Raw genomic sequence first — 57,671 nt, 5'->3', positions numbered from 1 at the left:
ACCGCCTCGGCCGCTGCCGCCATCCCGAAGCAGCGCTGGTGGCCGTCCCCCGAAGTGCCGGGCCATCTCGGCCCCGTACCGGGCGAATGGGTCCGGCTGACGGTGCCGGACACCTCGCACTGGGGCTCCGCACCGCCGCCGTGCGACGGTTTCACCCGCACGCTGCTGTTGCACCGCCGGCCCGGTGCACCACGGACCGACTGCTATCTGGTGCACGCCCCCCGGGGCACCCACGGCCATGCCATGGTGGCCGCCGCCGCGGCCCGCTGCGATGCGCGGCGTCACCTGGACGCGGCCCGGCTGCACACCGGGCTCGACCGGCACGAGATCCGCACGTGGACGGCCTGGTACCGGCACATCACGCTCTCCCTCCTGGCCATGGCCGCCCATACGGTGGCCATGGGCCGGGCCGGCTGAGAACGGCCCGCACACCGCTCCCCGCGGGCGGATTCGCCCGTCCGTCAGCCCGGTTCGACGCCCCTGGGCGCCGCGCCGGGCTGACGCCTGCCCGAATTCCCAAGGTCCCCATTCTCTTGCGGCAGGGCCGTTGACGTGATTGCACATGAGCAGTCGGTGAACTCCCGGGACTGCGCCGGTAATCAGTGATGAGTCCCGCCCGAAACCTGGGTTCCGACCTTCGGGAATTGTCCAAGTACCGCAGTAGGACCGCACTCCGAAAGGTTCCTTGCCCGGCCCCCGCGGCGGGTGGTGTCCTGAGGATGAGAACGACCCGCTTCGCCCTCATGGGCAATAGACACCCCAGCGGCCGTCAATTCGGAAATTCATTCCGGAGGAGTGTGCACACACCGCCATGAGTATTTCCGCCAACTCCCTGACCAACGGGAATACCGAATTCCGGGACGAGGAATTCACCGCGCTCGACCTCGAAGCGTCTCCGGGGCTGCGTCTCGCGCTCGCCTCGCTGCAGACCCAGGCGCAGGAGCTCAGCCGACTGGTGACCGCCACGGTCGACGCCATGGCCCGGCCCCGCGAGAGCCTGTCCCCGCACTCCGCGGCCTTCGCCGCGATCGCCGCCCGGACGGTGCCGCGCTGGCACTTCGCCATGCTCAACGACACCGAACGCAACGACGCCCTCATCGTGGCGCTCGAGCGCCGCATCCCGGCCGGTGCCCATGTCCTGGACATCGGCACCGGTACCGGTCTGCTGGCCATGGCCGCCGCCCGCGCCGGCGCCGGACGGGTCGTCACCTGCGAGGAGAACCCGCTGCTCGCCGAGATCGCCCGTCAGATCATCGCCGAGCACGGGATGTCCGATGTGATCAGCGTCGTCAACAAGCGCTCCACCCACCTGGTGATGGGCACCGACCTGGAGCGCCCGGTCGACGTCCTCATCTCCGAGATCGTCGACTGCGGACTGATCGGCGAAGGGCTGCTGCCCACGATGCGGCACGCCCGTACGCACCTCCTCGCCCCCGGCGGCGTACTGATCCCGGGCGCCGCGCGGGTCTACGGCCAGCTCATTCACAGCGAGGTGGCGGACGGCCTCAACCGGGTGGGCAACGCGGGCGGGTTCGACGTATCGCTGATGAATACGGCATCCACCCGCGGCCACTTCCCCGTGCGGCTGCACACCTGGCCGCACGAGATCCTCTCCGCCCCCGTCGAGCTCCTCGACTTCGATCTGCTCGCCGACCCGCTGGAGGCCGGCAGCCGGGTGATCCCGGTGCCCGTCACCGCCGGGGGCCCGGCCACCGCGCTGGTCGCCTGGTTCGAACTGGACCTCGGCTCCGGGGTCGTACTGCGCAACTCTCCCGACAACGTCGGGTCCCACTGGATGCAGGCGCTGATCCCGTTCGACAAGCCCGTGCCGGTGAGCCCCGGCGACCGGCTGGACGTGGAGCTGCGCTGGACGGACTACACCCTCTCCGCACGCTGAGCTCCCGCATCCGCCGCACAGGCACTCGCAGCACCTCACAGGAAGGCCGACCTGATCCGATGAGCCACACTCCGTTCCCCTACGAACCGTTCGAGCTGCACGGCCAGGAACTGCGCGACGCGGTTGTCCGTTATGCCAGCAACCCCATCTACCTCGACAACGAGGAGTGGCAGAACAGCGACAACCCCTACCGGCGCCAGCTGCGCCCCCAGGTGCTCCGGCACCTGGACCTCGACCGGGTCCCGGGCCGCGACGAGATACTCGACTACAGCAGCCTGGCCGTGCAGCGCCTGCTCACCAGCATCTACGAGGCCGACCTGGTCTTCCTGCCCAAGACGGGCCTGAAGGGCAAGGGCAAGTGGGAGGACTTCAAGCGCTTCTACAGCCCCACCAACCGGGTGCTCGGAGAGATGATCCGGCCCGCACTGGAGCGGTACGCCTTCGGCTTCCTCGACGAGGAGGTGGAGACCTCCGGGAAGTGGACGGCCGAGAGCCTGGAGACCTACCTGGAATCGCTCAACGCCCATGAGCCGGCCGGCCCTTCCCTCTCCGAGAAGGCCATCACCGACTCCACCGACCGTGAGCGCGCCGCCCGTATGTGGCTCATCCAGTTCGCCCCGGACTTCCTCTCCGAGGCCTCGCCGATGATCCGCAATGTGCTCGGCTACTACGGCGCCGCCCAGTCCGAGTGGTTCAAGATCATCATCGATGAGTACGGCTACGGCGTCCACGACACCAAGCACAGCCAGCTCTTCGAACGCACCCTGGAGTCGGTCGGCCTCGAGACCGATGTCCACCGGTACTGGCAGTACTACCTCAACAGCAGCCTGCTGATGAACAACTACTTCCACTACCTGGGCAAGAACCACGAACTGTTCTTCCGGTACGTCGGCGCGCTGTACTACACCGAGGCCACCCTGGTGGACTTCTGCCGCCGGGCCACCGCGCTGCTTAAAGACGTCTTCGGCGACCGCGCCGACACCCAGTACTTCACCGAGCATGTGCACATCGACCAGCACCACGGCCGGATGGCGCTGGAGAAGCTGATCCGCCCGCTGGTCGCCGAGCACGGTGAGCAGATCATCCCGGAGATCGTCCGCGGCATCGAGGAGTACCGCCGCATCCAGGAGCTCTCCGACGAGGACTTCGCCACCCAGATCGCCTGGATGGACAACGGCCCCGAATTCAAGAAGCTGCACGCGCCGGTGTGGGACGCCATCTCCAGCGGCCGCGTCACCGCCCCGGTGGCCGACATCGTCGAGCCGTACGGCGAACTGTCCAACACCCACTGCCACGACGGCGACGAGCTGTGCCACATCGTGTCCGGGACGATGAAGTTCGTCTCCGGCTTCGACTCGCACCAGATCCTCGAGGCCGGCGAGGGCACCGTCATCCAGCGCAACCGGCTGCACGGGGCGATCATCGAGTCCGAGGAGTGCGTCTACCAGATCCACTCGGTGGGGGACTACAAGAAGTGCATGTAGTGACGTTCTCCGTGGCCGGCCGGAGCAACTGCGCGGTGGTCGCCGGCGAGCCGTATGTGTATGCCCGGACCGAGGAGGGCTCCTTCGTGATGCGGGCCCGCTGTCCGCACCGCGGCGGTCCGTTGCACCTGGCCGAACTGGCCCCCGAGGGCAACCGCCTGGTGTGCCCGTGGCACGAGCGCAAGACCTCGCTGACCCGGCTGCGGCAGGAGATCCCCGCCGTACGCAGCGGCGACACGGTCACCGCGGTCTTTCCCGGTCTGCCCGAGGCCGAGGTCTGCAGGGAGCACCGGCCGCTGTCGGCGGACCTGGCGGGCTGACCGCGTGGTGCGGCCGGGGCCTCGACGGTCCCGGCCGCGGCCCGTCCCGGCCCGCAGCCCTGCCCCTGAGTTCCCCCCCCCCGAGATTCCCCTGAGCGGACAAGGAACAGCTGTGTCTCCGAATCCATCCGGCAGCCCCGCCGTCATCGTCGATCCCTTCTCCTCCGGCGGTCTGTACGCCCCGGCCTTCCGCACCGCGGGCGTGCCGACGGTGGCGGTCGTCTCGTATCCGGAGATCCCGCCGGCCTACGCCGGGTCCTTCCGTCCCGAGGACTACGACACGATCCTCAGCTGGGACGGGGACGAGGCCGCGCTGGTGGAGCGGCTGCGGGCGCTGCGGCCGCGCTGCGTGCTGCCGGGCGCCGAGATCGGGGTGGAACTCGCCGACCGGCTGGCGGCCCGGGTCGTGCCCGAGGTGGCGAACGTCCCCGGACTCGCGGCGGCCCGACGCCACAAGTACGCGATGGCGCAGGCGGTTTCGGCGGCCGGACTGCCGGTGATCCGGCAGCTGTGCTCCGACGATCCGGACGAGGTCGCCGCCTGGCTCGGGAAGGAGGGACTGACCGGCCGTGATCTGGTGGTCAAGCCGCCGAAGAGTGCGAGCACCGACGGCGTGACCCGGATCCCCGGAGGGCACGGCTGGCGCCAGGAGTTCGAGGCCCAGCTCGGACAGCTCAACCAGTGGGCGATCCGCAACGACCAGATGCTGGTGCAGGAGTACGCGACCGGCACGGAGTATGTCGTCGACGTCTTCAGCCATGCGGGCAACCACACCATCACCGATGTGTGCCGCTACCGCAAGATCGACAATGGCGGGCAGATGGCCGTGTACGAGTCCATGGACTGGGTCCCCGAGGACCGCCCCGAAGTGCCGGAACTGGTCCGCTACACCCGGGGCGTGCTGGACGCGGTCGGCTTCCGGTGGGGCGCCGCGCATGTCGAGGTGATGATGACCGCCGACGGGCCGCGGCTGATCGAGGTCAACGCCCGCCCGCACGGCGGCGGCCACCCCCGCTTCTGCCGCGCCGCGACCGGCGACAGCCAGGTCGACCGCGCGGTGACGTACTTCACCAGCCGCGTCCCCGTGCCCTCCGGATACGAACTGCGCCGCCGGGTCCGCGTCGTCTTCCTGATCAGCCGGTCCTCCGGAGTGGTCCGCAACGCCGAAGTGCTCGATGCCATAGCCGAGGTGAAGAGCCACCACGTCTCGGCCGTTCCGGTGCGCAACGGCGACCGGATCGCCCCGACGAAGGACCTGCTCGGCACGCTGTCGCTCGGTTTCGTCGTGCTCGCCCATGAGGACCCGGCGCAGCTCGACGCCGATCATGCCGAGATCCGGCGGATCGAGTCGCTGCTGACCGTGGACCCGGGGCCGGACGCCGCATGAGCCCTCCGCCTCCAGGCGCCACCGCAGCGCGCCCCGGGGGCCGCCCATGATCAGCGGGTGGTTCCTGGGCAGTTCGCTTCTGGTGATCACCACTCCCGGGCCGGACGCGGCGCTGGTCACCCAGCTGGTGCTGCGCACCGGACGGCGCGCCCCGGCATTCGCCGCGGCGGCCGGCATGCTCACGGCGGGTGCCGTCCATGCGGCGCTCGCCATCAGCGGGGTGTCCCTGGTGCTGGCCGGCCGGCCCCAGCTGTTCACCGCCGTCCGCTGGTGCGGCGCGGCCGTCATGCTGGTGTGGGGCGTACGGGCCCTGCGGTCCGCCCTGCGCGGCCCGCAGCCGTCGGACCCGTCGGACGCGCCGGGCCCCGGCACCGGGCGCCCGCCACCGGTGGACCTGCGGCGCTGCTGGCTGCAGGGTCTGCTGTGCACGGGCGCCAACCCCAAGGTCGGGCTGTTCCTGCTGGCGTTCCTGCCCCAGTTCGTACCGCCCGGGGATCCCCCGGCGCGCACGATGGCGGTGCTGGCCACCGTCCATCTGTCGCTGGCGGCGCTGTGGCTGGCCCTGCTGAGCGGTGCGGTGTATGTCCTGCGACGCTGGGTGGCCGCGCGCCGGCCGGACGCGGGCGCCGGTGCCGCGCGTGTGGTCGAGGCGGTGGTGGGCACGGTGTTCATCGGTTTCGCCGTACGCCTCGGACTCGGCGGGTGAGCGGCCGCATCGCCGGCTCAGCCCTGACATTCCAGGTCGAGCAGGAAACGCTTGGCCTGGACCCCGCCGGCGTACCCCGTCGGCCGGCCCGACGCCCCCACGACGCGGTGGCACGGCAGCACGACGCACAGCGGATTCGCCCCCAGGGCCTTGCCCACCGCCCGCGCGGAACCGGGGCGGTGCACCGCGGCGGCCAGCTCTCCGTAGGTGGCGGTCCCGCCGTACGGAACATGCTCGGCGACCGCCAGGACCACCTCCTTGCTGAACGGCGTGGCCAGGCTCGGGTCCAGCGGCACGGAGAACGAGCGCCGCTTCCCCGCGAGGAAGTCGTCGAGCTGACCGCGTGTCTCCTGCATCACCGCCAGCTGGTCAGGGCCGGCCCCGGACTCGTCCAGACACTCCCGCGCTCCCGCCGTCAGCCGCTGCCGTACGGCGTCCGGCGGGAAGAACCCGCAGTAGAGCAGGGCTTCCTCGGTGGCGGCGAGCGCCAGACGGCCGATCGGTGTGTGGTGCTCCGCGACGACCACGGTGCCCACCACTTCGGGGGCTGCGCCGTGATTTTTGGCATGCATGATGTCTTCCTCCCCTGCTGGATGACATGACTGGCTGTCCTTGCTCCGCGGCTCCTGGCACGCGGCGGTGTCCCGCCCGGCGCGAGGACCTCGCGCCACGGCCGGTCTCACTCCTCGGCGGACCTCACTCCGCCGTGCGCCTTACGCCGCTATCGGGCGGCAGCTCTTGCAGGCGCGGTATCCCGCCTCGCGCGCAGCCCGTGCCGAACGGAACGGCACCTGATGGGGCGGGGTGATCCGCCGCGCATGCGCACAGGTCGGATGGCAGTAGATACGTGTGGTGTCGCTGCCCAGGAACGCCGTCCCCGAACGGGACAGCCCCACCAATGCGTCGTCTATCCCTTCGGCCTTGCGCAGCACCGCGCCCACTATGGGCCCGTACCGCAGATCACATGGTCCGCCGTTGTCGAAAGTGACACGGTGGCAGGGGATCAGCAGCGGCACCGGATTGGCCACCAGGGCCTCGGTGACGGGCGCGTCGTCGGGCAGCGCGGCCTCCCGCGCGACCCAGGCGAGCGGCCTCAACTGCCCTCGCGGAATGGTGCGTACCGCATCGAGCGCGGCCCGCTCGGCTTCGGTGAGCTCCGGCAGATCGATCACCAGACTCTTGGCACGCCCGGTGCGCAGCGCGGTCCGCAGCCCCGGCAGGGGCCGCGTCGTAGGGATCGCGCTCCGTCCCGTGCGGGCGCGATGCGCCTCCTCGAACGCCTGGGGACCGGCCAGAGTCCTGCCCAGCGCGGCCCCGGTCACGGCTTGCGCCCCGTACGCGACGTACAACCCGCCGGCGGGCGCTTCGAGGTGCAGATACATGTCGTACCGGTCCCTCGGGATTCCCACCCGCTGCAGCACCCGCGCCGCGAAATCTCCCGGAGCGGGACCCGCAAGCCCCGCCAGGGCGGCCTCCACGCCGCTCTCCGGCTGCGGGGTCCATTCCCCACCTCGGTTCACATCGTCACCTCCCTCAGCAACGCGACTTCTGGTTCCAGCAATTCACGCAGGACGCTCAGCCCTCTCGATACCTGAGCCTTGACCGTACCGACCGGGCATCCCTGCACCTCGGCCACTTCGGCGTAGCTCATCCCGACCACATGCCGGAGCACCACCGCCACCCGGGCCCGCTCGGGTAATCGAGCGAGCGCCGCGACCAGCAGGGCCCGGTCGGCGGCCGTCTCCGCATGCTCCTGCGGTCCCGGCCCCTCGTCCGGCCAGCTCTCGCAGGATTCCTCCACGGGAGCCGCGGCGACGGGTCTGCGGATGCAGGTGCGCACATGGTTGCGCCACACGTTCGTGGCGATCGTCATCAGCCACGCACGGGGGCGCAGCGCACTGCGCCGTTCCGCGGAGTATCCCTGCAGCGCCGTATAGGCACGCAGGAAGGTCTCCTGGCCCAAGTCATCCGCCTCCGCGGCGTTTCCCGTCACCCGGAGCAAGAAGGCATGGACCGCTGAGGCGTGGACCCGGACCAGTTCCGTGAAACCGTCGTCCAGATCCGTCGCCATGCGTTCGGGGAGTGGCTCGGCTGTCTCGTCCATCACTCACAAAAACACCGCGGGGCCTGGGATGGTTGCATCGGCGAGCGGAGGGCCCGGCTGCGCGGCGCCGCCGCACCGGAACCCGTACCCCTCACAACATCGGATGAACGGGCACACACAGACTCGACGCACCAACCGCCGAGGCTGTCGGCACAGGTCAGGAGCCATGGTGCAGGATGGACGGGGAGATGACGCCGCGTGTGTCGCGTCCCACGAGGTTTGTGTGTTTATCGGTAGAATCCGCGCGATGCAGATACCGATGCAGATTCCGCAGACAGTCAGCCCCCCTCTGAGTGAGGTGATTCGGTGAACGGCCCCGATGCCACCGACGAGCAGTGGGAAGGGCTCGCCGAGGTCGTCCCGCTCCGCAGCAGCAGTGAATGGCCCTCCTGGCCGGACCACCGCGCCCTGCCCGAGGACGAACCGACGGAGGAGAAGCGGCGGTTCATGGTGATCCGCGTCCAGACCTTCGCGGACGCGCGCGAGGTGGCGGAGTACCTCATGGCGCAGATCCCGGTTCTGCTGGACCTCAGCAGCGCCGACACCGACGTCGCCAAACGCATCCTCGACTTCTCCAGCGGCGTCGTCTTCGGCCTCGGCAGCGGGATGCACCGGGTCGACACCAATGTCTTCCTGCTCGCGCCGATCGGTACCGAGGTCGCCGAACCGGCCGCCGGAGCCGTCCCCCATTCGTAGGAAGAGCTGTTGGGCGTAACGGTTCTCCGTGCGGGCCGCTGCATAGCGTCCCTGCATGAATACCGACAGCGCGCGTCCGGCGGTCACCGAATTACGCCTCTCCGCCTTCAAGACGCACCGCGGCGTCACCCTGCCGATCGGCCCGCTGACCCTGCTGACCGGCGCCAGCGGCAGCGGCAAGTCCAGCGCGCTGCAGGCGTACGAGATCCTCTCCCGGCTCGGCAGCGGAGAGCCGCTGGCGCGGGCCGTCGGGGCGGTGGCGGGCGATCCGGCGGCGTGCATTCCGGCGGGGGCGCGCCCCGACGGGCAGGGGCGGCGCGGCTTCCGCATCGGCTGCACGGTCGACGGCCCGGCCGGCCCCGTCAGCCTCGACCTCGCCGTCCAGGCCGAACCCGAACTCCGCATCGTCGGTGAGCGGTTGACCGGCGGCGGCGAGACGCTGCTCACCACGGCACTCACCGATCCGGCCCGCCGTGCCGTCCAGGCGGCCTGGCACACGGCCGGCGCAACACCGGTGACCCGCGCCCCGCTGCCCGACGACCGGCTGGCCACCTCCCTCCTGCCGCTGCGCGTCGCGGGCAAGACGGCCGGGCAGCAGCTGGTCCTGGCCGCGGCGGAGCAGGTCGTGGTCGCGCTGCGGTCGGTCTTCGCCTGCGATCCCCGGCCCGAGGCCATGCGGGAGGCGGGAAGGGCGGCGTCCCCGGGGTCCGGCGGGGGCAAGGCGGGTGCGGGGAGCGGGGGCGCGGGCTCCAAGGGGCGGGCGGGCACGCGGGGCGGCGCGGCCGGCGGCTGGACCCGGGACGCGGACGAGGGGCGGCTCCGGCCCGCCTGCGAGAACCTCCCGGCGGTGCTGGACCGTACGAGCCGCGAGTGCACCCGGCGGCATGCGCTCCTGGTGGCGGCGGTACGGGAGGCCTGCGCGGGTCCCGTCGACGGGCTGCATGCGGTTCCGCGAGAGGTGAAGGCCGCCGACGAGGTGTCCGCTCCCGGTGCCGGGGAGCGGCCGGCCGGGCGCGGGGCGGCACCGGGGCCGCGGGGCGGGGGCCAGAGCCGGGGTGCGCAAGGCGGCGTGGCGACGCGTACCGCCCCGGGGCCGGTCGGGACGCAGGCACCGCCTGCCACGGACGGACTGCAGGCCCTGGTCGACCGCGGTGCGCTCGGGATGATGCCCGTCGAACAGCTCGGCGACGGCGAGCTGCGGTTTCTCGCGCTGGCGCTGGTGCTGCTCACCGGGCCCGGAGTGCTGGCGATGGATCCGGCGGGGGAGATTCCGTCGGCCCAGCAGCAGCTGACGGTCATGGCGGACGGGCTGGACCGCTGCATGGACCGCAGGCAGGCGCGCGAGCTGCTGTCGCTCGCCGCACGGATGACCCGGCGCGGGCACGTCCGGCTGCTGGGGGCGGTACAGGACCAGACGGTCGCCGAGGGGCTGCCCGGCGTGCAGGTGCTACACCTAGGGGTATGAGCGACGATCTTCATGCCCTCCAGCGACGGCTGGCCGAATTCGCGGCCGCCCGGGACTGGCAGCAGTACCACACGCCCAAGAACCTGGCCGCGGCGCTCAGCGTCGAGGCCGCCGAACTCGTCGAGATCTTCCAGTGGTTGACGCCCGAGGAATCGTCGACGGTGATGTCCGACCCGAAGGCGGCCGGCCGGGTCGAGGACGAGGTCGCGGATGTGCTGGCGTATCTGCTGCAGTTCTGTGAGGCGCTGGGGATCGATGCGCTGACCGCGCTCGCCGCGAAGATCGAGCGCAATGAGTCGCGCTTTCCGCCGGTCCGCCCGAACCGCCTGAACCGGTCGGACCACCCGGAACGCCCGGACCACCCGGAACGCCCGGACCGGCCGGACCGGCCGGACCGGCCGCAGGAGGAGTGAAGGGGCGGGGGGAGGAGGAGCGGCGGGGGACCTTCCTTCTCCCTGCTTCTGCCCCTCTCCTCCCCTTCGCGTGCCGCGGGGCGATCGAGGAGAATCACGTCGATCGGCGTGGCAGGAGTGTCGTCGAAGTTTCAAGTGCCTTGAGATGGCAGTGTTGTTGACGGGGGCAGGGCGGCTCGAGGGGTAGGAGCGGGGCTGGGCGCACCGTTCGTCACTCTTTGGAGTCATCGATCTTTCCACAGCGCCTTGCTTGTCCACAGATTTGCGAAATCCTCTGGCGTTTTCGGGTGTTCGCCCTCACTCTGGGTAGTGGACAGAGTGCGGGGTGAAGGCAAGTGATGAGGAAAGGAGGGGGCGCGGATGGACGCGGTGCTGATCATCGCGGCCAGTCGGCGCGGTCTGGCGCAGGCGAGCACGGTTGAGGACGTGGTGGTCGAGGCGTGGCAGGCACAAGCCTTGGCGGAAGCGATAGGCAGCCATCTCGCGATAGTGGGGCCGTATGAAGTGCGGTCCAGAGCCCGGGGGTTGGGTGACGCCGGCGGGCGGTTCAGCGGGGGACTGCTGTGCCAGGCGCCGGCCACCGACGGGCTGCGGGCGGCGCAACTGTCCGAAGTGCGCGATGCCAAGGCCGCTCTGACCGGCCTGGGCCGGCTGCTGCAAGAGGTCTGCGAGGCACTGGTGAGTGTGGTGTGTTCGGCGGATGAGGAGGGGATGTACTGGACCTGCGTCGAGGCCATGGACACGGCCGATGAGTCGAGGGACCACGTGGCCGGAATACTGGAAAAGCTGGAGGCGCGCGAACGGAACCTCGCCTGACGTACCACGGGCGTACCCGGAGCGCGCCGACGCGGGGTGCCTCCCCGCAGTGGCACGCCAGCCGTTGCCGAACCGTCCCGTACCCGACTTCTGCACCCCCACCCGAGTCGCCCTCACCCGAGTCGCCCCCGCCCGAGGCGGCCCCGGCCGTCTCCGCACCGTCACCGCTGCCGCCATGGCTGCTGCCCGGCCGTACCGGCTTCCGCAGCAACTGCCCTCGCGACCGTGCACGGCCCCCAAATCGCCGCCGTCGGCGGGCCCGTGCCGGGCCGGAGATGACCCGACCCGGTGCATCGGCTCGCTCCGACGGTTGGCCCGCCGTCGAGCGTGCAGGATGGAGGTATGGACCTACGAATCTTCACAGAGCCCCAGCAAGGCGCTTCCTACGACACTCTTCTCACCGTCGCCAAAGCCACCGAGGACCTCGGTTTCGACGCGTTCTTCCGGTCCGACCACTATCTGCGGATGGGTAACGCCGACGGGCTGCCCGGCCCGACGGACGCCTGGATCACGCTGGCCGGCCTGGCCCGCGAGACCCGGCGCATCCGCCTCGGCACCCTGATGACGGCGGGCACCTTCCGTTTCCCGGGAGTGCTGGCCATCCAGGTGGCGCAGGTCGACCAGATGTCCGGCGGCCGGGTCGAGCTCGGCCTCGGGGCGGGGTGGTTCGAGGAGGAGCACCGGGCGTACGGCATTCCGTTCCCCAAGGAGAAGTTCGCCCGCCTGGAAGAGCAGTTGGAGATCATCACCGGCCTGTGGGCCACCGAGGAAGGAAAGGAGTTTTCCTACGACGGCAACCACTACCGGCTGGAGAACTCGCCCGCGCTGCCCAAGCCCGCCCAGGGCAAGGTACCGGTCCTGGTCGGCGGGCACGGCGCGACGCGTACGCCGAGGCTGGCGGCGCAGTACGCCGACGAGTTCAACATTCCCTTCGCCTCGCTCGACGACAGTGAGCGCCAGTTCGCACGGGTGCGGGCGGCCGCCGAAGCCATCGGGCGGAAGGGGGACGACCTGGTGTACTCCAACGCCCTGGTGGTCTGCGTCGGCAAGGACGATGCGGAGGTGGCGCGGCGAGCCGCGGCCATCGGACGGGAGGTGGACGAACTGAAGGCCAACGGCCTCGCGGGCTCGCCCGCCGAGGTCGTGGACAAGATCGGCCGGTACGCCGCCATCGGCGCGTCCCGGATCTATCTGCAGATGCTGGACCTCGACGACCTGGATCACCTGGAGCTGATCTCCTCGCAGGTGCAGTCGCAGCTGAGCTGACGCCGGATTCCGGGCGCGGTCGCGGGCCGGCGCAGCGGGAAAAACAGGTGGGGGATCGGAGCACACGCAGCGATACTCAGATGCGTGTTCCTGACGATAACCGCCACCGGCAGCGCCGACCGTCCCGCGACCGACCTCGGATTCCTGCTGCACAAGCATCCCGACAACGCCCAGCAGTTCTCGACGGCGTACGGCGTCGCCCATGTCGTCTACCCGGAGGCCGATACAGGGCGGTGCACGGCGGCGCTGCTGCTGGAGGTCGACCCCATCGCCCTGGTACGCCGGGCCAAGGGGAAGGGCCGCGGGGGCGCTCCGGATTCGGCGCTCGGTCAGTACGTCAACGACCGTCCGTACGCGGCGTCCTCGCTGCTCGCGGTGGCGCTGAGCAGCGTCTTCGGCAGTGCGATGAAGGGGCAGTGCAAGGCGCGTCCGGAGCTGCCCGAGCGGGCGATGCCCCTGCGGATCGAGGTGCCGGTGCTGCCTGCCCGGGGCGGTGCGGAGCTGGTGCGCACGCTGTTCCAGCCGCTGGGCTGGACGGTGCTGGCCGAGCCGTTGCCGCTGGACGAGACGTTCCCGGAATGGGGCGACTCGCGCTACGTCCGGCTGGTACTGGAGGGGGAGTGCAGGCTCGCCGAGGCGCTGCGGCATCTGTATGTGCTGCTGCCGGTCCTGGATGACGCCAAGCACTACTGGATCGCGCCCGACGAGGTCGACAAGCTGCTGCGGGCCGGTGAGGGCTGGCTCGAGGACCACCCGCAGCAGCGGGTGATCGTCGGCCGCTACCTGGCACGGCGCTCGGCACTGACCCGCCGGGCCATGGAGCGGCTGGAGCTGGAGCGGCTGGCCGAGTCCGACGATGCCGCCGCCGAGGACCTCGACAACGCGGTGGACGAGGAGGTGGACACCGAGCAGAAACCCGTACCGCTCGCCGTACAGCGGCGGGAGGCGATCCTGGCGGAGCTGCGCGCGGCCGGGGCGGCGCGGGTGCTCGACCTGGGCTGCGGACAGGGGCAGTTGGTCGGTGCGCTGCTCAAGGAGCGGCAGTTCACCGAGATCGTCGGGGTGGATGTGTCGATGCGGGCGCTGCACGAGGCGCGTCGCCGGCTGCGGCTGGACCGGATGTCCGAGCGGCAGTCGGACCGGGTACGGCTTGTACAGGGGTCGCTGGCGTACACCGACAGCAGGCTCAACGGCTATGACGCGGTGGTGCTGAGCGAGGTCGTCGAGCATGTGGACCCGGCGAGGCTGCCGGCGCTGGAGTACGCGGTGTTCGGGGCGGCCCGGCCCCGGTCGGTCGTGGTGACGACGCCGAACGTCGAGTACAACGTGCGCTGGGAGTCGCTGCCGGCCGGCCACGTACGCCACGCGGACCACCGCTTCGAGTGGACCCGGGAGGAGTTCCGGCAGTGGGCGGAGAAGGTCGGAGCGCGGCACGGCTATGCGGTGGCCTTCGGCCCGGTGGGCCCGGAGGACCCCGAGGTCGGGCCGCCCACCCAGCTCGCCCACTTCCGGCTGTCCGGTGACGACAGCAGTGGCAGTGGTGCCGGCAGTGGCAGTAGTGACGGTAGTAGCGGTTCGATGAAGGGGAAGGAGGCCGCGGCATGACGGACGCCGACCGTACGGAGTACGAGCACGAGGACGAGAAGCAGCGCCCGCACGAGGGCCCGCAGGGGAGCGGGCGCGAGCGGGAGGGCGACCCGCGGCCGCAGCCCCGGCCCCAGCGGTCGCCCCGTACGCTCGCCGTGCCCGATCTGTCGCTCGTGGTGCTGATCGGGGCCACCGGGTCCGGCAAGTCGACCTTCGCCGCCCGCCACTTCCGGCCGACCGAGGTCCTCTCCTCCGACTTCTGCCGCGGACTGGTCAGCGACGACGAGAACGACCAGAGCGCCAGCGGCGACGCGTTCGAGGTGCTGCACTTCATCGCAGGCAAGCGGCTGGCGGCCGGCCGGCTGACCGTCGTCGACGCCACCAACGTGCAGCCCGAGGCCCGCGCCCAGCTGGTGCGGCTGGCCCGCGAGCACGACGTCCTGCCGGTCGCCATCGTGCTCGACGTACCCGAGCACGTCTGCGCCGCGCGCAATGCCGCGCGGGCCGACCGGGCGGGGCTGCCGCGCCGTGTCATCCAGCGGCATCAGCGCGAACTCCGCCGTTCCCTGCGGCACTTGGAGCGCGAGGGCTTCCGCAAGGTGCACATCCTGCGCGGCCAGGAGGAGGTCGAGGCCGCCGAGATCGTCACCGAGCGGCGGTTCAACGATCTGCGGCACCTCAGCGGACCGTTCGACATCATCGGCGACATCCACGGCTGCCGTTCCGAGCTGGAGAGCCTGCTCGGCCGGCTGGGCTACGCCCTGGAGCGCGACGCACTCGGCCGGCCCGTCGACGCCGCGCACCCGGAGGGCCGTACGGCCGTCTTCGTCGGGGACCTCGTCGACCGCGGGCCGGACAGCCCCGGTGTGCTGCGCCTGGTCATGGGCATGGTCGGGGCCGGTCACGCCCTGTGCGTGCCCGGGAACCACGAGAACAAGCTCGGCCGTTACCTCAAGGGACGCAAGGTCCAGCACACCCACGGTCTCGCCGAGACCGTCGAGCAGCTGGAGAAGGAGGGCGACAGCTTCCGCGCCGAGGTCGCGGAGTTCATCCAGGGCCTGGTCAGCCACTACGTCCTGGACGGCGGCGGACTGGTGGTCTGCCACGCCGGACTGCCGGAGAAGTACCACGGCCGGACGTCAGGCCGGGTGCGGTCGTTCGCGCTGTACGGCGACACGACCGGCGAGACCGACGAGTTCGGCCTGCCGGTGCGCTACCCGTGGGCCGAGGACTACCGGGGCCGCGCCGCCGTCGTCTACGGCCACACGCCCACCCCGCGAGCCACCTGGCTCAACAACACCATCTGCCTCGACACCGGCTGTGTCTTCGGCGGCACCATGACCGCGCTGCGCTGGCCGGAGCGCGAGCTGGTGGACGTACCGGCGGAAAGGGTCTGGTACGAGCCCGCGAAGCCGCTGGCCACGGAGGCGCCCGGCGGTGCGGACGGCCGTCCGCTGGACCTGAACGATGTGGCGGGGCGGCGGATCGTCGAGACCCGCCACATGGGCCGACTCGCGGTCAAGGAGGAGAACGCCGCGGCGGCGCTGGAGGTGATGAGCCGCTTCGCGATCGACCCCAGGCTGCTGCCGTACCTCCCGCCGACCATGGCGCCCTGCGCGACCTCCAAGGAGGAGGTCCGTGGCGGAGCCGCCGATGAGGGCTTTTTGGAGCATCCGGCCGAGGCGTTCGCCGCCTACCGGGCGGACGGGGTGCGCGAGGTGGTGTGCGAGGAGAAGCACATGGGCTCCCGCGCGGTGGTCCTGGTCTGCCGCGACGAGGCCGCGGCCCGCGAGCGCTTCGGCGTGCCGGAGGGCATATCGGGCGCGCTCTACACCCGTACGGGACGGCCGTTCTTCGACAGCCCGGAGCCGGCCGAGCGCATTCTGCAGCGGGTCCGCGAGTGTGCCGAGCGTGCCGGGCTGTGGGCGGAGCTGGAGACCGACTGGCTGCTGCTGGACGCCGAGTTGATGCCGTGGTCACTGAAGGCGACGGGACTGCTGCGCAAGCAGTACGCGGCCGTGGGCGCGGCGTCCGCAGGGGTGTTCCCGGGGGCGCTCGGGGCGCTGGAGGCGGCGGCCGCGCGCGGTGTCGACGTATCGGCGCTGCTCGGCCGGCAGCGGGACCGGGCCTCGGACGCCGCCGCATTCACGGAGGCGTACCGCCGCTACTGCTGGCGCGTCGGCGCGGAACGGCCCGCGGGGGCCGGGACGGGCGAGCTCCGGAGCGAGGAGGCCGGGACCGCCGAGCCCCGGACCGATGAGCTGGCGGGCATCCGCCTCGCCCCGTTCCAGATCCTCGCCGTACAGGGCCGCAGCCTGGCCGGGCTGCCGCACACCGAACAACTCGCCATGATCGACCGGCTTGTCGAGGCGGAGGCGGAGGCGGAGACAGGGGCAGACGCGGAGGCGGCGGCCGGGGCCCAGGGTCCGGCGGGCGGCGGCCGTACGGCGCTGCTCGCCCCGACCCGCCGGCTCGTCGTCGACACCACGGACGAGGCGTCGGTCGCCGCCGGTATCGCCTGGTGGCTGGATCTCACCGCGGACGGAGGTGAGGGCATGGTGGTCAAACCGCTCGAGGCGCTGGTGCGCGGTGCGGACGGCCGGCTCGTCCAGCCGGGCATCAAGTGCCGCGGCCGCGAGTACCTGCGGATCATCTACGGGCCGGAGTACACCCGCCCGGAGAATCTGCGGCGCCTGCGGGTCCGCCATCTGGGCCACAAGCGCTCGCTCGCCCTGCGCGAGTACGCGCTCGGCCTGGAGGCGCTCGACCGGATGGCCGACGGCGAACCGCTGTGGCGCGTTCACGAGGCGGTTTTCGCGGTGCTCGCGCTGGAGTCCGAGCCGGTGGACCCGCGGCTGTAGCGCGCCGCGGCGCGGGTGAAGTGGCGGGCACGGGCGGTGCGTTGGGCCTGCAACCCCTGCTTGGGGGGTGGTGTTCTGGCGCACACCGCCAGGACACCACCGAAGCGCCGCCACGACACCGCCTGCACTCCCCCGGCACCGTCCCCTCGGCATCACCAGCCCCGGCGGCCCCCTGCGGCCCCCGGGCACCCCGGTACGGCTCCCTCGCCACCCGACAACCTAGGCCGACATCCGCCCGGCGATATCCGTACCCGCCCCCGAGCGGCCAAGATGGGGAGATGGGATTCCATGTCGACTCCGAGGCCGGGCGGCTGCGCCGGGTCATCCTGCATCGCCCCGATCTGGAGCTGAAGCGGCTCACGCCCTCGAACAAGGACACCCTGCTCTTCGACGACGTGCTGTGGGTGCGCCGGGCGCGGGCCGAGCACGACGGGTTCGCGGATGTGCTCCGGGACCGGGGGGTGGATGTGCATCTCTTCGGGGATCTGCTGGGCGAGAGCCTGCAGGTGCCCGAGGCGCGGAAGCTCGTCCTGGACCGGGTCTTCGACGAGAAGGAGTACGGCCCGCTGGCCACCGACCATCTCCGGGCGGCCTTCGATGCGCTGCCGGTGTCCGAGCTCGTGGAGGCGCTGGTGGGCGGTATGACCAAGCGGGAATTCCTGGAGCGGCATCCCGAGCCGACCTCGGTCCGCTTCCACGTCATGGAGATGGACGACTTCCTGCTCGACCCGCTGCCCAACCACCTCTTCACGCGCGACACCTCCGCCTGGATCTACGACGGCGTCTCGATCAACTCGATGCGCTGGCCCGCCCGGCAGCGCGAGACCGTGCACTACGAGGCGATCTACCACTACCACCCGCTGTTCCGGGGCGAGGGCTTCCACGTCTGGTCGGAGGGGCAGGCCGACTTCCCCTCGACGATCGAGGGCGGCGACGTGCTGGTGCTGGGCAGCGGGGCGGTGCTGATCGGAATGAGCGAGCGGACCACGCCGCAGGCGGTGGAGCTGCTGGCGCGGGGGCTGTTCGCGGCGGGGTCCGCGCGCACCATCGTGGCGCTGGACATGCCCAAGCGGCGGGCCTTCATGCATCTGGACACCGTCATGACCATGATCGACGGGGATACCTTCACCCAGTACGCGGGGCTGGGGATGCTCCGCTCGTACACCATCGAGGCCGGTGTGGGGGAGCGGGACCTCAAGGTCACCGACCATCCGCCGGAGCATATGCACCGCGCCATAGCGGCCGCCCTGGGGCTGGACGACATCCGGGTGCTGACGCCGACCCAGGATGTGCACTCGGCGCAGCGGGAGCAGTGGGACGACGGCTGCAATGTGCTGGCGGTGGAGCCGGGTGTGGTCGTGGCGTACGAGCGGAACGTCACGACGAACACGTTCCTGCGGAAGCGGGGCATTGAGGTGATCACCATCCCCGGGAGTGAGCTGGGGAGGGGACGGGGCGGACCTCGGTGCATGAGCTGCCCGGTGACGAGGGAGGCTGTACCGGGCATGGCCTGACGGAGCCGGGCATGGCCTGTCGGGGCCGGGCGCGGCCTGACGGAGCCGGGCACGGATCGCCGTGGCCCGGCAGGGATCGAGGGACGGCGTGGACCGCCTGGCGGGCCCCGGCCGGACGCGCTGCGCCGCCCACGCGGACGTATAGTGATACGTAGGTTCGTATACACTTCCAGGGTCCGAGTCCGTCCACCCCGATTGCCGCGAACCAGGAGTCCACCATGGCGATAGACCTCACGGGCCGCCACTTCCTCAAGGAGCTGGACTTCAGCGCCGAGGAATTCCGCCGGCTGATCGACCTCGCGGCCGAACTGAAGGCCGCCAAGCGCGCCGGTACCGAGATCCCGCGTCTGAAGGGCCGCAACATCGCCCTGATCTTCGAGAAGACCTCGACCAGGACCCGCTGCTCCTTCGAGGTCGCCGCGGCCGACCAGGGCGCGTCGACCACCTACCTCGACCCCTCCGGCTCGCAGATCGGGCACAAGGAGTCGGTCAAGGACACTGCGCGCGTGCTGGGCCGGATGTTCGACGGCATCGAGTACCGCGGCAGCCGGCAGGCGGACGTCGAGGAGCTCGCCGCGTTTGCGGGGGTGCCCGTGTTCAACGGCCTGACCGACGAATGGCACCCGACCCAGATGCTCGCCGACGTCCTGACCATGGTCGAGCACGGCGAGGGCCGCCCCCTGGAGGAGACCGCCTTCGCCTACCTCGGCGACGCCCGCAACAACATGGGCAACTCCTACCTCGTCACCGGCGCCCTGCTCGGCATGGACGTACGGATCGTGGCGCCGAAGCAGCTGTGGCCCGAGGAGACGGTCGTCGACCGGGCCCGCACGCTGGCCGACACGAGCGGTGCGCGCATCACGCTCACCGAGGACGTGGCGGAGGGGGTGCGCGGCGCGGACTTCGTCGCCACGGACGTCTGGGTCTCCATGGGGGAGCCCAAGGAGGTGTGGGACGAGCGGATCGCGCTGCTCGCCCCGTACGCCGTCACCATGGAGGTGCTGCGCGCCACCGGGAAGCCGGAGGTGAAGTTCCTGCACTGTCTGCCCGCGTACCACGACCTGGGCACGGCCGTCGGCCGGGAGATCCACGAGCGGCACGGGCTGGAGTCGCTGGAGGTCACGGACGAGGTCTTCGAGTCCGCGCACTCCGTGGTCTTCGACGAGGCGGAGAACCGGATGCACACCATCAAGGCGGTCATGGTCGCGACGCTGGGGCGGTAGCGGTAGCGGTAGCGGTAGCGGCGGCGGCCGTCGGCCGGGGGGCCGTACCGGACACCGCGCCGTAGTGAACGTCACACCGTTATTCGCCGCATAGCCATACGCCTCGACGGGCGATCATCCAGTCCTCGCGGCTACCATCGAGCCGCTCACGGGGTTCGGACCCACCGGTCCGGACCCCGTTCTGTGCGTGGCCCACCCCCGCCGCGTGCACCGCACCACCAGAGAAGAGAACCACCCCATGAGTTCGCCAGGTCCCTCCGGGCTGCGCATCAAGTCCCCCGACCTCCTCGTCGCCGAATCCGGCGCGGACCTCGAAGGCAACGGCCTCAAGCGCAGCATGGGCCTCTTCCAGCTCGTGTGCTTCGGCATCGGCGCCATCGTCGGCACCGGCATCTTCGTCGGCCTCTCCGACACCGTCGCCGAGGCGGGCCCCGCCGTCATCGTCTCCTTTGTGCTCGCCGCCGTGACCTGCGTCTTCACCGCCTTCTCCTTCGCGGAGCTGGGCGGCGCGATCCCGGTCTCCGGCAGCTCGTACTCCTACGCCTACGCCACCCTCGGCGAGCGCGCCGCCTTCCTCGTCGGCTGGTGCCTGCTGCTGGAATACGGCATCTCGGTGTCGGCCGTCGCGGTCGGCTGGGGGCAGTACCTCAACGAACTGCTGGGCAGCCTGACCGGCTGGCAGCTGCCCGCCGCGCTCTCCAACCCGCCCGGTGACGGCGGCATCGTCAACATCCCGGCCGTCGTGGTGATGCTGCTCGCCGCGCTGCTCCTCGTCCGCGGCATCCGGGAGAGCGCCCGGGCGACCGCCGCGATGGCCGTCCTCAAGCTGGCGATCCTCGTGCTGTTCTGCGCGATCGGCTTCAGCGCCTTCCGGGCCGGGCACCTGTCGCCGTTCGCCCCGGAGAGCATCGCCGGGATCACCTCCGGCGCCTCCGTCGCGTTCTTCTCGTACATCGGCTTCGACGCGATCACCACGGCCGGTGAGGAAGTGAAGAACCCCCGGCGCAACATCCCCCTCGCGATCCTGATCTGCATCGGCGTCGTCACCGTGCTGTACAGCCTGGTCGCGGTCGCCGCCATCGGCGCGCTCTCCTCCGACCAGGTCGCCGATCAGCCCGCCGCGCTGTCGCTGATCGTCAACCACGTCACCCACTCGGCGTTCGGCGGCGGGGTGATCGCCTTCGGCGCGGTCGTCGCCATCGCCTCCGTCGTCCTCGCCGTGATGTACGGCCAGACCCGCATCCTGATGTCGATGTCGCGGGACGGCCTGGTCCCGCGGGTCTTCGAGCGGATCTCGCCCCGGACGTCCACGCCGGTCGCCAACACCTGGATCGTGGCGGTCGTCTTCGCGGTCCCAGCGGCCGTCGTCCCGCTCGATGTGGTGATGAACCTGACCACCATCGGGACGCTGGCGGTCATGGCCGTGGTCAACGTCAGCGTGATGGTTCTCCGCCGCACCCGCCCCGATCTGCCGCGCCGCTTCCGGGTGCCGTTCTTCCCGGTCAGCCCGCTGCTCGGCATCGGCTTCTGCCTCTACCTGATGTACGGGACCGGCCCGGCCACCTGGCTGCAGTTCGCCGGGTTCGTGGTCGTGGGCGCGCTGGTCTACGCGTGCTACGGGCGGCAGCGGTCGCGGCTGGCGGGGACCGCTGCGACGGCGGCGGCCGACGACATCCCCGCCGGTCCGGCTCCTGCCCTGGCTACGCGGGAAGGGTGAACCAGACGGCCTTGCCGTACGGGGTCGGGCGGCAGCCGGCGGCCGAGCCGAGGGCCTGGACCAGCATCAGGCCGCGGCCGTCGGGGATGCGGCCGACGCCGGTGCCCGTGCCGGTGTCGCTGCTGCCGCTGTCGCCGGCGCCATGGCCGCTGTCGTGCACCTCCACCTGGCAGCCGGCCGGTACCCGTTCCACCACCAGATGAATGGGGTGCGGGCCCCGGGTGTGCTCAACGGCGTGGGCGACCAGCTCGGCGGTCAGCAGCTCGGCCGTGGCGCCGTTGGCCGCGGCCCGTAGATCGAGCAGGGCCGTATGGACCAGCGCGCGGGCCAGGGAAACGGCGGTTGGGGCGTGCGGCAGCGCGATCCGCCAGGCAGGGGAGAGGGGTTCTGGCATGTCCGGCATGGCGCTGCTCCGTTCACGGAGGCCGAGGGGATGGCTTCCACGGTAGGAAGCGCGCGAAGGCGGGGGCAGGGCCGGGCGGCCGCGATCCCTGGGACGTGAGTCCTGCGGCGGGCGGGACTTCCGTCACACGGTGGCCGGGACCTCCGGGCACCTGCCCGGCCCCGCCGGCCGCGGGTCCCGGCCTCAGCACATGTCCGTATCCGTATCCGTGTCCGTCGCCGCCGGCAACGTGATCCGCCGCCGCGTCGGATCGAGTACCGCGAAGCCGAGCCTGATGCGGCCGACGTCGTGCTCGCTGTAGCCGCCGACGAACCAGCCGTTGTCCGTGTCCTCCGCGATGGCGAAGCGCAGCCGACGGTGCGCGGCCGCCTGCCGGACCGCATCGGCGTGGGGGACGTCCCGCGGCAGGTCCAGCAGCGCATACGGGCCGCGCCAGACTGCCGGCCGCGCGTACGCGCCCCCCTCCCGCGCGGGCCGTATGCCGCCCGCGAACGCGGCGAGGAACAGCGCGGCCGGCACATCGTCGCCCGTGGTGTGCGCGGCGGCCAGAGTGTCCGCCGTTCGGGAAGCCGGTCGAAGCGGCGCGGACGGCGATCTCGTACAGCCCCTCGGGGTCCTGAAACCGCTGCGGCATGGCCGAAACGCTAAGGGGAACGGCCTCCGGAACGTGAAGGTCTATCGCGCTCTCGTGACGACAGTAACGAAGCGGTGATAGCTTCGCAGGGCAGCATCCCGTGCCAGCGCAGCCGTCCGGCCAAAGGGGGCAGACGCCCGATGAGCCCGTTCGCAGGATCCGCCCGGCCCACCAGCAACTGGGAACACCTCCGCGTCACCACGGAGGACGGTGTCGTCACCGTCACCCTCGCGCGCCCCGACAAGCTCAATGCGCTCACCTTCGAGGCCTACGCGGATCTGCGCGATCTGGTCTCGGAGCTGTCCAGAGAGCGTTCCGTACGTGCCCTCGTCCTCGGCGGCGAAGGGCGCGGTTTCTGTTCCGGCGGCGATGTCGAGGAGATCATCGGCGCCACCTTGTCCATGGACACCGGGCAGCTGCTGGACTTCAACCGGATGACCGGGCAGGTCGTACGGGCGCTGCGGGAAGCGCCGTTCCCGGTGATCGCGGCCGTGCACGGCGTCGCGGCGGGTGCCGGTGCGGTGCTTGCGCTGGCCGCCGACTTCCGGGTCGCCGACCCCTCCGCCCGCTTCGCCTTCCTCTTCACCAGGGTCGGCCTGTCCGGCGGCGACATGGGCGCGGCGTATCTGCTGCCCCGCGTCATCGGCCTCGGCCACGCCACCCGGCTGCTGATGCTCGGCGACACCGTGCGCGCCCCGGAGGCCGAACGCCTCGGGCTGATCAGTGAGCTGGCGGAGGAGGGGCGGGCCGACGAGACGGCCGCCGCGCTGGCCCGGCGGCTCGCCCAGGGGCCCGCGCTCGCCCATGCCCAGACCAAGGCGCTGCTCACCGCCGAGCTGGACATGCCGCTCGCCGCCGCCGTCGAGATGGACGCCGCGACCCAGGCACTGCTGATGAACAGCGCCGACTACGCGGAATTCCACGCCGCCTTCACCGAGAAGCGGACGCCCAAGTGGCAGGGGAAATAGCCATGCGGGTCGCCGTCATCGGCGGCGGGCCCGGCGGGCTGTACGCCGCCGTCCTCCTCAAGCGCCTCGACCCCGCCCGCGAGATCACCGTCTGGGAGCGCAACGCCCCCGATGACACCTTCGGCTTCGGGGTCGTGCTGTCCGACGAGACCCTCGGCGGCATCGAGCACGCCGACCCGGAGGTCTACCGCGCGCTCCAGGCGGAGTTCGTCCGCTGGGACGACATCGACATCGTCCACCGGGGCCGCACCCTCACCTCCGGCGGGCACGGCTTTGCGGCGCTCGGCCGGCGCCGGCTGCTGGCCGTACTGCACCGGCGCTGCCGCGACCTCGGCATCGACCTGCGCTTCCGTACGGAGGCGCCGCCCGCCGCCGCGCTGGCCCGCACCTACGACCTGGTCATCGCCGCCGACGGAGTGCACAGCGCGAGCCGCACCGCGCACGCCGACGTCTTCCGCCCGCAGCTGACCACCCACCGCTGCCGCTACATCTGGCTCGCCGCCGACTTCGCCTTCGACGCCTTCCGCTTCGAGATCACGGAAACCGCGCACGGCGTGGCCCAGCTCCACGCCTACCCCTTCTCGCCCGAAGCGAGCACCGTCATCGTCGAGATGCGCGAAGAGGTCTGGCGGGCCGCCGGACTCGACCGCGCCGATGAACAAGAGTCCGCCGACTGGTGCGCCAAAACCTTCGCCGACGCCCTGCGCGGCCGCCCGCTGCGCTCCAACAACTCCAGCTGGACCGCGTTCCGTACGGTCGTCAACGAGCGCTGGTCACACGGCAACACGGTCCTGCTCGGCGACGCCGCGCACACCGCGCACTTCTCCATCGGCTCCGGCACCAAGCTCGCCGTCGAGGACGCCCTCGCGCTGGCCGCCTGCCTGCAGGAACAGCCGGACACCGCAAGCGCACTGGCCGCGTACGAGGAAGAGCGCCGCCCCGTCGTCGCCTCCACCCAGCGCGCCGCCCGCGCCAGCCTCGCCTGGTTCGAGGAACTGGCCACCTACCTCGACCAGCCGCCGCACCAGTTCGCCTTCAACCTCCTCACCCGCAGCCGCCGCGTCACCCACGACAATCTGCGGCTCCGCGACCGGCACTTCACCCGGGCCGTCGAGCGCGAGTACGGCTGCCCCGACAGCACCCCGCCGATGTTCACCCCCTTCCGGCTGCGCAGCCTGACCCTGCGCAACCGCGTCGTCGTCTCACCCATGGACATGTACTCCGCGCACGACGGCACACCCGGCGACTTCCACCTCGTCCACCTGGGCGCCCGAGCCCTGGGCGGAGCCGGTCTGGTCATGACCGAGATGGTGTGCGTCAGCGAGCAGGGCCGCATCACACCGGGCTGCGCCGGCCTCTACACCCCGCAGCAGGCCGCCGCCTGGCGCCGCATCACCGACTTCGTGCACGACCGGTCGCCCGGCACCGCGATCGGCGTCCAGCTCGGCCACTCGGGCCGCAAGGGCTCCACCAAGCTGATGTGGCAGGGCATCGACGACCCCCTCGACGACGACAACTGGCCTCTCGTCGCCGCATCCCCCCTTCCGTACAAGCCCGGCAGCCAGCGCCCCCACGAGCTGACCGAGCGCGAACTCGCCGTCATCCGCGTGCAGTTCGCCACCGCCGCGCGCCGCGCCGCCGACTGCGGCTTCGACCTCCTCGAACTCCACTGCGCCCACGGATATCTGCTGTCCGGCTTCCTCTCCCCACTGACGAACGAACGTACGGACGCCTACGGGGGTTCCCTGGCGGGCCGGCTGCGTTTCCCGCTCGAGGTCTTCGACGCGGTCCGCGAGGTGTGGCCGGCCGAGCGACCCATGACGGTGCGGATCTCCGCCACCGACTGGGCGGACGGCGGCACCACGGCGGACGACGCCGTCGAGATCGCCCGTGCCTTCGCGGCCCATGGCGCCGACGCCATCGACGTCTCCACCGGCCAGGTCGTCGCCGACGAACGCCCCGACTTCGGCCGCTCCTACCAGACGCCGTTCGCCGACCGGATCCGCAACACCCTCGGCATACCGGTCATCGCGGTCGGCGCCATCTCCTCCTGGGACGATGTCAACTCGCTAGTCCTGGCCGGGCGCACCGACCTGTGCGCGCTGGCCAGACCGCATCTGTACGACCCGCACTGGACCCTGCACGCCGCCGCGGAGCAGGGTTACGCGGGCCCCGGCGCCCCCTGGCCGCTGCCCTACCAGGCGGGCAGCCGTACCCCGCCCACCGGGCGCACCGACGCCCCCAGACCCCGCCTCACCCTGGGGCCCCAGGGATAGCGGTCGGCGACCGCGGGCGGTCTCAGGCCTTCGCGCAGGGGGCTTCGGGCGCCCGGACGACCGCCGTCACACTGCGGCCCTGCGGGTCGAGATGGCTGAGCACGCCGGGCGAGGCGAGCCCCGGAAGGGTGTGCTTCCACAGCGCCGTCACGCGCTCCGGCAGATCGGCGCGGTTGGTCGCCGCACGCGAGAACAGCTGCACCCCCATATAGGCGGCGACGAAGAACTCCGCCGCCCGGTCCGGCACCACGCCGTGCAGCAGCTCCCCGTTGCCCCGGGCGTCCGTGAACATCGTGGTGATGATGTCGGTCCAGGACCGGTAGGGCATCAGCGGGTCCTCGCTGAACGTGGTCTCCACCGCGATCCGCGTCCCGGCCTGCAACAGCGCATCGCTGCGCAGCGCCAGCGCCACCCGGTGGCTGAAGTCGATCGCGTCCTGTAGCCGGGAGTCGCTGACCTGCGGGAGGAAGGGGTGGCTCTGCTCCGTGACGACCGCGCGGGCCAGCGCGTCCTTGGAGGTGAAGTGGAAGTAGAGAGCCCCCTTGGTGACCCCGGCCCGCTGGATGATCTCGGCCATGGTGGCCGCCTGGTACCCATGTGCGCCGATGACGTGGGCCGCTGCTTCGAGGACGGCGCGCCGGGTGCGCACCGCGCGTGCCTGCTTGGCCACTGATCATCCTCCGTATGCTCTCCTGGAGTTGTGGTGCCCGAGCACAGACCCTCACCCCGGGCTGCCCAGGCTCCTTCCGCATGATAAGGAAGCGGGCCATGCCGTACCGGGTCACGACGCCGCCCGGCGGAGTGATCCCCGCGGTTCCCCCACGAGCGCCCCTAGGAGTGACCGATGTCCCTGACCGCCCTGCCCGCCATGCACCGGGAGGTGCGGCTCGCCGCACACGCCGAAGGGGAGTTGACGTCCAGTCATTTCCTGGTCGCCGAGGTGCCGGTGCCGCAGCCCGGGCCCGGACAGGTCCTGGTGCGCACCCGTCTGATGGCGGTGACCGCGGCGATGCGGACGCAGATGACCGGCGTAAAGCTGCCGATGCCGTCGTTCGTACCCGGCCGGGCACTGTGGGGCGCGGCGGTCGGCGAGGTCGTGGCGGCACCCGACGGCGGCTTCACCCCGGGTGAGCTGGTCCATCACCCGTACGGATGGCGGGAGTTCGCGGTCGCCGAGGAATCTGTGCTAAAGCGCATCGAACCGGATGCGCTGCCGATGCCGGCCGCGCATCTGTCGCAGGGCGCCACCGCCTGGGGCGCGCTGCGCCGGGCGGCCGGGATCAGGCCGGGGGACACCGTGTTCGTCACCGGCGCGGCGGGCGGCGTGGGCAGCATGGCCGGCCAGATCGCGCGCCGGCTGGGGGCCGGCCGGGTCATCGGCAGTACCAGTTCCGAGCGCAAGGCCGTCCGGCTGCGCGCCGAGCTGGGTTACGACGACACCGTCGTGCGCGGCGCGGGCCCCATCGAACACCAGCTGCGCCGGGCGGCCCCGGACGGCATCGACGTCCTGCTGGACACCGTGGCCGGCGAACAGCTCACCGCGGCGCTCGAGCTGGCCCGCCCCGATGCCCGCTTCGCGCTGGTCGGCGCCCTGTCCACGCAGTTGGGCGGGGACGGCTCCATCACCTCCCCGGCCGGTCTGGACGCGGGGCTGATCATCACCCGCCGGGTCACGCTGCGCGGCTTCGGGCGGTATGCCCACCCGGACCTCGCCGAGGAGTGGACCCGGGAATTCGGCAAGGGTCTGCGGGACGGCTCGCTGGTCTTCCCGCACGCCCTCCTGCGGGGTATCGCGCAGGCGCCGCGCGCCCTGTGCGAGCTCACCCAGGGGCGTCACACCGGATCCGTGCTGGTTGAGTTGTGAGACCGGGCCGGTCCGTGACGCCCGAGTGGGTGGTGACCTCCGGGTGCCGGCCGGCACCCGGCGCAGCGGCACCGGACGGCTGCGCCGGGGCCGGGTCCGGGCCGGGCGCGGGGATGTGACCGCGGGCCGGCTCACCCCCGCCCGGCATGACCGCGAGCCGGTCCCACAGCCCGATGACGGCTTCCCTGTCCCACCACGCGCGGTCCTCCGCGCCGAGGTGCAGCAGCCCGGCCACGACCGTCGTCAACAGCCGTGCGGTGCGGTGCGGTTCACCGTCGGCCGCCGGTGCGCCGTCCGTCTCGTCGCCGTCGTAGGCGGCGCCGTACGCCCCGCCCGCCCTCGCCTTGTCGAGGAAGAGCCCGTACCACCGGTGCTCCAGGGCATGGATGCCCAGCCCCGGGACGGTGTCCGGCCGCAGCCGCAGCCCGGCACGCAGCACGGGGTCCGACTGCACCCGCTCGAAAAGCTCCACGGCGAAGTCGCGTACCGCGGCGACCAGCGGCTTTGAGGAGCGGGCGAGGGCGCTCTCGACCTCCTGCAGGGTGGCGAGCGCGCTGTCGTGGACGGCGAGGGTGAGGTCGTCCTTGGATGTGAAGTGGAAGTAGAGGGCGCCCTTGCTCAGGCGGGCGCGCCGGCTGACTTCGACCATGCCCGCGGCGGGCACTCCCTTCTCCAGGAAGGTCTCTGCGGCCGAGCGGATGAGCGCCTGGCGGCTCTGGATGGCGCGATGCTGCGTGGGCACGGTGTCCGTCCCGTCTCTAGTACGGCTGCAAGCTGGCTGTAGCCTACAAAAAAACCGACCATACGGTTCTGTCTTTTCCCGGGGATTGGCCGGAACTGCCTGCCGCGGCGCGAAGTGTCCCCTGAGTCGAGCGCCCGCACCGGGCCGCGCACGGGGCGCCGTACGCCTGACAGTTTGGGGGTTGAGCGGTGACGATGTCGACCCCGGCGCCGCGTCAGGGGCACATTGACAAACAGCGCGGACGGTTTTTAAATCTCCTGAGGCGATAAACGGGACGATCTCCTTCCGTTGAGCCGCCTTGGACTGTCACGTACCGCCGGGGACAGCGGTACGTCATGGTGAGACCGCCCCAGCCCCCGTCCGCCGCCGACCGCAGGCCGTTCGAAACAGCCGAGCCAGCACGTCACCCGAGCCACTGCATCCACCGGAACCCGGAAAGGTCTCCAGCCATGCGTGTATCAACGGAACTCCGCGAACGTCCCGTCAGAGGCATGCGGAGGACCGCCGGCGGCGAGACGATCAGGGCCGCTGTCTTCGATCTCGACGGCACGCTGGCCAACACCCTCCCCGCGATCAGCAAACTGCTGGTCAAGGTGGCGTCGGAGCAGGGATGTTCGGTGACCGCCCGGCAGGCTGCCGCTGCCATCGGCAAGCCGCCGGGCCCCGCCTTCGGCCGGCTGCTGGGCAGGCCCGAGGACGACGGCCGGGTGCAGGCCGCCATCAGCCGCTACCGCGAGCTGTTCTCCTACGAAGTCCTGTGCCAGGGCCCGCAGCTGCTCTTCCCCGGGGTCACGGCGGGGCTGTCCGCGCTGCGTGCCCACGGCGTCGAGCTGGCCGTCGCCACGTCCAAGACCACCCGCAGCGCCGAGGCGCTGCTCGACGTCATGGGCATCCGCGACCTGGTCGGCCCGGTCATCGGGCAGGACATGGTCCGCCGCGGCAAGCCGCACCCGGAGATGGTGCTGCGGGCGGCCGGCCGGCTGGGGGTCGCGGCCTGGGAGAGCGCGTATGTGGGGGACACCGTGGGGGACATGCGGATGGCGGTCACCGCACGCATGGAGCCGGTCGCGGTCACCTACGGCGTCGGGAAGTTCGGCGAGCTGGCTGGGGTCGCCGGCACCCGGATGTGCAGCTCCTTCAAGGAAGTGGTCTCCGTGATCGCCGCCGCCCGGCCGCGTTCGGCCGCCGCGATGGCGGGACCGCCGCGCCGTCGCTGACACCCTGATGCATCAGGCCGCCACCTCGCGCGCGTAACGGGCGCCTGCCGCCCGGAGCTTGGCGTGCAGTCGGCCGAACACGTCGGCCGCGCGCCCGCCCGGCCAGTCCTCGGGCAGGAGGGGAGAGGGCAGTCCGGGATCCGCGTACGGCAGCCGGCGCCAGGCGTCCAGCGCCGCCAGATAGTCGCGGTACGCCGCCTCCGGGGCCACCGTGCGCCGCCGCGACCACCGCCGGAGCACCGGCTCATGGACGTCCAGGAAGGCGCGGTGCTGCGCGGCGATGGCGTCCAGATCCCACCACCTGGCCACCGACCGCACCGTGGGCTCGAAACCCGCATGTGTACCGGTGAACAGATCGACGTACGAGGCGAGTTGCAGCCGCTCCAGGGTGTGCCGGGCCTCCTCGCAGAGGTGTGCGGGCGCGATCCACACGCCCGGCGCGGCGGTGCCGAAGCCGAGCCGGGCCAGCCGGGAACGCAGCAGATGGCGTTTGCTGCGCTCCTCCTCGGGAACCGAGAAGACGGCCAGCACCCAGCCGTCGGACAGCCGCGCCGCGGGCCGCCCGTAGATCCGCCGGTCGCCGTCCTCCAGCAGCTGGTGGGCGGCGCCGGACAGACCGTACGCCGCCGCCCCGGAGGCCGTACGGTCCGCGACGAGCAGTCCGCGGCGCTTGAGCCGGGAGACGGCCGAGCGCACCGACGGCGGATCCACGCCGAGCACCCCCAGCAGCCGGATCAGGGCGGCGACCGGCACCGGCCCGTCGATGCCGTCGAAGCCGGGCCCGCCGCGCCCGTAGGCGCCGTAGAAGGTGACGATCAAGGACCGTGGGGTGTGGGATTGCTGGTCGCTCACCGGATCACTGTAGATCGGGTCCTTCGGAAGCCGGACCGCGCAGGCGGAAGCGTTGGAGCTTGCCGGTGGGGGTGCGCGGCAGAGAGGCGTGGAAGACGATGTCGCGCGGGCATTTGTACGGCGCGATACGGGACTTGGTGAAGGCGCGTAGCGCCGCGACGGTCTCCTCCCCCTGGGGAACTCCCTCGCGCAGCACCACATGCGCGACCACCACCGTCCCGCGCTCCCCGTCGGGGCGTCCGACCACCGCCGCCTCCGTCACATCCGGATGCCGCAGCAGCGCTTCCTCCACCTCCGGCCCGGCGATGTTGTACCCGGCCGAGATGATCATGTCGTCCGCGCGGGCGACATAGCGGAAGTAGCCGTCGGGTTCCCGGACGTACGTATCGCCGGTGAGGTTCCAGCCGCCTTGTACGTACGCGGTCTGGCGGGCGTCGGCAAGATAGCGGCACCCGGTCGGGCCCCGCACCGCCAGCAGTCCTGGTTCGCCGTCCGGTACGGGCGCCCCGTCCGCGCCCACCACCCGCGCCTCGAAACCCGGCACCGGCAGCCCGGTGGTGCCCGGCCGGACCGCGTCGTCGGCGGCGGAGATGAAGATGTGCAGCAGCTCCGTGGCCCCGATGCCGTTGATGATCCGCAGGCCGGTCGCCTCGTACCAGGACTGCCAGGTCGCGGCGGGCAGATTCTCGCCGGCCGCCACACAGCGGCGCAGCGTGGAGACGTCGTGCCCGGCGAGCCGGGGCAGCATCGCCCGGTAGGCGGTGGGCGCGGTGAACAGGACCGATATCCGGTGCGCCGCGATATCGGCGAGCAGCCCTTCCGGCCCGCGCCAGTCGGCCAGGAACGCCGAGGCGCCGGCCCGCAGCGGGAAGACGACCAGGCCGCCGAGGCCGAAGGTGAAGCCGAGCGGCGGGCTGCCCGCGAAGATGTCGTCCGGCCTCGGGCGCAGCACCTGCGCCGAGAAGGTGTCGGCGATCGCCAGCACATCCCGGTGGAAGTGCAGACAGCCCTTGGGACGGCCGGTGGTGCCCGAGGTGAAGGCGATCAGCGCGACATCGTCGGCGGCGGTCGCGACGGCCTCGTACGGCCCGGCGCCGGGCTTGGCGAGCCGCTGGAGGTCGCCCGGGGTGTCCCCGCCGTACGTCGTGATCCGCAGCTCCGGGACCTCGGCCCGGACCAGGTCGTCCACGGACCGGATATCGCACAGCGCGTGCCGCACCTGCGCGAGCCGGCCGATCGTGGCCAGTTCCTCCGGGCGTTGGGTGGCCAGGACGGTCACCGCCACCGCACCCGCCTTCATGACGGCCAGCCAGCAGGCGGCCAGCCATGGCGTGGTCGGGCCGCGCAGCAGTACCCGGTTGCCGGGCAGCACCCCCAGCTGCCCGGTCAGGACGTGCGCGATCGCATCGACCTGCTCCTGCAGCTGACCGTACGTCCACACCACCCCGCCCGCATCGCGGAACGCGGGCCGGTCGGGCCCCAGCCGCCCGACGGTGGCGTCCAGCAGCTCGGCGCCGCAGTTCATCCGGTCGGGATAGCCCAGATCGGTGAGGTGCGGCCACTGCTCGCGGGGCGGCAGCCGGTCGCGCGCGAACGTGTCGGCATGGGCCGAGGGCCGTAGCTCCATGGCGGATGCGCCCCCTGACGGCGAGGCGGCCGACAAGCGGCCGGGGGAGGGATGGGCGACTGTGGAGAGCTGGTGAGGGAACCGGGCGGTGGCCGGTCAACGGACGGCTTCGGGAGTGCGCGGGAGTGCGTGGGACTGCTCACGTACGTGTCGACTGGGCTCGGAAGGTGCTCAGGAGGCGCTGGGGGACTGCCGTACGGCCCTTCGTCAGCGTAACGTGTTCGTGACGGCAGTCAACAGATCGCGATATCACCGGACTCGGGGGCGGCACCGGCCGACTCGCGGTACCGCCCGAGCCGAGGAAGGGCCGGCCCGGCCCGTACCGGGCCACCGCACCACCGCACCGCTACTGCTACCGCTTACCAGGGAGCCGCCGCGTGACCGTATTCGCGCTGGGACCGGACGAACAGCAATGGTGCGCCGAGCTACGGGCGGTGACGGCCGAACGGCTGCGCCCCCTCGCGGAGAAGGGCGAAGCGGGCCGTATCAACCGCCCGTTGGTCGCCGCCCTCGGCGAACTCGGCCTGCTGCGCCGCCTGTTCCCCGCCGACGGGACCCTCAGCGCCCTGGACCTGTGTCTGCTACGGGAATCCCTCGCCCAGGAGTGCACCGAGGCCGAGACGGCGCTGGCGCTGCAGGGCCTCGGTGCCTGTCCGATCGTGCAGTCCGGGACGGCCGCCCAGCGCGCCCGGTGGCTGCCGGAGGTGACCGCAGGACGGGCGGTCGCGGCCTTCGCGCTGAGCGAGCCGGGCGCGGGCTCGGACGCCGCGGCACTGTCCCTGGCCGCCGAACCGGACGGCCCCGGCGCCTGGCGGCTGACCGGCGAGAAATGCTGGATCTCCAACGCCCCCGAGGCCGACTTCGCCACCGTCTTCGCCCGCACCGGCGGTGCGCCCGGCGCCCGCGGCGTGACCGCCTTTCTCGTTCCCGCCGACCGGCCGGGCCTGACCGGCGACCACCTGGACATGCTCAGCCCGCACCCCATCGGCACCCTGGTCTTCGACGGTGTGCCGGTGACCGGGGCCGATGTGCTGGGCGAGGTGGACCGCGGGTTCGGCGTCGCGATGGCCACCCTGAACCTCTTCCGCCCCAGCGTGGGCGCCTTCGCGGTCGGGATGGCGCAGGCCGCGCTGGATGCCGCGCTGGCGCACGCGGGCGCGCGGACGGCGTTCGGCGGCCCGCTGCGGGACCTGCAGTCCGTCGGCCACCAGCTCGCCGAGATGGCCACCCGCGTCGAGTCCGCGCGCCTCCTGGTGTACGCGGCGGCGTCGGCGTACGACACCGGGTCCCCCGGGATCGCCCGCCGCTCGGCCATGGCCAAACTGCTGGCGACGGAGACCGCCCAGTACGTCGTCGACGCCGCCGTCCAGATCCACGGCGCCCGGGCGCTGCGCCGCGGCCATCTCCTCGAACACCTCTACCGCGAGGTACGCGCCCCGCGCATCTACGAGGGCGCGACGGAGGTGCAGAGATCGATCATCGCCAAGGAGCTGTACCGGAACTGAGCTCCGGGACGGGCCGCGGCAGCTGCCGCTCTCAGCGGTTCAGCTTCGAGATCAGGCCGAGGCTGCACTTGCCCGACAGCGGCCCCTGCTCGCCGGGGCTCTTGACGAACGTGCCGGTGACCGAGGCGGGATAGGTCTGGCCGGCCGCCACATCGACCGACGAGAGATACGCGGTGCCGACGTAGCCGCCGCTCGCGTCGGTGAAGCGCACGCTGCCGTTGTAGGACGCCGTGCCCTGGGAGCTGCCGTTGGTGATGCTCAGCTTGGCGCTGAGCGTGCCGGCCGCGCTGTCGACCTTGCACTCGGTGATGTGGACGTCCGACTCGGCCGGCGTGGTGGCCGACGCCGTCGGCGAACCGCCGGTGCTTCCGCTGCTGGTGGTGCTCCCGGAGCTGCTGTATCCGCCGCTGCTGCTGGAGCTGCTGTACTCGCCGCTGCTGCTGCCGGAACTGCTGCTGCTGGAGCTGTGGCTGCTGCAGCCTCCACCGTGCGAGTGCCGCGCGCCGGTGAGCGCGACGACCACCAGTGCACAGGCGGCGACAGCGCGGACATGGCGAAGCTTCATGATGGTTTCTCCCCCGATTCGGAGCGGCCGCAACGGCGGCGCTTTACTGTCTCTTGACGAGCGCGCGTCAGGTTACACAGATGCGCGCCCGGATGCGGAATCACGGCCGACGGGCGGGCTCCGGGCGGGCTCCGCGCGGGCGAGGGCCGGGGCGACGGGCGGCCGACGGGCGATTGTCAGTGCCTGATGTCAGGCTGGACATCAGGCTGGACATGCAGGCTGAATCCGCGGCCAGGGCACCGCGGAAGCCACGGCGTGCAGCAGCACCGGGAGTCACGCCGCGGCACGGGAATCTGCGAAGGGAAGGGCCCATGATCACCACCGACTTCCTCCCCGGCTCCCCCTGCTGGATCGATCTGGGCGCCCCCGATGTGGATGCCGCGGCGGCCTTCTACGGCGCCGTGTTCGACTGGCAGGCCGCGCCCTACAGCGAGGAGCCGGACGGGTACACCCTCTTCCGGCTCGACGGCAAGGTCGTCGGCGCGGTCGGCCCGCTCACCGAGGAGGACGCCCGTTCCGCCTGGACCATCTACTTCAACACCCCGGACGCCGACGCCACGGTCAAGTCGGTCGAGCAGGCCGGCGGCTCGGTCCGCGCGGCACCGGCCGAGGTCGGCGACACCGAGGGCCGCTTCGCCCAGCTCACGGACCCGCAGGGAGCGGAGTTCGCCGTCTGGCAGCCCGGCAGGTATCCGGGCCTGGAGCTGACGGATGCGCCCGGCAGCCTCGGCTGGACCGAGCTCTACACCACCGACTCGCCCGCCGCGCAGGCCTTCTACCGCTCGGTGTTCGGCTGGACCACCCAGGACATATCGCTCCCCGGCGGCGGTGGCGCGTACACCCTGATCGCCCCCGAGGGCGGCGGCGAGGAGCGGATGCACGGCGGCATCATGGGCGTCCCCGCGGACTTCTTCAAGGGCGGCGGAAAACCGTACTGGCACCCGGTGTTCGGCTCGGCGGACTGCGACGACACGGTGGCCCTGGTGACCGCCGGCCGCGGCCACGTATCCATGGGCCCGGAAACCGCCGAAGGCGTCGGCCGCCTGGCCGTGTGCACCGACCCGGCGGGCGCGGAGTTCGTGGTCCTGACACCACAGCCACCTGCAGCCTGAACCCTTGGGGAACGGGGCCCAGGGGAGCAGGGTCAGGGCGCGCCGCCGCTGACCCCGCTCCTGTGACGGCCGGTTGTTGGCTCAGATGTCCCGGAAGATCTCGATCTGCGCACCGATCGAGTTCAGCCGCTCCGCCAGGTCCTCGTAACCCCGGTTGATGACATAGACGTTGCGCAGTACGGAGGTGCCTTCGGCGGCCATCATCGCGAGGAGGACGACGACGGCCGGGCGCAGTGCCGGCGGGCACATCATTTCCGCGGAGCGCCAGCGGGTGGTGCCGTCGACCAGTACCCGGTGCGGGTCGAGCAGTTTGACCTGGGCGCCCAGGCGGTTGAGGTCTGTCAGGTAGATCGCGCGGTTGTCGTAGACCCAGTCGTGGATGAGGGTCTGGCCCTGGGCGCTGGCCGCGATGGCTGCGAAGAAGGGGACGTTGTCGATGTTGAGGCCCGGGAAGGGCATCGGGTGGATCTTGTCGATGGGGGCCTGGAGTTTGGAGGGGCGTACGGTGAGGTCGATCAGCCGGGTGCGGCCGTTGTCGGCGGCGTACTCCGTGCTGCGTTCGTGATCGAGGCCCATCTCCTCCAGGACCGCCAGCTCGATCTCCAGGAACTCCACCGGCACCCGGCGGATCGTCAGCTCCGACTCGGTGACCACCGCCGCCGCCAGCAGGCTCATCGCCTCGACCGGGTCCTCGGACGGCGCGTAGTCCACGTCCCGGTCGATGTGCGCGACGCCGTGGACGGTGAGCGTCGTCGTCCCGACGCCCTCGACCCTGACGCCCAGCTCCTCCAGGAAGAAGCACAGATCCTGGACCATGTAGTTGGAGGAGGCGTTGCGGATGACCGTGACGCCGTCGTGCCGGGCGGCGGCCAGCAGGGCGTTCTCCGTGACGGTGTCCCCGCGTTCGGTCAGTACGATCGCGCGCTTGGGGGCGACGGTGCGGTCGACCTCGCCGAGGTAGGTGCCGTCCGTCGCGGTGATCTCCAGCCCGAAGTGCCGCAGCGCCGTCATATGCGGCGTCACCGTACGGGTTCCCAGGTCGCAACCGCCTGCGTACGGCAGCTTGAAGCGGTCCATCCGGTGCAGCAGCGGGCCGAGGAACATGATGACGCTGCGGGTGCGGCGCGCCGCCTCGGTGTCCATTGCGTCGAGGTTCAGTTCGGCCGGCGGGACGATCTCCAGGTCGTTGCCGTTGTTGATCCAGCGGGTGCGCACGCCGATGCTGGCCAGCACCTCGAGGATCCGGTAGACCTCCTCAATGCGTGCCACCCGGCGCAGAGTTGTGCGTCCGGCGTTCAGCAGCGTGGCGCAAAGCAGCGCGACGCAGGCGTTCTTACTCGTCTTGACGTCGATGCTGCCGGACAGCCGGCGGCCGCCGACCACCCGCAGATGCATCGGCCCGGCGTAGCCGAGCGAGATGATTTCACTGTCGAGGGCCTCGCCGATGCGAGCGATCATCTCAAGGCTGATGTTCTGGTTGCCGCGTTCGATGCGGTTCACCGCGCTCTGGCTGGTGCCGAGCGCCTCGGCCAGCTGCGTCTGTGTCCAGCCCCGGTGCTGTCGGGCGTCTCGGATAAGCCTGCCGATGCGTACGAGGTAGTCGTCTGCCATGCAGTGACCGTATCTCAGATATGAGATGGATGCGTGTATTGAAGCTTGTCGGATTGTCTTGTTTCGTCGGTCTGTCACTCGGTTGGCTCGCCGCTGGTTTCCTTGTTTCCACCTCTACTTGTTCTACTACTATGCGAACAACGACAACTGGAGGTTGCGATGCCCGCCACGAAGGCCAGGACGACGTCCCCGGCTTCCCCCGAGCCCCCTGCCGGCCCGTTGCGGAACTGGCTCGCCGCTTTCCCCTTCATCGCGGCCATCGCGACGATCGCCGGCGTCTACGCGGGGGTGTCCGGGCGGCTGCCCGAGCCGCTCGGCACCCACTTCAACGGGACCGGCGGACACATCGACGGCTACACGTCCGCCCACGGCTTTCTGACCTGGAACCTCGTCGAGCTCCTCGTCCTCGGCATCGTCCTCGGCGTCTTCGTGTATCTGCGGCGCACCGCACCGGGTACCCGCTGGGTGATAGCCCTCGGATGGGGGCTGGCCGCGGCGTTCGGCTATCTGTCGTGTGTGACGCTGCTGATCAACGTCGACGTCACGGACGCGGCCGATGTACGGCTTCCGCTGTGGCGGGTGGCCGTGGGGCTCGCCGGGGCCCTCCTGTGCGGTGCACTCGGCTGGCTGCTCGCCGGCCCGGACCGCCGGCCGTCGGACCGGCGGCCGGCCGGGCACGCCGAGCGACTGGCCCTGGGCCGGGGCGAGACGGCGGGCTGGTCGCGCAGCGTCGGCTCACCGCTGGTAGCCGCCTTGGCGGTCGTGACGCTCTGCGCCGCCCTGGTGATCGGCTTCCTGGGGGACCGGCTCGTCGCGGGCAGTCTCCTCGTCGCCGCTGTGGTGATCGGGGCGATCGCCTCCGTACGGGTGACCGTGGACCGGCGCGGACTGGCACTCGCCTCGACGCTGGTGCCGTACCCTTTCCGTCGCATCCCGCTGGACCGGGTCGAGGAGGCCACCAGCCGGAGGGTCGACCCCCTCACCGACTTCGGCGGCTGGGGCTATCGCACCTGCCCCGGCCGCAGCGGCCTGGTGCTCCGTTCGGGTGACGGGCTGGTGCTGCGGCTGACCAATGGGCGGGAGTTCGTGGTGACGGTCGACGATGCGGCCACCGCCGCCGCATTGTTCAACACCTGTCTCGACCGCGCGCGGGAACAGTGAGGAGACGAGGTGCTCTTCCGGGTCGACCCCAGCTCCGCCGTCCCGCTCGGGGACCAGATCGCGGCCTCGGTCCGCGGCGCCATCGCCGACGGATCGGTGCACACCGGTGAACGGCTGCCCGCCGCCCGTGCGCTCGCCACGTCCCTCGGAGTCAACGTCCATACGGTGCTGCGCGGCTATCAGCGTCTGAAGGAGGAGGGCCTGATCGAACTCCGCCGCGGCCGCGGCGCGGTGGTGACCGGCGCCGCCTCCCCCGCCCGCGCCCGCCTCGGCGAGGTCACTGACCAGCTGATCGTCCAGGCGCGCCAACTGGGCCTCTCGGACGAGGAGATTGTGAGCGTGGTGCGGGTGGGGTTGACGGGGCGGTAGAGGGGACGGGGTGGGGGAGAGGCGGCCGGCCCCGGTTCCTTTCCTGGGGCGGTCGCGCTGAAGCGGCACCGGACAACGGCGGGCCGGTACCGGCCCGTTGCCCCGCTGCCGGACGTGTCTCAGAGGGCCGTCACATCGACGCTCCCCAGTCGCTCCGGATCCGCGAGGATATTGATCTCGACGATCCTGCCGTCCGCGACCGTGAAGGCCATCACGGAGAACGCCCGGCCCTGCTGGACCGCAACCACCCCCGGCGCTCCGTTCACCAGCACCGGCCGTGCGGTAAGGGCGACCCGGGAGAACAGCAGCGCCTGTTCCACGACGGCCCGCGCCCCGCGCACCACCTTCGACAGGTTCGGGGCCACCGAGCCGCCGTCGGCGCGCAGCAGCACATCCGGGTCGAGGACCGCGAGCAGCGCATCGAAGTCGCCGTTGCGGGAGGCGGCGAGGAAGGCGTGCACGACCTCTCGCTGGCGGGGCAGGTCGGCTTCGGGGGCCGCCGTGCCCTGGACCCGGCGGCGGGCGCGGCTGGCGAGCTGGCGGGTGGCGGCGGGGGTGCGTTCCACGATGGGGGCGATGTCGTCGAAGGGCACGGCGAACATGTCGTGCAGGACGAACGCCAGCCGCTCGGCGGGGGCGAGCGTTTCGAGGACGACGAGCAGCGCCAGTCCGACCGAGTCGGCCAGCAGCACCTCCTGTTCGGGGTCGATGCCCTCCTCGCGGCTGATGACCGGCTCGGGAACGTGGGTGTCCAGGGAGTCCTCGCGCAGCGCCTTGCGGGTGCGCAGCATGTCCAGGCAGACCCGCCCGACGACCGTCGTCAGCCAGCCGCCCAGGTTCTCCACACCGTCCGCACCGGACCGGCTGAGCCGCAGCCAGCTCTCCTGTACGGCGTCATCCGCCTCGGTCAGCGAGCCGAGCATCCGGTAGGCGACCGCCCGCAGATGGCCGCGGTGCTGCTCGAACCGCTCGGCCAGCCACTGGTTCCCGCTCCGGGGCCGGTTCCCGTACCCGTCCTCGGTCTGCTTCCCGAACTCGTCCATCGCTCACATTCCTCCGGTCGCGGTCCGTCACGGCAGTGACGAACGACTTCCGGCCGATGTGACATACCGAGGTGACCTGCCGAGGTGACCTGCCGAGGTGACCTCAAGAGGGAGTCCGGGCCGGAGCGGACACCGCCCATCCTGTCGGATGACCGCTCCGGCCGTACCGTGTGGTCCGGCAACTACCAGGTCGCGCCCGCCACCTGCTGCGTGGTGACGTTGAGGCGGTTGAAGAGATTGGTCGCGCCGATCATCAGGGTCAGTGCGGCCAGCTGCTTCTCGTCGTAGTGCCAGGCGGCCTCCTCCCAGACCGCGTCCGGCACCGCGTCGGAACGGTCGGCCAGCCGGGTGGCCGCCTCGGCGAGCGCCAGTGCGGCCCGCTCGGCCTCGCTGAAGTACGGTACCTCGCGCCAGGCCGCCACCGCGTGCAGGCGCTCATCGCTCTCGCCGTCCTTCTTGGCCTTCAGCGCGCCGCCCACCACGCAGTAGCTGCACCCGTTGATCTGGCTGGCGCGCAGATGCACCAGCTCCAGTGTCTTCTCCGGCACCCCGCCCTGCTGCGCGGCCTTGACCAGGTCGAGGATGGCCGGCATGGCGTCGGGGATGACCACGGCCGGGTTCTTCATACGTGCCTGCATCGTTGCTCTCCCTGTTTCCCCTGCGTCCCTCGCTCCGCCGGCCTCTCCTCCGCCGACGGCTCTCGCTCCGCTGGATTGCGTCGTCACCGCACTGACGGATGGCGACGCGGGAATGTGACAGCGATCGACGCGGGAAGGTGACAGCGATCGACGCGGGAAGGTGACAGCGATCGGCGCGGGAAGGTGACAGCGATGCGGCACACCCGGCCCGGAGCGGCCGTGGGGTCAGGCCGTGCCCCTGCGCCCGCCGGCCGGCGACTGCCTTACCGCCGCCGGCACTGCTCGTTCTTCTTGACCACGGTCAGCGTGATCTTCAGCTGGGTCATATGGGCCCCGGGGGCCGGCTGCTGCTCGCAGACCTTCCAGCGGGCGGGCCACAGCACATGGCGTCCCCTGCCGAGGCCGTCCTTGAAGCGCACGGTGGGGTCGAAGTGCAGGGCCTCGAAGGCGGCGACCAGACCCTTGCCTTTGACGTTCGGCATCGCGCCGGGGCCGGCGTCGGCCTGTGCCGGGCCGGCCGGCAGGACGGCGGAGAGGGCCAGGGCTGCGGTGATAACGGTCTTCTTCATAGTCCAAGGAATGACCCTTGTGGACACCGGTCACGCCTCGTCTGACCTGTTCGGACGAGGGGCGGCCGACGGCTGCCCGGACACCGCCCGTGACGACCGGGGCGCCGGTCCCTGATGACGCGGGACACCCCTGGGATGACACAGCACACCCCCGCCAGGGCATGACCCCGACCCACCGATGTACTAGAGTTATCTCGACATCGAGATATCTACCGAGAGGTGTACCGCTGCCGCGCCAGTAAGGCGTGCCTAACTTAGGCTCACCTTAGCGGATGGGGCAAGAACCTGTGACGGCAGGATTGCGGCGGTACGCGCGAATTCATGCATGAAGGAGACTGTCGTGTCGGCGAACAGCTTCGACGCCCGCAGCACGCTGCAGGTGGGCGACGAGTCGTACGAGATCTTCCGGCTGGACAAGGTGGAGGGCTCGGCCCGCCTCCCGTACAGCCTGAAGGTGCTGCTGGAGAATCTGCTCCGCACCGAGGACGGCGCGAACATCACCGCCGACCACATCCGGGCGCTCGGCGGCTGGGACTCCCAGGCCCAGCCCAGCCAGGAGATCCAGTTCACGCCGGCCCGCGTGATCATGCAGGACTTCACCGGTGTGCCGTGTGTCGTGGACCTCGCGACCATGCGTGAGGCCGTGAAGGAGCTGGGCGGTGACCCGGCGAAGATCAACCCGCTGGCCCCCGCCGAGCTGGTCATCGACCACTCCGTCATCGCCGACAAGTTCGGCACGAACGACGCCTTCAAGCAGAACGTCGAGCTGGAGTACGGCCGCAACAAGGAGCGCTACCAGTTCCTGCGCTGGGGCCAGACCGCGTTCGACGAGTTCAAGGTCGTGCCGCCGGGCACCGGCATCGTCCACCAGGTGAACATCGAGCACCTGGCGCGGACCGTCATGGTGCGCAACGGCCAGGCCTACCCCGACACCCTGGTCGGTACGGACTCGCACACCACCATGGTCAACGGCCTCGGTGTGCTCGGCTGGGGCGTCGGCGGCATCGAGGCCGAGGCCGCGATGCTCGGCCAGCCGGTCTCGATGCTCATCCCGCGCGTCGTCGGCTTCAAGCTGACCGGTGAGCTGAAGCCGGGCACCACCGCCACCGACCTCGTCCTCACGATCACCGAGATGCTGCGCAAGCACGGCGTCGTCGGCAAGTTCGTCGAGTTCTACGGCGAGGGCGTCGCCGCCACCTCGCTCGCCAACCGCGCCACCATCGGCAACATGTCGCCGGAGTTCGGCTCCACGGCCGCCATCTTCCCGATCGACGGCGAGACGCTGAACTACCTCAAGCTGACCGGCCGCTCCGAGCAGCAGGTCGCGCTCGTCGAGGCGTACGCCAAGGAGCAGGGCCTCTGGCTCGACCCGGCCGCCGAGCCCGACTTCTCCGAGAAGCTGGAGCTGGACCTCTCCACGGTCGTCCCGTCGATCGCCGGTCCCAAGCGCCCGCAGGACCGTATCGTCCTGGCCGAGGCCGCCCAGCAGTTCGCGCAGGACGTCCGCAACTACGTCGGCGAGGCGGACGAGGAGGCGGGCAAGGAGTCCTTCCCGGCCTCGGACGCCCCGGCCGTGGACCACAACGGTGCGCCGACCAAGCCCACCCAGGTGACCGCCGCCGACGGCACGGTCTACGAGATCGACCACGGCGCCGTCACCGTCGCCGCGATCACGTCCTGCACCAACACCTCGAACCCGTACGTCATGGTCGCCGCCGCGCTGGTGGCCAAGAAGGCGGTCGAGAAGGGCCTGACCCGCAAGCCGTGGGTCAAGACCACCCTGGCCCCGGGCTCCAAGGTCGTCACCGACTACTTCGACAAGGCCGGCCTGACCCCGTACCTGGACAAGCTGGGCTTCAACCTCGTCGGCTACGGCTGCACCACCTGCATCGGCAACTCCGGCCCGCTGGACGAAGAGGTCTCCAAGGCCGTCAACGAGGCCGACCTCGCGGTCACCTCGGTGCTCTCCGGCAACCGTAACTTCGAGGGCCGGATCAACCCCGACGTCAAGATGAACTACCTGGCGTCCCCGCCGCTGGTCGTCGCGTACGCCATCGCCGGCTCCATGAAGGTGAACATCACCGAGGAGGCCATCGGTAACGACACCGAGGGCAACCCGGTCTACCTCAAGGACATCTGGCCCACCGAGGCCGAGGTCAACGACGTCGTGGCCAACGCCATCGGCGAGGACATGTTCAACAAGTCCTACTCCGACGTCTTCGCGGGTGACGCCCAGTGGCAGGCGCTGCCGATCCCGACCGGCAACACCTTCGAGTGGGACGCGGAGTCCACCTACGTCCGTAAGCCCCCGTACTTCGAGGGCATGACGATGGAGACCACCCCGGTCGAGGACATCGCCGGTGCCCGCGTGCTGGCCAAGCTGGGCGACTCGGTCACCACCGACCACATCTCCCCGGCCGGTGCGATCAAGGCCGACACCCCGGCCGGCCAGTACCTCACCGAGCACGGCGTCGAGCGTCGCGACTTCAACTCCTACGGCTCGCGCCGCGGTAACCACGAGGTCATGATCCGCGGCACCTTCGCCAACATCCGTCTGCGCAACCAGATCGCGCCGGGGACCGAGGGCGGCTTCACCCGCGACTTCACGCAGGACGGCGGCCCGGTGTCGTTCATCTACGACGCGTCGCAGAACTACCAGGCCGCCGGCATTCCGCTGGTCATCCTGGCCGGCAAGGAGTACGGCTCCGGCTCGTCCCGCGACTGGGCAGCCAAGGGCACCGCGCTCCTGGGCGTCAAGGCCGTCATCGCCGAGTCGTACGAGCGCATCCACCGCTCGAACCTGATCGGCATGGGCGTGCTCCCGCTGCAGTTCCCCGAGGGCGCCTCCGCGCTGTCCCTGGGCCTGACCGGCGAGGAGACCTTCTCCCTCACCGGCATCACCGCCCTGAACGACGGCGGCATCCCGGAGACGGTGAAGGTCAAGGCCGGCGACGTGGAGTTCGACGCCAAGGTCCGCATCGACACCCCCGGTGAGGCGGACTACTACCGCAACGGCGGCATCATGCAGTACGTGCTGCGCTCGCTCATCCGCAAGTAAGCCTCAGCCGCCCTCAGGCGTTACGGGCCGTACTCCCACCTGTCGGGTGGGGGTACGGCCCGTCCGCCGTTTCACCCGGCCGCGCTCAGCAGTTCCACCTCCGCCAGCCGTGCCGTCGAACCGCCCGCGGGCACCAGTCGGTAGTGCGCGTACGTGCCCGGGTGGGCGACCGTGAAGACCCGGGTCTGGTGGTTCCAGGTGAAGGTTTCTCCCGCGCGCCTGTCGAGATCGGTCCATGCCGCGCCGTCCGGCGAACCCTGCAGTACCCACCCCGTGGGCGCTTTTTCACGGTCCGATGAGGTGAGGGTGTACTGCGCGGCATGGCTCCCCGCGGAGACCACCGGCAGGTCCGTCGCCGCCCCGAGCACGGCATCCGTGGCAGAGGTGTCGTCCAGGAGGGGTGAGCTGCCCGGCACGGTCAGATCCCGGGCGGGGGTGGGGATGCGGTCGTCGTGCGTGAGGGACGTCGGCCCGGCGTTTTTTCCGCTGCCCCAGGCCGAGGGCTTCGGCCCCATCGCGAAGTCCAGCCGGCCGCCCCGGGAGAGCAGCGCATGGGGCAATGCGGTGGAATTCCAGGGTTTTCCGTCGACCTTGAGACCCTGTACGTAGATGTTGCGGGCGTTGTTGCGCGGCGCGTTCACGGTCAGCTCGTGGCCGTTTTCCAGGTGGACGGTGGCCTTGGTGAAGAGCGGGGAGCCGACGGCGTATTCGCCCTGTCCCATGACCAGGGGGTAGAAGCCGAGCGCGCTGAAGAGGTACCACGCCGACATCTCGCCGTTGTCCTCGTCGCCCGGGTATCCCTGGCCGATTTCGCTGCCGAGGTAGAGGCGGGAGAGCGCTTCGCGGACCTTTTCCTGGGTCTTCCACGGCTGTCCGGCGGCGTCGTACGTATAGGCGATGTGGTGCGACGGCTGGTTGCTGTGGCCGTACATCCCCATACGGGTGTCGCGGGCCTCGGTCATTTCGTGGATGACATCGCCGTAGGACCCGGCGAACTCCTTGGCGGCGGTCTCCGGGGTGGTGAAGTACGCGTCCAGCTTCCTGGCCAGCGCGGACCGGCCGCCGTAGAGGCCGGCCAGGCCCCGGGTGTCCTGGGGGGCGGTGAAGGCGAAAGTCCAGGCGTTGGTCTCGGTGTAGTCGTGGCCCCAGACGCGCGGGTCGAATTTCCCGGGTGCCAGGCGCCATTTGCCCTGGGCGTCCTTGCCCTGGAAGAAGCCGACACGGGTGTCGAAGAGCCGGACGTAGTTCTGCGCCCGGTGACGGAAATACGTCGCTTCTTCCTGGTAGCGCCGGTTGTGCGTCTTCTTGTAGAGGGCCTCGCCCATACGGGCGATACCGAAGTCGTTGAGATAGCCCTCCAGGGCCCAGGACATGCCCTCGCGGGTATCGGTACTCGTATAGCCGAGGAAGGGGGAGGTGGACATTCCCTTACGGCCGACGCCGGGGCTGGGCGGGGCCACGGTGGCATTCTTCACGGCCGCTTCATAGGCGGTCTTCGCGTCGAATGTCACGCCCTTGGCATAGGCATCGGCGAAGGCGACATCGGAACTCGTACCGGTCATCAGGTCCGCATAGCCGGGCGAGGACCAGCGGGAGATCCAGCCGCCGTCCTTGTACTGCTGGACGAAGCCGTCGACCATGCGTCCGGCGCGGTGCGGGGTGAGGAGCGAATAGGCCGGCCAGGTGGTCCGGTAGGTGTCCCAGAAACCGTTGTTGACGTAGATCTCGCCGTCGACGATTTTCGAGCCGGTGCGGGTGGGGGTGTCCGGGCCGGTCTGCGGGGAGAACGGGCTGGCGTAGCGGGTGCGTGAACCTACCTTCTCGGAACCGGAGTTGGGGTAGAGGTAGAGGCGGTAGAGGTTGGAGTAGAGGGTGGTGAGCTGGTCCCGGCTCGCGCCCTCCACCTCCACGCGGCCCAGGAGGCCGTCCCACTGGGCCTGCGCCCGGCCCCTGACGTCGGCGAAGGCCGCACCGGCCGGGATCTCACGGGACAGGTTCGCCTTCGCCTGGTCCACGCCGATCAAAGAGGTGGCGATCCGCATCGTCACCGTACGGTCGGCGCCCGGCCGGAAGCGGAGATAGCCGGTGACGTCCTTGCCGCCCCCGCCGTCGAGCTTGCCGCCCCCGGTGACGGGCGCGTCGAAGACGCCGTAGACGAAGAGCCGGGTGGCGCCGACGGACAGGCCGCTCTTGACGTCGGAGAAGCCGGTGACGATGCCGCGCTCGGTGTCCAGGGTCAGGCCGCCCCTGTTGTCGACGTTGTCGAAGATGAGGCCGGCGTTGCTGCCGGGGAAGGTGAAGCGCATCAGGGCGGCGTGGTCGGTGGGGGTGATCTCCGCCTTGAGGCCGTTGTCGAAGGTGACGCCGTAGTAGTGCGGGCGCGCGGTCTCGCGGCTGTGGTGGAAGGGGAGGGCGCGGGCGGTGCGGGAGGCGTCCGGGGTGCCCGGGGCGATGGTGGGCATGACCTGGAACGTCTGGCGGTCGCCCATCCAGGGGCTGGGCTCGTGGCTGGCGCTGAAGGCCTGGAGGGCGGGGAGGTTGTCGGCGTTGTTGCGCCGCGCGTACTCGTAGAGCCAGTCGGCGGAGCCGGCGTTCGTCACCGGGGTCCAGAAGTTGAAGCCGTTGGGGACGGCGGTGGCGGGGAAGGTGTTGCCGCGCGAGAAGCTGCCGCTGGAGAGGGTGCCGCGGGTGGTGAGGGCGTAGTCGGAGAGGTGACGGAGCCGCCTGTCCGGGGGGCTGGGCGCGAGGGTGATGTCGTCCACCCAGCCGCGGAAGGTCGGTGCGGTGCGCGGCGCCCTCGGCGCGTCGTAGGCGATGAGGATGCGGTCGACGGTCTTGCCGGCGGCCACCGCGCCGATGCGCGCCTCACGGTTGTTCCACTGATTGGCGTAGAGGGTCTTGGAGGCGGCCTGACCCTGCGGCGTCAGGGGCGCACCGTGCTGGTCGACGGCGTGCAGATCGCTGAGGTAGGTGCCGTCGGTGAAAGCCAGGTCCACGGCGACGTGGGTCGCGGGGTAGGACAGATCGGTTCTGGCCATCTCCGGGAAGAGCTTGTAGGAGAGGGACGTTGATGCGGTGATGCGGATGTCGACGTCGAAGAGCCTGTTGTACGAGTAGCCGCGGGCGGGGCCGGTATGGGTGCCGCCGTACCGCAGCGCGTGGGTGCCGGTGAAGCCGGCGTGCGCCTTGGCGGTGGGGGAGTCGGTGGGGCCGGCGTCGGGGTGGCTGGTCATGCCGGGGCGCGCGGGGGTCGTCTCCTGGGTGACGCCGGACGCGCGAGGTGTGCCGTCGGGGGTGGTGTCCACGGTGTCGGACCAGGTCGGTGCCGGGTCACCGGGCTCGAAGGAGGAACGGAACTCCGTTGCCCCCGGGGGCTTTTGCGCGGGTGCTGCCTGGGCCGGGAGGTGCGCGGTGATGACGAACAGCGCGGCCGCCGCGAGGGCGGCGGGGCGGGTGAACTTCCGCGGTGGACGCGGTGGACGGTACCGGTGTCTGTGCCGCACGCGAGCCCTCTCAACAAAGGTGACATCGTTGTCAATTGATGGGTGGTGGCGATGTGTGGTGGCGCAGGGGTGATGCGAAGCGATCCGGAGAGATACGGGGAGATCCGGAGAAATGCGGGGGATGAGCAGAGACAAGTAAGGGGGGTGGGGAGAGGGGTGTCAAGGGTGCCGGTGCGGTCGGTGGGTCGGCGCTGCGGTCGCCGGACCGCCTTCCCGCCGTGGGCGGGCGGGGTGTCGGCCAATGGTGCATCCCCGTGCATACCGGGGAGGTCTCAACTAGGGAAAGACGCCGTCCAACCCTGCGTTCGATCTTGCCCCTTCGGCCGGAAGTGGACTATACCTGTCGGCATCCGACCGGCCCGTGCGACTGGGCCGTGGATCCGGGGGAGTGCGGGGGAATGGATGATTTCCCCGGGTCTCCCTAGCGCGTATCCCGCGCGTCCGGTGCACATCCCGTACAACTCAGCTTCATCTGACCTGCGGTGCCGGGGTGGCTCCGGTACACCGCCTGAGTCCTGAAGAAGGCGAGGACTTGAGCATGGGATCCACCTCAGAATTCAACCGCCGCGATCTGGTCAAGCGGGCCGCGGCCCTGGGAATCGTCGCCGTACCGGCCATGAGCATGTTGTCGGCGTGCGCCGGGGCCTCCAGCGGAGACGGGGACAAGGTCGCCAAGGGAAAGAAGACGGCGAAGAATCCGCTGGCCGTCAATGAGTCCGCGGGGCTGGACGTCGTCATCTTCGACGGTGGATTCGGCGACAAGTACGCCAAGGATGCGCAGGCGGAGTACCTCAAGGCGTTCCCGAAGGCCGAGGGCAAGGTCAAGCTGTCCTCGACGCAGAAGATCCAGTCGACGCTGCAGCCCCGCTTCAACGGCGGGAATCCGCCCGATCTCGTCGACAACTCCGGCGCCGAGCAGATGGATTTCGGCACCCTGGTCGGCAAGAACCAGCTCAGTGATCTGACGCCGCTCCTCGACGCCCCCTCGGTCGACGACCCGAACAAGAAGGTGCGCGACACGCTGCGCCCGGGCGTCATCGAGATGGGGCAGTTCGGCGGTAAGGAGACCTGGATCCTGTACTACGCCTACACGGTGTACGGCGTGTGGTACTCCAAGGGGAATCTCCGGAAGCTGGACGCGGAATACCCCGAGACCTGGGACGAGATGCTCGCGCTGTGCGCGAAGGCCAAGAAGAAGGGCATCGCGGGCTGGACCTACCCGGGCAAGTACCCCTACTACCTGCCCTTCAGCCTCTACCCGTTCATCGCCAAGATCGGCGGCGCGGAGGTCCTGCGGCGCATCGACAACCTGGAGCCGAACGCCTGGAAGGACCCCGCGGTCAAGGCGGCATTCGACGCCTATTACGAGCTCTACAAGAAGGGGTACGTCCTCAAGGGCTCGCCGGGTCTCGACCACCTCCAGTCGCAGAAGGCATGGGCCGACGGGAAGGCGCTGTTCATCCCCAACGGTTCCTGGGTGGAGAACGAATCGGCCAAGCAGATCGCCGCGAATCCGCACTTCGACCTCGCGGTCGGCGCGCCGTCCAGCCTCTCCTCCTCGGACAAGATGCCGTTCGGCACGATCTGGGCCTCGGGCGGCGAGCCGTACATCGTCCCGAAGGCGGCGAAGAACTCCGACGGCGGCATGGAACTGCTGCGCATCATGCTCAGCAAGAAGTCAGCGCAGAATTTCATCAAGCAGGTCTCCTCGCTCTGTTCGTTCAACGGCGGCACGGAGGGCGTCACGCTCCCGCCGGGGCTGACGTCGGCGCATGCGGCGCTGCAGAAGGCCGGCTCGAACATCGTCAATCCCCGGCTGCAGGACTGGTATGTGGCGCTGCAGAAGGAGCGGATCGGGGTCGGCGCGCTGGGCGAGATGATGGCCGGACGGATGACGCCGGACGAGGCGATAAAGAAGATCCAGAAGTACGCGGACGACACCCGCGACGACTCCAGCGTCAAGAAGTACAAGCGCTGACACACCTGCAAGCGCTGACGGTCACATGCGCTGACAAGTGGCGGGTGCCGGCGCCGACAAGTACCGGCGCTGAGCGACGAGTTGCGTCGGGCGCCGAGTTCGTGGGGGTACCTCCCGGCGCTGGCCGGGGGAGCGTCACCAGCGGCGGCATCCGCAGGGAGAGAACGGGATCGGGAGTCATGCAGCACGGCAAATACCGTTTCATCGCGGGGTTCCTGGTCATCCCGCTGGCGATTTATGCGATCTTTGTGATCTCGCCGTTCGTGCAGGCCATCTACTACTCCTTCACGGACTGGACCGGGCTGAGTCCGGACATGAAGATGGTCGGCTTCGACAACTACGCGCGGCTCTTCCAGGACGATGTCTTCTGGGCCGCCGTGGGCAACAGTGTGACGCTGCTGCTCCTGCTGCCGGTGGTGACGCTGTCGCTCGGACTCTTCTTCGCCTTCATGCTCAATGTCGGCGGACGCCGGAGGAAGAAGGCGGTGATCGGCGGCGTACGCGGCTCGAGCGCGTACAAGATTCTCTATTTCTTTCCGCAGGTGCTGTCCGTACCGATCGTCGCGCTGCTGTTCCAGTTCGCCTACAACCCGGAGAGCGGCGCACTCAACGCGTTCTTCAAGGCGATCGGTCTGGACAATGTGCAGCCGGACTGGCTGGGTGATCCGGGGATCGCGCTGTGGTGTGTGATGGGCGCGATGGTGTGGGCCAATGTCGGCTTCTACGTCGTGCTCTTCTCGGCCGGTATGAGCTCCATCCCGAAGGACTTCTACGAGGCCGCGCTGCTGGACGGCGCGAACCGCTTCAACACGTTCTTCCGGATCACCCTGCCGCTGCTGTGGGACACCGTGCAGACCGGCTGGATCTATATGGGCATCCTCGCCCTGGACGTGTCGGCCTTCGCGTTCGTGCAGATCATGAGCGTCGGTCCGGGCGGCCCCGACTATGCGACCGAGGTCCTTCCGCTGTACGTCTACCAGAAGACCTTCCGCGACGGTCAGGCCGGATACGCGACCTCCATCGGCGTTTCCCTGCTGATCGTGACCCTCATCTTCTCGGCCATTGTGATGCGGCTGGGACGGCGCGAGCGACTGGAGTTCTGATGAGTGCGCAGACGGATCCCGCGGGGCTTCCGGGCGATAGGGAAGGCGTCACCCAGAGCGCCCCGAAAGGCGCCACGGAAGGCGTGGTGACGGGTGCCGCCACGGCTGTCGTCAAGGAGAGGCCGGACGACGGCCTTTCCGCGCCGCCCCGCAAGGAGCGGAACGGCGGCGGAAGGGGTGAGGGCGGGGTCCTCAATGTCTTCTCCCACGGCGTCCTGGTGATCTGGGGCCTGTTGGTCACCATGCCGCTGCTGTGGGCGGTGGTCAGCTCCTTCAAGGACGATGCCGAGATCTTCGGCTCGCCGTGGGGGCTGCCGTCCGTCCTGCATTTCGACAACTGGGCGCGCGCCTGGGACAAGGCGAACATGGGCCAGTACTTCCTCAACTCGCTCATTGTGGTGGGGGGTTCGCTGATCGGCACGATGCTGCTCGGGTCGATGGCGGCGTATGTGCTGGCCCGTTTCGACTTCCCCGGGAACCGCTTCCTTTACTTCCTGTTCGTGGGCGGCATGGGTTTCCCGGTCATCCTGGCGCTGGTCCCGCTGTTCTTCGTCATGAAGAACATGACGCTGCTGGACACCTACCACGGCCTGATCCTCGTCTATATCGCCTATTCACTGCCGTTCACGGTCTTCTTCCTCAGCGGGTTCTTCAGGACACTGCCGACGTCGGTGGCCGAGGCGGCGCTCATCGACGGTGCCTCGCACACCCGCACCTTCTTCCAGGTGATGCTGCCGATGGCCCGCCCCGGCCTGATCAGCGTCGGGATCTTCAACTTCCTCGGGCAGTGGAACCAGTACCTGCTGCCGACGGTGCTCAATGTCGGTGACCCGAACAAGAAGATGCTGACCCAGGGGCTGGTGGCGCTGGCCGTGAGCCAGGGCTACAAGGGGGACTGGTCGGGGCTGTTCGCCGGGCTGACGATCGCGATGCTGCCGGTGCTCGCGGCGTACATCATCTTCCAGCGGCAGGTGGTGGCCGGTCTGACGGCCGGGGCGCTGAAGTAGCGTCTGATCCCCGGGGTGCATGCGGCGCGAGGGATGTGTCCGGCACGTTCGGCGTGCCCGATGTCATCGGTGTGATCGAAAAGACACGGCACCGACCGGACACAACGCCGGCAACACCCTCGCCACCGGCTCCGCAGGCAGGTCCCGCCGCCCCGCCAGGGTGCCGGACCACGCCTGCCATGGTCATTCCGTCTGCATTCCACTTGATCTCTTGGCCACTCAAGTACTTGACGGGAGACGGCCCGGGCGCGTCAGCTTAGATTCACATGTTGGAGACAGCCGGGCCCCGCTGATGTGGCCCAGCCCCAGACGGGAGTGGATGAGTCAATGGAGACTCCGGGGTCGCAGTCCTCGCTGCACCGGGCCAATCTGGAGCGGGTCGTACGAGCGGTGCGTATGGCGGGCTCCCTCACGCAGGCGGAGATCGCCCGGAGCACGGGGCTGTCCGCGGCCACCGTCTCCAACATCGTTCGCGAGCTGAAGGACGGCGGGACCGTCGAGGTCACGCCCACCTCCGCGGGCGGGCGGCGGGCGCGCAGCGTGTCGCTCTCCGGGGACGCGGGCATTGTCGTCGGCGTCGATTTCGGGCACTCCCATCTGCGGGTGGCGGTCGGCAACCTCGCGCACCAGGTGCTCGCCGAGGAGGCCGAGCCGATCGATGTGGACGCCTCCGCGGCCGAGGGCTTCGACCGGGCGGAACGGCTGGTCAACCGGCTGATCGCGGCCACCGGGGTCGGTGCCGACAAGGTCATCGGCGTCGGTCTGGGTGTCCCGGGGCCCATCGACGTGGAATCCGGGACGCTCGGCTCGACGGCGATCCTGCCGGGCTGGTCCGGTACGAACCCCAGCCAGGAGCTGTCCGGGCGCCTCGGCGTGCCCGTGTACGTCGACAACGACGCCAACCTGGGCGCGCTCGGCGAGCTGGTGTGGGGCGGCGGGCGCGGGGCCGCCGATCTCGCGTACATCAAGGTGGCCAGCGGTGTCGGCGCGGGCCTGGTGATCAGCGGGCAGATCTACCGGGGACCGGGCGGTACGGCGGGCGAGATCGGGCACATCACGCTGGACGAGTCCGGGCCGGTCTGCCGCTGCGGCAACCGCGGCTGTCTGGAGACCTTCACCGCGGCGCGGTATGTGCTCCCCCTGCTCCAGCCCAGCCACGGTCCGGATCTGACCATGGCCAGGGTGGTGCAGCTGGCCCGTGAGGGGGACCCGGGCTGCCGGCGGGTGATCGCGGATGTGGGCCGCCATATCGGCAGCGGTGTGGCGAATCTGTGCAATCTGCTCAATCCGAGCCGGGTGGTGCTCGGCGGCGATCTTGCCGAGGCCGGTGAGCTGGTGCTGGCGCCGATCCGGGAGTCGGTGTCGCGGTATGCGATCCCCAGCGCGGCACGGCAGTTGGGGATCGTCCCCGGCACGCTCGGCGGCCGTGCGGAGGTGCTGGGCGCGCTCGCGCTCGTACTGAGCGAGATGGGTGATTCGACCCTGCTCGACGGTGCACGGAACGCGGACGCACCCGCCATGGCGTGACGGCGGCATCGCTTTTCGGCCAGGCTCGCCGCGGCGCCTCGGCGCCCGCGGCCGCCGCCCCCGTAGCGCGTTCGGCTTGAGTTCACACTGCTAACGCATGGCACCGTTGCCATCTCGTTAAGGATTTACTTCTTGACGGTGGGGCGGCGGCCGAGTTGACTTCCAGCCACCTCGGCCGCAACGACGCGGCCTCGTCAGGGAGGCAACCCCCATGAACGTTTGGACGCGCCGCGTCGTCATAGGAACCGCCGCCGTCTCGATGGCGCTCTCCGTGGCCGCCTGCGGCAAGGCCGGTGACGGCGCCAAGGCGGGCGGCGGCGACGGGAAGACCATCGGTCTGCTGCTGCCGGAGAACAAGACCACGCGCTACGAGACCTTCGACCGCCCGCTGATCGAGGGCAAGATCAAGGCGCTGTGCAGCGACTGCAAGGTCCTGTACAACAACGCTTCGCAGGAAACCGACACCCAGAAGAAGCAGTTCGACGCGCTGATCACCCAGGGCGTGAAGGTGATCATCCTCGACGCCGTCGACTTCAAGGCCACCAAGACCTGGGTCAACCAGGCCGCCAAGAAGGGCGTCAAGGTCGTCGCGTACGACCGGCTGGCCGAGGGCAACATCTCCGCCTATGTCTCCTACGACAACGAGAAGATCGGCCGCCTGCAGGGCCAGGCGCTGGTCAAGGCGCTCGGCGACAAGGCCAAGGACAGCAATGTCGTCATGATCAACGGGTCGCCCACCGACCCGAACATGCCGTTCTTCAAGAAGGGCGCACACAGCGTCCTGGACAAGCAGGTCAAGAAGATCGCATACGAGCAGGAGATCCCGGACTGGTCGCCGGACGAGGCCAACAAGAAGATGAGCTCCGCCATCGACTCGCTCGGCAAGGACGGCTTCCAGGGCGTCTACTCCGGTAACGACGGCATGGCCGGCGGCATCATCACCGCCCTCAAGCAGCAGGGCGTCAAGGTCCCGGTCGGCGGCCAGGACGCCGAACTCGCCGGCCTCCAGCGGATCCTCAAGGGCCAGCAGGCGTTCACCATCTACAAGCAGATCAAGCCGCAGGCCGACTCCACGGCCGAGATCGCGGTCAAGCTCCTCAAGGGCGAGAAGATCGGCTCCCTGACCGACGCCAAGGTCGACAGCCTCAGCGGCGACGTCAAGGGCATTCCCGCCAAGCTGTACGACGCGCAGATCGTGACCAAGGACAACATCAAGGACACGATCCTCAAGGACAAGGTCTACAAGGCGAGCCAGATCTGCACCGGCGACGTCAAGAAGGCCTGCGAAGCGGCCGGCATCAAGTAACCCGCGCCCACCGGCCCGGCCCGGCCCGCGCCGCCCCGTCCCTGGCGCGGGCCCGGCCACCCCCCACCCCTCTTTGCAGAGCCCTCTCGCGCTCTTCGCACCACCATCCCCGCCGTTGTGACGGCGGCGAAGGAGATGATTCACGTGTCCGCTACGCCTGTGCTGGCGTTGCGCGGAATCTCCAAGCGGTTCGGTGCCGTCCAGGCACTCACGGACGTCACCCTGGAGATCCACCCCGGTGAGGTGGTCGCCCTTGTCGGCGACAACGGTGCCGGCAAGTCCACCCTGGTCAAGACCATTTCCGGCGTCCACCCGGTCGACGACGGCGCCATCGAGTGGGAGGGCGAGGCGGTACGCATCGCCAAGCCGCACGACGCCCAGGAACTCGGCGTCGCGACCGTCTACCAGGACCTCGCGCTCTGCGACAACCTCGATGTCGTCGCCAACCTCTTCCTCGGCAACGAGACCCGCACCGCGGGCGTCCTCGACGAGATCGCCATGGAAAAGCGCGCGAAGGAGCTGCTGGACACCCTGTCCATCCGCATCCCCAGCGTCCGGATCCCCGTCGCCGCGCTCTCCGGCGGTCAGCGGCAGGTCGTCGCCATCGCCCGCGCGCTGATCGGCGACCCGAAGATCGTCATCCTCGACGAGCCCACCGCGGCCCTCGGCGTCGAGCAGACGGCGCAGGTCCTCGACCTCGTGGAGCGGCTGCGCGAGCGAGGCCTGGGCGTCATCCTCATCAGCCACAACATGGCCGATGTGCAGGCCGTCGCGGACCGGGTCGCGGTGCTGCGGCTGGGCCGTAACAACGGTGTCTTCCCCGTCGAGGGCACCTCCCACGAAGAGATCATCGCCGCGATCACCGGCGCCTCGGACAACGCCGTCACCCGCCGCAAGGCGCGTACGGATCAGGTGAAGAAGGAGGCCGGGGCATGAGCGAGCGCAGCGAGCGAATCGTTGAAAGGTGCGCGCCTCGCGTATGCGGGGCCGAGCGAAGCGAGGTGTCGGCATGAGCGACCTCAAGAAGGAGCCCGTAGCCGAGAAGGAGCCGGTGGCGGAGGCGGCCACCGAGGTCACCGAGGCCGCGGAGGTCACCGAGGCCACCGAGGCTGTGGAGACGGCCGGTGCGACCGAGACCGCCCCCGCCGCCGTCGACCCCCGTCTGCTCGTCCGCGAGCAGGGCCTGGCCGGCTACCTCAACGACTTCAAGCGCCGGGTGCGCGGCGGTGAGCTGGGCTCGCTGCCGGTCATCATCGGCCTGATCGTGATCGCGATCGTCTTCCAGCTGAAGAACAGCAGCTTCCTGTCCGCCGACAGCCTCGCCAACATCGGCGTCTACACCTCGGGCCTCGGCATCATGGCCGTCGGCATCGTCTTCGTCCTGCTGCTCGGTGAGATCGATCTTTCGGTCGGCTCGGTGGCGGGCGTCGGCGCGGCCGTCTGGGCGGTGCTCAGCGTCACCCATGGCGTCAATGACAACCTGGCGCTGCTGATCGCCATCGCCGTCGGCATCGCCATCGGCGCGCTGCACGGGTTCTTTTTCGCCAAGATCGGCGTGCCCGCGTTCGTGGTGACGCTGGCCGGCTTCCTCGGCTGGAGCGGCCTGCAGATCTGGATGATGGGCAAGGAAGGCTCCATCAACACGCCCAGCGGCAGCCTGGTGGAGAGCCTCACCGGTTACTACTTCGAGGACAAGGCCGCGGCGTACGGGCTGGCGCTGGTCGCGGTGCTCGCCTACGCCGGATCGCTGCTGCTGGACACCAAGCGCCGTAAGGCCGCCGCGCTGCCCGCGCGCCCGCTCAGCGAGATCCTGCTGCGCACCGGCGTGGTCGCCGTGATCTCCTTCGCGGTCGCCTACGTCCTCAACGAGCCGGCCGGCGCCCGCGGCCTGCCGCTGGCCCTGGTGCTGTTCCTCGCCGTACTGGTCATCGCGGACTTCGTGGTGCGCCGTACGACCTACGGACGGCAGATCTTCGCGGTCGGCGGCAACGCCGAGGCGGCCCGCCGCGCCGGCATCAACGTCAACAGGATCCGGATCAGCGTCTTCGCCATCTCCGGGATGCTCGCCGCCTTCGGCGGACTGTTCATCGCCAGCCTCTCCGGCGGTGCCACCAAGAACCTGGGCTCCGGCAACACCCTGATGAACGTCATCGCGGCGGCCGTCATCGGCGGTACCAGCCTCTTCGGCGGCCGCGGCAAGATCTGGTCCGCGCTGCTGGGCATGCTGGTCATCCAGTCGATCCAGCAGGGCCTGAACCTGCTCGGCATGGCCAGCGAGATCCAGTACATGATCACCGGCGCGGTGCTGCTGGCCGCCGTGGTGATCGACTCGGTGTCGCGGCGGACGCAGAAAACCGCGGGGCGCACCTGACCCATACCGGATATTCCCGGAAAACCGGCCCCCACCAGGCAACCGCCCGTGGGGGCCGGCCCGTGTTCATGGACGGGGCCGTTTGGGTGCCGCACCCCGGTGACATACATCGCAAGGCCCGGCCGTCGGCGCCACGGGCGGAACATTAGACTCATCTGATCGGCAAGCTCGATGCACGGCAACAGGCACAGGCACAGGCAGCAGGCAGAACGCAAGGAGGCAGGGGTGGCGTTGCTTTCCCGTATCAGGGGACCGCGCGATCTGGACCGGCTGGAGCCGGCGCAGCTTGAGCAGCTGGCGGGGGAGATCCGTACCTTCCTCGTCGACGCAGTGTCCAAGACCGGCGGACACCTCGGCCCGAACCTCGGCGTGGTCGAGCTGACCATCGCGCTGCACCGCGTCTTCCACTCCCCGAAGGACAAGGTCCTCTTCGACACGGGACACCAGTCCTACGTCCACAAGCTGCTCACCGGCCGCCAGGACTTCGCGGGCCTGCGCAGCAAGGGCGGCCTGTCCGGCTACCCCTCGCGCGCCGAGTCGCCGCACGACATCATCGAGAACAGCCACGCCTCGACGGTGCTGGGCTGGGCCGACGGCCTCGCCAAGGCCAATGAGGTGCGCGGCAAGGACGACCACGTCGTCGCCGTGATCGGTGACGGCGCGCTCACCGGCGGTATGGCCTGGGAGGCGCTCAACAACATCGCCGCCGCCAAGGACCGCCCGCTCGTGATCGTCGTCAACGACAACGAGCGCTCCTACGCCCCGACCATCGGCGGTCTCGCCAACCACCTGGCCACGCTGCGTACCACCGACGGCTACGAGCGCTTCCTGGCCCGCGGCAAGGACCTCCTCGAGCGCACGCCCGTCGTCGGCAAGCCGCTGTACGAGACCCTGCACGGCGCCAAGAAGGGCCTGAAGGACTTCATCGCACCGCAGGGCATGTTCGAGGACCTGGGTCTGAAGTACGTCGGCCCGATCGACGGCCATGACATCGAGGCCCTGGAATCCGCGCTGGCCCGCGCCAAGCGCTTCGGCGGCCCGGTCATCGTGCACTGCCTCACCGAGAAGGGCCGCGGCTACAAGCCCGCCGAGCAGGACGAGGCCGACCGCTTCCACGGCATCGGCCCGATCCACCCGGACACCGGCCTGCCGGTCAAGACCGCCGCCGCCAGCTGGACCTCCGTCTTCGGCGACGAGATGGTCAGG

Annotated in this window: 47 protein-coding genes and 1 pseudogene (2 of these 48 running past the window's edge); 33 read left to right on the top strand and 15 right to left on the bottom strand. The window is 70.4% G+C overall.

Going from position 1 to position 57,671, the window contains the following annotated elements; translation table 11 throughout:
* The 6 genes from ADL29_RS14000 to ADL29_RS13975 all read left to right on the top strand — a co-directional run.
* Nucleotides 1-417: the end of an IS701 family transposase gene (locus tag ADL29_RS14000; protein WP_425424239.1), read on the top strand. It extends 648 nt beyond the left edge of the window; 417 of the gene's 1,065 nt are visible here — the last part of the coding sequence; its start codon lies beyond the left edge, outside the window; its stop codon occupies nt 415-417.
* Nucleotides 418-811: 394 nt separating this feature from the next.
* Nucleotides 812-1,897: a 50S ribosomal protein L11 methyltransferase gene (locus ADL29_RS13995; RefSeq protein WP_078970975.1), complete on the top strand. Its 1,086-nt coding sequence runs from the start codon at nt 812-814 to the stop codon at nt 1,895-1,897.
* Nucleotides 1,898-1,956: 59 nt separating this feature from the next.
* Nucleotides 1,957-3,381, top strand: coding sequence for an iron-containing redox enzyme family protein (locus tag ADL29_RS13990; protein ID WP_053923971.1), 1,425 nt, complete (start codon nt 1,957-1,959; stop codon nt 3,379-3,381).
* Nucleotides 3,381-3,701 carry a Rieske 2Fe-2S domain-containing protein gene (locus ADL29_RS13985; RefSeq protein WP_053923970.1) on the top strand — a complete coding sequence of 107 codons (321 nt, stop codon included), beginning with the start codon at nt 3,381-3,383 and terminating at the stop codon, nt 3,699-3,701. Before ADL29_RS13990 ends, ADL29_RS13985 begins: the two co-directional genes overlap by 1 nt.
* 112 nt (nt 3,702-3,813) lie before the next feature.
* Nucleotides 3,814-5,088, top strand: coding sequence for an ATP-grasp domain-containing protein (locus ADL29_RS13980; protein WP_053923969.1), 1,275 nt, complete (start codon nt 3,814-3,816; stop codon nt 5,086-5,088).
* A 46-nt stretch (nt 5,089-5,134) separates the two neighbouring features.
* A complete protein-coding gene (locus ADL29_RS13975; RefSeq protein WP_053923968.1) occupies nt 5,135-5,794 on the top strand; it encodes a LysE family translocator in 660 nt (219 codons plus the stop codon).
* A gap of 17 nt (nt 5,795-5,811) precedes the next feature.
* On the opposite strand, the gene ADL29_RS13970 is transcribed toward ADL29_RS13975, so the two are convergent.
* The 3 genes from ADL29_RS13970 to ADL29_RS13960 form a co-directional block, all read right to left on the bottom strand.
* Nucleotides 5,812-6,366, bottom strand: a complete 555-nt coding sequence (locus tag ADL29_RS13970) for a methylated-DNA--[protein]-cysteine S-methyltransferase (protein WP_078970973.1) — start codon at nt 6,364-6,366, stop codon at nt 5,812-5,814.
* A 141-nt stretch (nt 6,367-6,507) separates the two neighbouring features.
* Nucleotides 6,508-7,314: an Ada metal-binding domain-containing protein gene (locus ADL29_RS13965; protein WP_245689386.1), complete on the bottom strand. Its 807-nt coding sequence runs from the start codon at nt 7,312-7,314 to the stop codon at nt 6,508-6,510.
* Nucleotides 7,311-7,898, bottom strand: coding sequence for an RNA polymerase sigma factor (locus tag ADL29_RS13960; protein WP_046925510.1), 588 nt, complete (start codon nt 7,896-7,898; stop codon nt 7,311-7,313). The genes ADL29_RS13965 and ADL29_RS13960 overlap by 4 nt, the downstream gene beginning before the upstream one ends.
* Nucleotides 7,899-8,204: 306 nt before the next feature.
* Between ADL29_RS13960 and ADL29_RS13955 the strand changes: the two genes are divergently transcribed.
* The 10 genes from ADL29_RS13955 to ADL29_RS13910 all read left to right on the top strand — a co-directional run bounded on the left by ADL29_RS13955 (nt 8,205) and on the right by ADL29_RS13910 (nt 21,456).
* The gene (locus ADL29_RS13955; protein WP_046925509.1) at nt 8,205-8,594 is read left to right on the top strand and encodes a cell division protein SepF; all 390 of its coding nucleotides are present in this window, start codon (nt 8,205-8,207) and stop codon (nt 8,592-8,594) included.
* A 55-nt stretch (nt 8,595-8,649) separates the two neighbouring features.
* Nucleotides 8,650-10,059 (top strand): AAA family ATPase, encoded by a 1,410-nt coding sequence (locus ADL29_RS13950; protein WP_053923966.1) that lies wholly within the window; start codon nt 8,650-8,652, stop codon nt 10,057-10,059.
* On the top strand, nt 10,056-10,472 hold the full coding sequence (locus tag ADL29_RS13945) for a nucleotide pyrophosphohydrolase (RefSeq protein ID WP_053923965.1): 417 nt from the start codon (nt 10,056-10,058) through the stop codon (nt 10,470-10,472). The genes ADL29_RS13950 and ADL29_RS13945 overlap by 4 nt, the downstream gene beginning before the upstream one ends.
* A gap of 360 nt (nt 10,473-10,832) precedes the next feature.
* On the top strand, nt 10,833-11,288 hold the full coding sequence (locus ADL29_RS13940) for a DUF6099 family protein (RefSeq protein ID WP_053923964.1): 456 nt from the start codon (nt 10,833-10,835) through the stop codon (nt 11,286-11,288).
* Between the two features lie 342 nt (nt 11,289-11,630).
* Nucleotides 11,631-12,554, top strand: a complete 924-nt coding sequence (locus tag ADL29_RS13935) for an LLM class F420-dependent oxidoreductase (RefSeq protein WP_053923963.1) — start codon at nt 11,631-11,633, stop codon at nt 12,552-12,554.
* Between the two features lie 84 nt (nt 12,555-12,638).
* Complete coding sequence (locus ADL29_RS13930; RefSeq protein WP_053923962.1) at nt 12,639-14,159, top strand: 3' terminal RNA ribose 2'-O-methyltransferase Hen1; 1,521 nt, start codon at nt 12,639-12,641, stop codon at nt 14,157-14,159.
* A complete protein-coding gene (locus ADL29_RS13925; protein ID WP_078970972.1) occupies nt 14,156-17,002 on the top strand; it encodes a polynucleotide kinase-phosphatase in 2,847 nt (948 codons plus the stop codon). Before ADL29_RS13930 ends, ADL29_RS13925 begins: the two co-directional genes overlap by 4 nt.
* 278 nt (nt 17,003-17,280) lie before the next feature.
* Nucleotides 17,281-18,516 carry an arginine deiminase gene (locus ADL29_RS13920; protein WP_053923961.1) on the top strand — a complete coding sequence of 412 codons (1,236 nt, stop codon included), beginning with the start codon at nt 17,281-17,283 and terminating at the stop codon, nt 18,514-18,516.
* A 218-nt stretch (nt 18,517-18,734) separates the two neighbouring features.
* Nucleotides 18,735-19,739 carry an ornithine carbamoyltransferase gene (gene argF / locus ADL29_RS13915; protein WP_053923960.1) on the top strand — a complete coding sequence of 335 codons (1,005 nt, stop codon included), beginning with the start codon at nt 18,735-18,737 and terminating at the stop codon, nt 19,737-19,739.
* A 238-nt stretch (nt 19,740-19,977) separates the two neighbouring features.
* Entirely contained in the window at nt 19,978-21,456 is a 1,479-nt protein-coding gene (locus ADL29_RS13910; protein WP_053923959.1) for an amino acid permease, read from the top strand.
* On the opposite strand, the gene ADL29_RS13905 is transcribed toward ADL29_RS13910, so the two are convergent.
* On the bottom strand, nt 21,440-21,859 hold the full coding sequence (locus tag ADL29_RS13905; RefSeq protein ID WP_053923958.1) for an ATP-binding protein: 420 nt from the start codon (nt 21,857-21,859) through the stop codon (nt 21,440-21,442). The genes ADL29_RS13910 and ADL29_RS13905 overlap by 17 nt on opposite strands.
* Nucleotides 21,860-22,042: 183 nt before the next feature.
* A pseudogene (locus ADL29_RS13900) lies at nt 22,043-22,426 on the bottom strand (DUF6183 family protein); the annotation flags it as partial.
* Nucleotides 22,427-22,633: 207 nt separating this feature from the next.
* On the opposite strand from ADL29_RS13900, the gene ADL29_RS13895 reads away from it, so the two are divergent.
* Nucleotides 22,634-23,461 (top strand): enoyl-CoA hydratase family protein, encoded by an 828-nt coding sequence (locus ADL29_RS13895; RefSeq protein ID WP_053923956.1) that lies wholly within the window; start codon nt 22,634-22,636, stop codon nt 23,459-23,461.
* A gap of 2 nt (nt 23,462-23,463) precedes the next feature.
* The gene (locus ADL29_RS13890) at nt 23,464-25,737 is read left to right on the top strand and encodes a bifunctional salicylyl-CoA 5-hydroxylase/oxidoreductase (protein ID WP_053923955.1); all 2,274 of its coding nucleotides are present in this window, start codon (nt 23,464-23,466) and stop codon (nt 25,735-25,737) included.
* 22 nt (nt 25,738-25,759) lie between these two features.
* Here ADL29_RS13890 and ADL29_RS13885 read toward each other — a convergent pair whose 3' ends face one another.
* Complete coding sequence (locus tag ADL29_RS13885; protein WP_053923954.1) at nt 25,760-26,407, bottom strand: ScbR family autoregulator-binding transcription factor; 648 nt, start codon at nt 26,405-26,407, stop codon at nt 25,760-25,762.
* Nucleotides 26,408-26,581: 174 nt separating this feature from the next.
* Here ADL29_RS13885 and ADL29_RS13880 point away from each other — a divergent pair, with 174 nt between their 5' ends.
* Nucleotides 26,582-27,601, top strand: a complete 1,020-nt coding sequence (locus ADL29_RS13880) for an MDR family NADP-dependent oxidoreductase (protein ID WP_053923953.1) — start codon at nt 26,582-26,584, stop codon at nt 27,599-27,601.
* Here ADL29_RS13880 and ADL29_RS13875 read toward each other — a convergent pair.
* Complete coding sequence (locus ADL29_RS13875; RefSeq protein WP_078970971.1) at nt 27,558-28,343, bottom strand: TetR/AcrR family transcriptional regulator; 786 nt, start codon at nt 28,341-28,343, stop codon at nt 27,558-27,560. The genes ADL29_RS13880 and ADL29_RS13875 overlap by 44 nt on opposite strands.
* 491 nt (nt 28,344-28,834) lie before the next feature.
* On the opposite strand from ADL29_RS13875, the gene ADL29_RS13870 reads away from it, so the two are divergent.
* Entirely contained in the window at nt 28,835-29,560 is a 726-nt protein-coding gene (locus ADL29_RS13870) for an HAD family hydrolase (RefSeq protein ID WP_245689385.1), read from the top strand.
* Nucleotides 29,561-29,572: 12 nt separating this feature from the next.
* Here ADL29_RS13870 and ADL29_RS13865 read toward each other — a convergent pair whose 3' ends face one another.
* Both ADL29_RS13865 and ADL29_RS13860 read right to left on the bottom strand, forming a co-directional pair.
* Complete coding sequence (locus ADL29_RS13865; RefSeq protein ID WP_053923951.1) at nt 29,573-30,412, bottom strand: PaaX family transcriptional regulator; 840 nt, start codon at nt 30,410-30,412, stop codon at nt 29,573-29,575.
* 4 nt (nt 30,413-30,416) lie between these two features.
* Nucleotides 30,417-32,039: an AMP-binding protein gene (locus ADL29_RS13860; RefSeq protein ID WP_053923950.1), complete on the bottom strand. Its 1,623-nt coding sequence runs from the start codon at nt 32,037-32,039 to the stop codon at nt 30,417-30,419.
* 377 nt (nt 32,040-32,416) lie between these two features.
* On the opposite strand from ADL29_RS13860, the gene ADL29_RS13855 reads away from it, so the two are divergent.
* Nucleotides 32,417-33,544, top strand: a complete 1,128-nt coding sequence (locus tag ADL29_RS13855) for an acyl-CoA dehydrogenase family protein (protein ID WP_053923949.1) — start codon at nt 32,417-32,419, stop codon at nt 33,542-33,544.
* 31 nt (nt 33,545-33,575) lie between these two features.
* Here ADL29_RS13855 and ADL29_RS42620 read toward each other — a convergent pair whose 3' ends face one another.
* Entirely contained in the window at nt 33,576-34,109 is a 534-nt protein-coding gene (locus tag ADL29_RS42620; protein WP_053923948.1) for a hypothetical protein, read from the bottom strand.
* A 311-nt stretch (nt 34,110-34,420) separates the two neighbouring features.
* On the opposite strand from ADL29_RS42620, the gene ADL29_RS13845 reads away from it, so the two are divergent.
* Nucleotides 34,421-35,221, top strand: a complete 801-nt coding sequence (locus tag ADL29_RS13845; RefSeq protein WP_046925489.1) for a VOC family protein — start codon at nt 34,421-34,423, stop codon at nt 35,219-35,221.
* Nucleotides 35,222-35,302: 81 nt separating this feature from the next.
* Here the strand turns inward: ADL29_RS13845 and ADL29_RS13840 are convergent, their stop codons facing one another.
* On the bottom strand, nt 35,303-36,832 hold the full coding sequence (locus ADL29_RS13840) for a helix-turn-helix domain-containing protein (RefSeq protein WP_046925488.1): 1,530 nt from the start codon (nt 36,830-36,832) through the stop codon (nt 35,303-35,305).
* Nucleotides 36,833-36,991: 159 nt separating this feature from the next.
* On the opposite strand from ADL29_RS13840, the gene ADL29_RS13835 reads away from it, so the two are divergent.
* Both ADL29_RS13835 and ADL29_RS13830 read left to right on the top strand, forming a co-directional pair.
* On the top strand, nt 36,992-37,993 hold the full coding sequence (locus tag ADL29_RS13835) for a hypothetical protein (protein WP_053923947.1): 1,002 nt from the start codon (nt 36,992-36,994) through the stop codon (nt 37,991-37,993).
* Nucleotides 37,994-38,002: 9 nt separating this feature from the next.
* Nucleotides 38,003-38,362 carry a GntR family transcriptional regulator gene (locus ADL29_RS13830; RefSeq protein WP_053923946.1) on the top strand — a complete coding sequence of 120 codons (360 nt, stop codon included), beginning with the start codon at nt 38,003-38,005 and terminating at the stop codon, nt 38,360-38,362.
* 119 nt (nt 38,363-38,481) lie between these two features.
* On the opposite strand, the gene sigJ is transcribed toward ADL29_RS13830, so the two are convergent.
* The 3 genes from sigJ to ADL29_RS13815 form a co-directional block, all read right to left on the bottom strand.
* Entirely contained in the window at nt 38,482-39,405 is a 924-nt protein-coding gene (sigJ, locus tag ADL29_RS13825; protein ID WP_053923945.1) for an RNA polymerase sigma factor SigJ, read from the bottom strand.
* A 182-nt stretch (nt 39,406-39,587) separates the two neighbouring features.
* Nucleotides 39,588-40,043: a carboxymuconolactone decarboxylase family protein gene (locus ADL29_RS13820; protein WP_053923944.1), complete on the bottom strand. Its 456-nt coding sequence runs from the start codon at nt 40,041-40,043 to the stop codon at nt 39,588-39,590.
* A 263-nt stretch (nt 40,044-40,306) separates the two neighbouring features.
* Entirely contained in the window at nt 40,307-40,612 is a 306-nt protein-coding gene (locus ADL29_RS13815) for a hypothetical protein (RefSeq protein WP_053923943.1), read from the bottom strand.
* A 340-nt stretch (nt 40,613-40,952) separates the two neighbouring features.
* Between ADL29_RS13815 and acnA the strand changes: the two genes are divergently transcribed.
* Nucleotides 40,953-43,670, top strand: coding sequence for an aconitate hydratase AcnA (gene acnA, locus ADL29_RS13810; protein WP_053924021.1), 2,718 nt, complete (start codon nt 40,953-40,955; stop codon nt 43,668-43,670).
* A gap of 71 nt (nt 43,671-43,741) precedes the next feature.
* Here acnA and ADL29_RS13805 read toward each other — a convergent pair whose 3' ends face one another.
* Nucleotides 43,742-47,173 carry a GH92 family glycosyl hydrolase gene (locus tag ADL29_RS13805; RefSeq protein ID WP_053923942.1) on the bottom strand — a complete coding sequence of 1,144 codons (3,432 nt, stop codon included), beginning with the start codon at nt 47,171-47,173 and terminating at the stop codon, nt 43,742-43,744.
* A gap of 538 nt (nt 47,174-47,711) precedes the next feature.
* Between ADL29_RS13805 and ngcE the strand changes: the two genes are divergently transcribed.
* The 8 genes from ngcE to dxs form a co-directional block, all read left to right on the top strand.
* The gene (ngcE, locus tag ADL29_RS13800) at nt 47,712-49,151 is read left to right on the top strand and encodes an N-acetylglucosamine/diacetylchitobiose ABC transporter substrate-binding protein (RefSeq protein ID WP_053923941.1); all 1,440 of its coding nucleotides are present in this window, start codon (nt 47,712-47,714) and stop codon (nt 49,149-49,151) included.
* Nucleotides 49,152-49,330: 179 nt separating this feature from the next.
* The gene (locus tag ADL29_RS13795) at nt 49,331-50,254 is read left to right on the top strand and encodes a carbohydrate ABC transporter permease (RefSeq protein WP_053923940.1); all 924 of its coding nucleotides are present in this window, start codon (nt 49,331-49,333) and stop codon (nt 50,252-50,254) included.
* Complete coding sequence (locus ADL29_RS13790; protein ID WP_107094965.1) at nt 50,254-51,261, top strand: carbohydrate ABC transporter permease; 1,008 nt, start codon at nt 50,254-50,256, stop codon at nt 51,259-51,261. Before ADL29_RS13795 ends, ADL29_RS13790 begins: the two co-directional genes overlap by 1 nt.
* A 327-nt stretch (nt 51,262-51,588) precedes the next feature.
* The gene (locus ADL29_RS13785; RefSeq protein WP_046925479.1) at nt 51,589-52,788 is read left to right on the top strand and encodes an ROK family transcriptional regulator; all 1,200 of its coding nucleotides are present in this window, start codon (nt 51,589-51,591) and stop codon (nt 52,786-52,788) included.
* A gap of 211 nt (nt 52,789-52,999) precedes the next feature.
* Entirely contained in the window at nt 53,000-54,094 is a 1,095-nt protein-coding gene (locus ADL29_RS13780; RefSeq protein WP_053923938.1) for a substrate-binding domain-containing protein, read from the top strand.
* Nucleotides 54,095-54,229: 135 nt separating this feature from the next.
* The gene (locus ADL29_RS13775) at nt 54,230-55,030 is read left to right on the top strand and encodes an ATP-binding cassette domain-containing protein (RefSeq protein WP_078970969.1); all 801 of its coding nucleotides are present in this window, start codon (nt 54,230-54,232) and stop codon (nt 55,028-55,030) included.
* Nucleotides 55,031-55,103: 73 nt separating this feature from the next.
* Nucleotides 55,104-56,465 (top strand): sugar ABC transporter permease, encoded by a 1,362-nt coding sequence (locus tag ADL29_RS13770; RefSeq protein ID WP_053923937.1) that lies wholly within the window; start codon nt 55,104-55,106, stop codon nt 56,463-56,465.
* A 225-nt stretch (nt 56,466-56,690) separates the two neighbouring features.
* Nucleotides 56,691-57,671, top strand: partial view of a 1-deoxy-D-xylulose-5-phosphate synthase gene (gene dxs, locus ADL29_RS13765; protein ID WP_053923936.1) — the 5' portion only. The gene runs 954 nt beyond the window's last position; the window shows 981 of its 1,935 coding nt (coding positions 1-981); it begins with the start codon at nt 56,691-56,693; its stop codon lies off the right edge, out of view.

It is taken from the genome of Streptomyces chattanoogensis (genome assembly GCF_001294335.1).
Taxonomy (GTDB): Bacteria; Actinomycetota; Actinomycetes; order Streptomycetales; family Streptomycetaceae; genus Streptomyces; species Streptomyces chattanoogensis.
Note: the sequence above shows the minus strand (reverse complement) of the source record. Positions and strands in the feature narration are given on the sequence as shown.

Excerpts from the sequence above, each read along its gene's own strand:
- ADL29_RS13905 (WP_053923958.1), bottom strand. The coding sequence starts at position 21,859 with ATGCCGGACATGCCAGAACCCCTCTCCCCTGCCTGGCGGATCGCGCTG.
- ADL29_RS13835 (WP_053923947.1), top strand. The coding sequence starts at position 36,992 with ATGCCCGCCACGAAGGCCAGGACGACGTCCCCGGCTTCCCCCGAGCCC.
- ADL29_RS13780 (WP_053923938.1), top strand. The coding sequence starts at position 53,000 with ATGAACGTTTGGACGCGCCGCGTCGTCATAGGAACCGCCGCCGTCTCG.
- ADL29_RS13935 (WP_053923963.1), top strand. The coding sequence starts at position 11,631 with ATGGACCTACGAATCTTCACAGAGCCCCAGCAAGGCGCTTCCTACGAC.
- ADL29_RS13775 (WP_078970969.1), top strand. The coding sequence starts at position 54,230 with ATGATTCACGTGTCCGCTACGCCTGTGCTGGCGTTGCGCGGAATCTCC.
- ADL29_RS13795 (WP_053923940.1), top strand. The coding sequence starts at position 49,331 with ATGCAGCACGGCAAATACCGTTTCATCGCGGGGTTCCTGGTCATCCCG.
- ADL29_RS13815 (WP_053923943.1), bottom strand. The coding sequence starts at position 40,612 with ATGAAGAAGACCGTTATCACCGCAGCCCTGGCCCTCTCCGCCGTCCTG.
- ADL29_RS13995 (WP_078970975.1), top strand. The coding sequence starts at position 812 with ATGAGTATTTCCGCCAACTCCCTGACCAACGGGAATACCGAATTCCGG.
- ADL29_RS42620 (WP_053923948.1), bottom strand. The coding sequence starts at position 34,109 with ATGAAGCTTCGCCATGTCCGCGCTGTCGCCGCCTGTGCACTGGTGGTC.
- ADL29_RS13870 (WP_245689385.1), top strand. The coding sequence starts at position 28,835 with ATGCGGAGGACCGCCGGCGGCGAGACGATCAGGGCCGCTGTCTTCGAT.
- ADL29_RS13840 (WP_046925488.1), bottom strand. The coding sequence starts at position 36,832 with ATGGCAGACGACTACCTCGTACGCATCGGCAGGCTTATCCGAGACGCC.
- ADL29_RS13950 (WP_053923966.1), top strand. The coding sequence starts at position 8,650 with ATGAATACCGACAGCGCGCGTCCGGCGGTCACCGAATTACGCCTCTCC.
- ADL29_RS13975 (WP_053923968.1), top strand. The coding sequence starts at position 5,135 with ATGATCAGCGGGTGGTTCCTGGGCAGTTCGCTTCTGGTGATCACCACT.
- ADL29_RS13860 (WP_053923950.1), bottom strand. The coding sequence starts at position 32,039 with ATGGAGCTACGGCCCTCGGCCCATGCCGACACGTTCGCGCGCGACCGG.
- ADL29_RS13940 (WP_053923964.1), top strand. The coding sequence starts at position 10,833 with ATGGACGCGGTGCTGATCATCGCGGCCAGTCGGCGCGGTCTGGCGCAG.
- ADL29_RS13925 (WP_078970972.1), top strand. The coding sequence starts at position 14,156 with ATGACGGACGCCGACCGTACGGAGTACGAGCACGAGGACGAGAAGCAG.
- ADL29_RS13790 (WP_107094965.1), top strand. The coding sequence starts at position 50,254 with ATGAGTGCGCAGACGGATCCCGCGGGGCTTCCGGGCGATAGGGAAGGC.
- argF (WP_053923960.1), top strand. The coding sequence starts at position 18,735 with ATGGCGATAGACCTCACGGGCCGCCACTTCCTCAAGGAGCTGGACTTC.
- ADL29_RS13845 (WP_046925489.1), top strand. The coding sequence starts at position 34,421 with ATGATCACCACCGACTTCCTCCCCGGCTCCCCCTGCTGGATCGATCTG.
- ADL29_RS13920 (WP_053923961.1), top strand. The coding sequence starts at position 17,281 with ATGGGATTCCATGTCGACTCCGAGGCCGGGCGGCTGCGCCGGGTCATC.
- ADL29_RS13880 (WP_053923953.1), top strand. The coding sequence starts at position 26,582 with ATGTCCCTGACCGCCCTGCCCGCCATGCACCGGGAGGTGCGGCTCGCC.
- ADL29_RS13945 (WP_053923965.1), top strand. The coding sequence starts at position 10,056 with ATGAGCGACGATCTTCATGCCCTCCAGCGACGGCTGGCCGAATTCGCG.
- ADL29_RS13960 (WP_046925510.1), bottom strand. The coding sequence starts at position 7,898 with ATGGACGAGACAGCCGAGCCACTCCCCGAACGCATGGCGACGGATCTG.
- sigJ (WP_053923945.1), bottom strand. The coding sequence starts at position 39,405 with ATGGACGAGTTCGGGAAGCAGACCGAGGACGGGTACGGGAACCGGCCC.
- ADL29_RS13785 (WP_046925479.1), top strand. The coding sequence starts at position 51,589 with ATGGAGACTCCGGGGTCGCAGTCCTCGCTGCACCGGGCCAATCTGGAG.
- ngcE (WP_053923941.1), top strand. The coding sequence starts at position 47,712 with ATGGGATCCACCTCAGAATTCAACCGCCGCGATCTGGTCAAGCGGGCC.
- ADL29_RS13770 (WP_053923937.1), top strand. The coding sequence starts at position 55,104 with ATGAGCGACCTCAAGAAGGAGCCCGTAGCCGAGAAGGAGCCGGTGGCG.
- ADL29_RS13910 (WP_053923959.1), top strand. The coding sequence starts at position 19,978 with ATGAGTTCGCCAGGTCCCTCCGGGCTGCGCATCAAGTCCCCCGACCTC.
- ADL29_RS13820 (WP_053923944.1), bottom strand. The coding sequence starts at position 40,043 with ATGCAGGCACGTATGAAGAACCCGGCCGTGGTCATCCCCGACGCCATG.
- ADL29_RS13890 (WP_053923955.1), top strand. The coding sequence starts at position 23,464 with ATGCGGGTCGCCGTCATCGGCGGCGGGCCCGGCGGGCTGTACGCCGCC.
- ADL29_RS13970 (WP_078970973.1), bottom strand. The coding sequence starts at position 6,366 with ATGCATGCCAAAAATCACGGCGCAGCCCCCGAAGTGGTGGGCACCGTG.
- ADL29_RS13990 (WP_053923971.1), top strand. The coding sequence starts at position 1,957 with ATGAGCCACACTCCGTTCCCCTACGAACCGTTCGAGCTGCACGGCCAG.
- ADL29_RS13895 (WP_053923956.1), top strand. The coding sequence starts at position 22,634 with ATGAGCCCGTTCGCAGGATCCGCCCGGCCCACCAGCAACTGGGAACAC.